The organism is Roseofilum sp. (genome assembly GCF_982964205.1).
Window position 1 is genome coordinate 1 of sequence record NZ_CEZBFX010000025.1, and the last position, 48,755, is coordinate 48,755.

Consider the following 48,755-nt stretch of genomic DNA (forward strand, 5'->3'; position numbering starts at 1 on the left):
ATACTGGAAACCAAAGGCTATTCTATAAATCGGGATGACAGGATTTGAACCTGCGACATCCTGCTCCCAAAGCAGGCGCGCTACCAAGCTGCGCTACATCCCGGATAAACCTGATTGTATTATAACCCATAAAAGTGAGGTTTGGCTAGAGTCAATGCAATTGGAAGATCTATTTTCCAGACTGCATTCATTGAGCCTAAGTTGAAAACCTAGTGTTCTTGCATTGCCTATTGCTATAGTGCCTATGGTCTCCCCTTCTTAGTTTGGATACCAAAACATCCCCTTAATGCCTTCTGGATCTTGGAGAAAACCCAGGCTGCGGTAAAATTCAACCACATGAGGATCGGCAAACAAGGTAATGTTACTAATATCTTCACTGCGGAGTTTCTTAATCGTATGTTTCATCAGGGCTTTGCCTAGACCTTTACCTTGGAAGGTTGGATGAACGACGACATCCCAGAGAGTCGCATTAAAGGCATGATCCGAGGTTGCCCTAGCAAAGCCAATCAAGCGACGATGGTTGCCTCGTAAGTCCCACATCGAAATGACCAGAAAGCTGTGTTCGATCGCTTTTTTGACTTTCCGCAAAGGACGGCGAGACCAGCCCACCGCATCACATAGCTCTTCGAGTTCATATAGGTCGATGTTCCGATTCGTGCTAAATACAATACGGGAGATTTTGCCCGAATCGCTCTTAATATCCAGCGTAGCAAAATCTTCCAGTGCTTTCGCTGGACTGGTTGTTATCGGAGTATCCGAGCTGCTAAACAAGCTTTTCCAAAAACCCATGCAGGTGTGATTGAAGTAGTCAAAGTTAAATAAACAATATTAGCTTAGTATATCTCCCATAATCTTTTCCTTCTATTATGGCTCAGGGTTTAAAATCCTCTACCTTAGAACTGCTCAAACGCTTTAACCGGGCGTTCCCCCAATTCTATGAACAGTTTGTCAGTTCTGACATCCAACTCCAAAACCTGAAGCTGGCCTATCAACTCTACAAAACCCAGAAAGCTGTGATTGAAGTACGCTCTGAGAGCGCCAAAAGCGCTCTCCATTTTGCTTATCGTAATCAGTCCTTCCTGTTGAGTGACATTTTTGGGGTTCTGGCTGCCTATGGATTAACGATTCATAGCCTCAGTCTCTATGGTCAAATTCATGCTCCGATGCTAGTGTTCATCAAGTTGGTGGTCTCTAGAGGAGGAAAGGCACTACTGGAGAAAACGGCGGAAAATGTCTGTCGAGCCATTCAGGAGGCCTTAGCGGGCCATTTTGAGGTGGAGGAAATGTTGGCCGTCGAGTTTAACCTAGATGCGGGGTTAGAACAGGTGGATACGGAGTTTTATGTCGATCCGGTGTTCCATCTACCTGCCTTACTAATTGAAGCGGATAATCAGCCAGGATTGTTTTATAAGGTTATGTATGCCATTTGGCAAGAGGATTTATTGGTCGTTAATGCCAATCTTTTGGTTTGGAGGGGACGCACTCGCCTAATTCTCTACTTGCTTGGGCCCAATGAAAGCTTGATTCCGGAATATCTGGGTCAGAAGATTGCTGAAAGTGTGAAGCAGCGGTTATTGGGCGATCTCAATTAATAGGGAATAGGGAATAGCTAATGGGTCATCATTAAAATTTTCAATTGGATCGGAGTAGGACATGGTTCAAGATAGGATAGGAGTATGGCAAAAATCGATATCCTTGGCGTTTCCCATACTTATGAATTAACTGCACCTAAACCGGCAAATCCAACGTTGGTGTTTGTTCATGGCTGGTTGTTGAGTCGGGCCTATTGGTGGCCTTTGGTTGATCAACTGCGATCGCACTATCAATGTTTGGCCTATGATTTGCGTGGCTTTGGTGAATCGGATGCTAGACCTCGTTCACCCATACATGAGGGTGAGCTGATTTTGGGATATACTCCCAGCGATTATGCAAAGGATTTGGGTATTCTTCTGGATCAATTGGAGATTGAGAAGGCTTGGCTGATGGGCCATTCCCTGGGGGGTACGGTGTGCCTATGGGCAGCTTCTCAGTTGGGAGATCGCATTGAAGGGGTGATTTGCCTCAATTCTGGGGGCGGTATTTACTTAAAAGAGGAGTTTGAACGATTCCGCTCTGCTGGGGCCCAGTTGGTAAAAAGGCGGCCTCGGTGGTTGGCGGATATGCCTTTGCTCGATTGGCTCTTTACTCGCTCTCAGGTGTCCCAACCCCTATCGAGAGTTTGGGGAAAACAACGGTTAGTTGATTTTGTCAGTGCCCAATATGAAGCTGCATTAGGTGCTTTATTAGATTCGACTACAGAGGAGCAAGTTCACCGTTTACCTCAGTTGGTGGTTCATCTGCAACAGCCCGTTTATTTTATTGCGGGCGCTGAAGATAAGGTGATGGAACCTCGCTATGTGAGACATTTAGCCAGTTTTCATCAATTGTTTCGCTCCGGATCTGACAATGTGGTGGAAATTGCCAATTGTGGGCATTTTTCGATGCTGGAAGCGACCGATCGGGTAACGGAGCAGATCGATCGCTTGATTCAGACTGAGGAAGTCGGCGATCGCCTAGCGAGTTAAGGTTGAGGAGGATGGACTATTCCCCATTCCCTACCGAGTAGCGGTATAGAGCATTTGGAGTTTAGATAAGTCCATCCGCGATTGTACTCCTAAAGTTAAGGGAGAGCGATCGCCGACTTCCCAATGGGCAGCCGCTGCACACGCAATCATTGCCGCATTATCAGTACAATATTTCATCGGTGGAAATAGCACCTCTAGATTATGCTCCTCTCCAGCACTCTTGAGGAGTTGGCGTAATCCCCGGTTTGCTGCCACTCCTCCACCAATGGCGATCGTCGATAAATTATAGTCAAGAGCAGCTTTAACTGCCCGTTTCGTCAGTGCTTTAGCGACTGTTTCTTGGAAACTCGCCGCTAGGTCAGCAATGGGTAAATTAGGATCGGAAGCCTTGAGTTGATTCACCAGGCGCATCACCGCCGTTTTTAACCCACTGAAGCTACAGTCATAGGGATGATATCCTCCTTTGGGTAAGGAAATTCTGCCTTCTGGTAGGGAAAAAGCTTGCGGATTACCTGTTTTAGCCAATTGGTCAATAATGGGGCCTCCAGGATAGCCGAGTCCCAATAAACGGGCGACTTTATCAAAGGCTTCTCCAGCCGCATCATCGCGGGTTCTTCCCAGGGTCGTATACTGGCCGCATTCGTGAACCTGGATCAGGCTGGTGTGACCTCCAGAAACGAGCAGACAGAGGAAAGGGGGTTTTAAGTCGGGGTTGGTGAGATAGGAGGCGTAGATATGGCCTTCGAGGTGGTGAACGCCAATAAAGGGTTTGTTGTGCAGCAGGGCTAGGGTTTTAGCTGCCGTAAGGCCTACTAATAAGGCTCCGACTAAACCTGGGGCACAAGTGGCGGCGATCGCATCAATTTCTGACCAAGACAATTCAGCCTCTTCTAGGGCTGCGGCGATCGCCTCATTCACCGTTTCTAGATGACGGCGAGAGGCCACTTCTGGCACAACTCCCCCATACTGGCCATGCTCGGCCATCTGTGAAGCGACAAAATTACTCAGAACGTTACAATTTTTTACAATTGCTACAGAAGTTTCGTCACAACTTGTTTCAATAGCTAGAATCGTTGCCATTGCCTGCTACCTTGTTCTCAGGGAAAAAGCTATTTTGAACCCTCCATAGGAATTTAGGGTTCAGAATAGCCAATTTTAGAGACTTTTTGAAGCTTAATCTTTACTGAGTCTCTCAAGTCCAGTATGATTGGCTTTCATAGAGCCTTTGGTTTCTTTGTAACATAATTTTTGCACTTCGTAACAAAAGGAAACACTTCCATGCGACGATTGCTTGTTCTGGTTTTAATGTGTTGTTTGTGGCTGGGCTTTGTTCCCCCCGCTTCTGCGGATTTAGCAAACTTGGTTCCCTGTAGTGAATCTCCCGCTTTTCTGCAACGGGCTAAAGCAGCTAGAGCCACCACCGATGATCCCCAATCTGGGGCCAAACGATTTGAGCGCTATTCTGAAGCCCTCTGTGGTGACGATGGCCTTCCCCACCTGGTGGTTGATGGTCGTCTTGACCATGCTGGAGACTTCATTATCCCCAGCTTACTCTTTCTTTATATTGCCGGTTGGATTGGTTGGGTAGGTCGTGCTTACCTAATTGCTATCCGTGGCGAGAAAAATTCTGAAGAGAAAGAAGTGGTTATCGATGTTCCTCTAGCAATTAAATGCATGATCTCTGGCTTTGCTTGGCCTCTGGTCGCAGCCAAAGACATGATGAGCGGAGAAATGTTCGCCAACGATAACGAAATTACGGTTTCACCCCGTTAAGAATCGAGTTCTAAGTCTGTGTTTTGTTTTGGAGTCTTCACATGGAAGGTTTACTTAAGTATCTGTCCACAGCTCCAGTTTTGATTATGTTATTGCTAACAGTCACGGCTGGAATTTTAATCGAATTTAACCGTTTTTACCCCGACTTACTTTTTCATCCGATGTAAGACAGAGGGCATACTCACCTAGCAATTTGCTGTGTTGGGAAGGAAAAATTGAATTAAATGGTTACGCCTTTGGCATTACTCCAAAGGCGTTTTTTGATTAGCGATAATAGATAGGCAAAAGTCTATGTTTTGTACAAGGTATTGAGTATTCCACACTTATATAGCAGCAAAGGAGTTGGTTAGGACAGTTAGATGATGGTTTAAGGCAATAGGCAACAGGCACGAATCGCAATAGAAAATGTCCTAACTCTCCCTTTCTCTGCTATATAAGTGTGTGTAGCGCTTTAATTGTTGCTCAACCGGAGGTAAACGTTAAGATTATGGCTAAAAAGAGAAAAAAAATATGGGTTTACAGTCCTGCCAAGCTACCTAAGCCAAAAGTACCAGAAGCCGAAAAAAAACTTATTTTAGAGAAATGTAGTCAGTTCATTGAATCTGAACTTAAACCCAAATGCATCACCTCCGAGTCTAACAATCCTTTTTTCCGCCTTGTGGATATTTTTGGCAAATGGTATCGAAACTTTTTTCATTTTTATGCAGTTTACGATTCTCTCGACCCAGATAGCCCTAAACCCTCGTTTGAAAAACGATTTACTCGCCTAGAATATGTCGCACCGGATCGGTTTAACATTGCTTACATGAGACATAGTGTTTCGATAGAATCAGAACAACTGAGATTCTTCAACCCTATTAATAGAAAACTTCCTCCTGATGGTAAATTCATAATCGACCCAACCCAAGAAAATAGAAGTGTTTAAAGATAGCCAAAATAGCTCACTCGCTAGATTGAGTTTTTTGTTTACTCTTCCCATTCCCCCACCCAGAGTGCTTGGTGCTGTATTAATTCAGGCAAAGAGGAAAGAAATGCCCCACCGGGCCAGTTCCCTGACCGATATCTAAACTCCATTTCAGGGCTTCGGTAACGTAGTTTTTCGCTTGACGGACAGCATCTGAGATTGAGTGACCTGTGGCTAGATTAGCAGCGATCGCCGCCGAAAGGGTACATCCCGTTCCATGGGTATTAGAGGTATCGATACATTCGGTTTCCAGCACTGTGATTTCCCGATCGTCAAGTAGCACATCTACCCCCCGTAATTCTCCAGTCATTCCACCTCCTTTAATCAAAACTGCCTGCACTCCAGACTGCCACTTCAGGGTTTCGGCTGCTTCCTTCATGTTCTCTATAGAGCTGATTTCTACACCGGTTAGCAACTGGGCTTCATAGCGGTTTGGAGTGACCACAGTCGCTTGGGGGATCAGTTCCTGTTGCAAAGTTTCCACAGCTTGACGATCGATCAGCCGGTCACCACTGCGGGAAACCATGACTGGATCGACCACGAGGGGATGCAGATCCAGCGATCGCAGGCGATCGCTAACCGCCTGCATAATTTCAGCATTCAGTAACATCCCCGTCTTCACTGCCTGAACCCCCATATCCCCAACCACTGCCTCCAGTTGAGCCAGCACTGCTTCTGGAGACAAAGCATCCACCCGGTTAACGGCTAAGGTATTTTGGGCCGTGACACAGGTGAGAGCTGACGTACCATGGACACAGTGAAACGCCAAAGTGCGTAAATCAGCCTGAATACCTGCGCCTCCCCCACTATCCGATCCGGCGATCGTTAGTACAACCGGGATGTTAGAGTTCATCAACTTTCCCTTTTAGTTTCTCGGTGGACGGCGACGTTGAAGGAAATCAGGAATATCTAACCCTTTCGGTTGAGCTTGGGGATTCACAGGAGAGGAATCCGGAGGAGGAGCAGCAGCAGGGGCAGGAGTAGAGGTAAACGAGGATTGATAGACATTGGGATTGGGGCGCTGCTGTTGTACCGTGTTAGACGGCTGGGATTCTCCAGTAAAGCCAGTTGCAATCACCGTAATTCGGATTTCCCCTTGCAATCTCTCATCAATTACCGCTCCAAAAATAATATTGGCATTGGGATCAACTGCTTCGTAAATCACTTCAGCCGCCGCATTCACCTCAAATAAGGTTAGGTCACTACCGCCCGTAATATTAAGAACCACACCTTTCGCGCCATCAATGGAAGACTCGAGTAAAGGAGAGGAGATAGCGGAGATTGCCGCCTCTCTCGCTCTCGACTTCCCAGAGCCGCCACCAATACCCATCAGCGCCGATCCTGCATCCGCCATCACCGCTCTGACATCCGCAAAATCCACATTCACCAGCCCCGGAACTGTAATAATATCTGCAATTCCTTGTACCCCTTGACGCAGAATATCATCGGCTACCGTAAACGCTTCCTGCATCGGCATTTGTTCCGAAACCACCGACAACAACTTATCATTCGGGATAATAATCAAGGTATCCACCCGACTCTTAAGGGCTTCAATCCCCTGCTCCGCTTGACTCATCCGTCGCCGACCTTCAAACATAAAAGGGCGAGTCACCACACCCACGGTTAGTGCCCCGACCTCCTTGGCTACTTCTGCTACCACAGCCGAAGCACCTGTACCCGTACCGCCTCCCATTCCAGAGGTAATAAACACCAAATCCGAGCCTTCTAGAGCCGTCGCCAGTTCATCACGGGATTCTTCCGCGGCCTTTTGTCCGATCGCCGGATTTCCTCCTGCACCCAATCCACGGGTTAACTTTTGACCAATTTGCAGTCGATTCAGGGCGGCTGAACTGACCAACGCTTGAGCATCCGTATTAATTGACCAAAACTCAACCCCTGACACTTCATTAATGACCATGCGGTTGACCGCATTACCGCCGCCACCCCCGACACCAATCACTTTTATTTTGGCCACACTACTGGGGATAATATTTTGGTGTTGATCCTCATCACTTACCATCTGTTGATGCCCTTTAAAATTAGAAGACGAGACTCCAGCATTCTTAAACGGATTCCCTGAATCGACTGCCGTCGAAGCATTAGATTGACTATCGCGATTAGAGTTGAGGGGGACATTCCCCAGCATCTGATTGGGAGGTGTCATGGGCAGTTGCTTTACACAATAAATATCAATAAATGTATAGTATCAAGAGGGTTAAGGAATCACATCGCCACTTAGGTAGACATAAACTGCACCCAAGCGCTCTATCCCTCACCCATAACATTCTGCTGATGGGGGTTTTATCCCTTTCGTTGAACCTCAAGCCAGGGTCCTGGCTCATTCAGCATACCATGCGATCGTAGCTTGTCATCATTGGTTCAGACGCTCACATTCATGAACTGACCAGGGAAATGGGGAATCGCTACCAGAAGTTTATCAGAATTCTCCAGAAAAAACGTTAAGTCTTCACCTAAAATTTAGGGTTAAATGGAGTTGATGAAGATTTCATCTGAATTGAGGGAGCGTCTGGATTTCTCAGATCGATATAGTTCATTTGCCGAGGATCGAGCTGCTGAGGGAGCTGTCGCATTTGATCGAGAACTTTCAATTGCTTAGAGAATTGGGGGGTATAGACTCCCAGATGCACTTGTCCTAATTCCGTGGTGAGGATGAGATTTTTCGGATCTTCCCAGTTCAGCTCGCTAATTTGAACGGGAGATTCCTTGAGCGCGGCATAAGCTTGGGCCCAGTAGGACTGATAATGGACGAGCGGGCCGATAATTTTTAGGGTAGGCAGAGGAAAGGACGTTAACTCGGTATAGTTCTTCATCGGCATCCAGATTCCTTGTTCATCAATTAAGCCTACAGTTTGGCTTTGTCGAGACTTGATGGCGATCGCCACGGGAAACCGTTCACTGACTTCAATGGTTAATCTGAGGGGAAACAACTGCCGAGTCACCCGTGCTTGAGCGACCGGTCCTTTTGCTTTCAAGGTCTGGGCAATTTTATCCGGTTGGAGTCGAAAGACCAATTGGGGATACTGAATGGGTAAAATCTCTCGTAAGGCTTCTGTGGTTACTAATTCATTACCCGTAATCACCACTTGTTCCGGCTCGCGGATCGCCCAATTGGGCTGAGTCAGTAACCATCCTCCTCCATAGGCGATCGCCCCAACCGCCACCGTTTGCCAAAGGGTTTGCAGCACCTTCAACCGTTGTCTCTGGCGGAGTTGTTTGCGTCTTTCGATTAATTCCTGTTTAGAAATCGGTTGAATAATGGTCATTGCTTTAATCGGCAATAGGCAGTAGGGACTTAGGGCTTCAGAGATAGTTTATAAACTTCTGGGCCATTGGGATAAAGGGCTTTTCCCCTCGATTGAGAGAACGCTTAAATCTGTTTTGACTGCAACCACTCCTGATTCAAATAATTCCCCCATTCCTTGGCCAATTGTGCATCTGTGAAGGGGATTTTCACCGGTTCGGTGTTCCCTTTAACTTGTAAGGCTAAAAAAACAGTTTTTCCTTGGGGGGGTTCATCCCTAGACGCGACTTCACCATCAACCCAAAGTTGAAGGTCTTGTAGGTCATTCAGAACTAAAGTTTGGCAGTTGATTAGCCCGGAGGCTGTCGGTTGACCCCAAGTTAATTGGTCTCCTTTTTGCCCTAAGGCTGCATAAATATCATATTTAGAGCGTTCAAATCCTTTAGCCCAGTCTTCATAAACTTGTAATTTTTGATATTCTCGCCACCCAGCCCAGGTTAATCCAATAAATACAGTCAATAAAGGTAACCAGAGTAAACCTCGTTCCATAATCTTTCTCGTTTATCATTGGTTTCAGTTCAAAGGATTTTTGGGCGATTCCTCCGGAAAGCTTCGCTTTCATGTTGGCGACAGCCAAAACCCCCACAGGAAAAGAATCATTAAAGATCCGGTAAGATGGGCCCAAATCCCCAAGGGGATAAGTTATGGTTGTAAGAGCGCTCACCTAACTTCTACTGCTGGAGCTGTTAAGTACCACCCAATTATTGATGGTGTCAGCCATGAAAAAATTTCTACTCCTCTGCTTATTTATTTTTACATTAGGGTTTGCCCTATTCAAGGCTGAAGGATTGGCCACTCAAGGAAACTATCAATCTATTATCCTTGATTTTCGCGAAGAGCGAGCTAACCAAATCCCGGAATGGGTGCAAATCCTCACTCAAGACTATGGTACGGTTCCTCGGCTCAATAGTGAATTTTCTCTCCAGGATCATGTTTATGTGCTGGAGGGCGATCGCCTGTTGTTAGAGCAACTGCACCAGAGCGATCTTAAGGACTATACCGAAAGTATTGAACCCAATTATATTTATCAAGCGACTGAAATCCCCAACGATCCGGATTATGCTAAACAGTGGAATCTGCGAAGCATTAATATGGAATCCGCTTGGGATGATACGAAAGGCCATGGGATAACGGTGGCCGTGATTGATACCGGAATTACGAAAGTGCCGGATCTCAAGGAGACAAAATTTACTCAGGGCTATGACTTTGTAAACGATCGCATCGAAGCCAATGATGATGCCGGTCATGGGACCCATGTAGCGGGAACGATTGCCCAATCGACGAATAATGGATATGGAGTGGCTGGAATCGCCTATGAAGCCAAGTTAATGCCCCTGAAAGTATTAAGTGCAAGTGGTGGTGGGACGGTAGCTGATATTGCCGAAGCGATTAAGTTTGCAGCCGATCATGAGGCGGATGTGATTAACCTCAGTTTGGGGGGAGCAGGTGAAAGTAATTTGCTCAAAGAAGCGATCGATTATGCCTATGACAAAGGTGTAGTTGTCGTCGCAGCGGCCGGAAATTCTAATCAAAATGCCGCCAGTTATCCGGCTCGCTATCCCCATGCGATCGGGGTTTCTGCCCTCGATCCCTCTGGAGTCAAAGCTCCCTATTCTAACTTTGGGGCTGGGGTAGACCTGTCGGCTCCCGGAGGTTCGGAAGCGGGTAAAATTGTGCAAAATACCATCGATCCCCAAACTGGAAAACCGGTTTTTGAAGGTTATCAAGGAACTAGCATGGCTGCGCCCCATGTGGCCGGAGTTGCGGCTTTAATTAAGTCGGTAGGTGTAGAAGACCCCGAAGATGTGCTAAAAATCCTCAAAGAATCCTCTCGCAGTGTAGAAGAAGACCCCCTCAATCATTTTGGTGCAGGTCAATTGGATGCAGGTGCAGCGGTTAAACTAGCCGTAAAAGGTCAAATTACATTCAAAGACTTCTTCCGTTGGCTGCGCGATAATGGCTATCTGAATCCTCGCTTCTGGATCGATGGTGGTGCGATCGCCTTAATGCCGAAAATTGCCATGGTACTCGGTTCCTATCTCCTTGCTTGGCTCTTACGGAACTATTTCCCCTTTGCTTGGAGTGGTTCGTTAAGCATGGGTTTAGTTGCTGGAAGTACGGGCGTATTTTTCCTCAGAGGATTGTATCTCTTTGATATTCCCCAATGGCCGTTCCGGATGATGGGCAGTTCGATCGCTGAATGGGGCAATGTGATTAGCGGGAGTCCCTTACTTAACCCTATTTTCGCTAGTGTTTTGATTCCCCTAATCTTGGTGATTGGGCTGTTGGGACATCCCTCTGGAAAATGGCTGGCGATCGGGATAAGCTTAGGATTTGCCAGTTTCCTCGCCATCAGCGCCATTACTGACCCGGCAATGCTTTGGCTCGGATCGGGTTGGGTGGCTCAACTGTTCCTAGGGGTAAACGCACTGTTGTGTTTTGCCCTTGCTCGTTTAGCCATGACTGGAGAAGGAAAAACCGCATGAGTTTAACTGTCAATGGGGTGATTGAACATAAACCCATGGGCCCAGGAACTTGGGCCTTAGTCACGGATGGGACGACCTATGAACTCAAGGATGCTCCCGATGAAATCAAACAATCTGGACTTCAGGTTAAGGTTGAAGGCTCAATTCGTGAGGATGTCATGACCCTGGCGATGATTGGGCCGGTGTTAGAAGTTCATTCCTTTGAACTGTTGTAACCGTTGTCCTCCTGTCGGTAAAAATGTCTATTGGCGATCGCCATTTTGGGCGATCGCTTCATACAAAATGATCAAAAGACGCTTCTTTCTCCAACTCATGGCAACCCTATCTGGTTCTATTGCCGTGGGAAAAAATATGACCGGTTGTTCAGCAGTCAGTTCTCCAGTTTCCCCTACTCCTACCCCTTCTATGAGTTCCAATTCTTCTTTTTTCATGCCCGATGAAGGCGAACCTCATTTATGTACTTGGATGGCGTTTAGTGCCAGCCCAGATATCTGGGGACGGGAAGATTTTCGCTATGTGCAGGACGATCTAGCCAGAATTGCCAATGCGATCGCCCAATACGAGCCGGTGAAAATGTTAGTTCGAGAAGAAGATTATAAGATTGCTTTGGCTAAATGTGGCTCGGATGTGGAGTTAATCGTTACTGAATTAGACGACCTCTGGATGAGAGATACGGGCCCGGTTTTTGTCCTCGATGAAGAGGGTCAAAAAGCAGGAATTGATTTTAATTTTAATGGTTGGGGCAATAAACAATACCACGATCGTGATGCCCAAGTTGCAGAATTTGTTGCCGAACAAGCCGGAGTCCCCATCATCAACACAGAACTGGTGTTTGAAGGCGGAGGCATCGAAGTCGATGGTCAGGGCAATGCCATTGTGACGGAAAGTTGTATTATTAACGATAATCGCAATCCGGGCTGGAGTAAAGAGGATTGCGAAATGGAATTAAAAGCTTTATTGGGACTGCGTAAAATTATATGGCTTCCCGGTATTCGAGGGGCGGATATTACGGATGGGCATACGGATTTTTACGCTCGTTTTGCTCGTCCTGGAGTCGTGATTGCTGGGTACGACCCCAACCCAGACTCTCCCGACCATGAGGTAACCGAACGGCATTTAGAGATCCTCGAATCAGAAACAGATGCGGATGGAAATGAGCTAGAAGTTGTTGTTCTGGAAGCGCCAACAAAAATTAGAGGGGGATATGATTGGGATGACTTTGCGGCCGGATATATTAACTTTTACGTGGTCAATGGTGCGGTGATTATCCCTGAATTTGGCGATCGCCAAGCAGATCGCAATGCAAAGGAAACGTTGGAAGAGTTGTTTGGCGATCGTGATATCGTACAGCTCAACATCGATAATATTGCCGCCGGAGGCGGGGGAATTCACTGCACGACTCAGCAAGAACCCTTGGTTTAAGAAGCATATCTAAAGAGTTATTCTTCCATACGCTCTCTCAGATCAGATGGCAAGCTTGCGTCAGTGAAGTCAGCACGACTGAATTTAGCTCTATTTAATGATTGCTCCACTGAGGTTAGCTTCACTCAAATTGGCTTCACTGCAATTGGCTCTCCAGAGATTAGCACCCCAAAGATAGACTCCATTGAGGTTAGCCCCACTGAGGACGGCTCCACTAAGATTGGTGCCCCAAAGGTTAGCCCCACTGAGGTTAACACCACTGAGATTAGCTCCACTGAGATTGGCTTGTATCAATACCGAAAACGCCTATGAATTCATTCTATTTTTATGGTAAAGGTTTAGACACTAAAAAGATCGGGGGCATTTTAAATCCTCCCGACCTCTGGGTAATGGTTTAGAGGTTAATTGATTTACAGCAACTTCCGCACGTCGGAGACTTGGCCGGAGATTGCCGCAGCGACAACCATTGCGGGACTCATCAGTAAGGTGCGACCAGACGAAGACCCCTGACGACCTTTAAAGTTGCGGTTTGAGGAAGAGGCGCTCATTTGATCCCCTTGTAGTTTATCGGGGTTCATGGCTAAACACATAGAACATCCAGCGTTGCGCCATTCAAACCCGGCTTCGGTAAAGATTTTATCTAAGCCTTCTGCTTCGGCTTGTTGCTTGACGACTTCCGATCCAGGCACCACAAAGGCTTTGACTTGAGAGGCGACTTGATGACCTTGGGCAAATTTAGCGGCTTCTCGCAGGTCAGTGAGGCGACCATTGGTACAACTACCGATAAAGCAGACATCGATGGGGGTTCCGGCGATCTCCTTTCCGGGTTCGAGTTGCATATATTGATACGCTTCTTGGGCTAAGAAACGATCGCTATCGGGTAGACTTTCTGGAGTCGGAACCACTTCATCCACACCAATACCTTGACCGGGTGTAATTCCCCAAGTCACCGTAGGGGGAATCTCTTCAGCGTTGAACACCACCACATCATCATACTCAGCATCGGCATCCGATCGGATACTTTGCCACCATTGCACCGCTTTATCCCAGTTTTCTCCTTGGGGGGCAAACTCCCGTCCTTGCAGATAGTCAAACGTCACCCGATCGGGGTTTACATACCCACATCGTGCCCCTCCTTCAATCGACATATTGCAGATCGTCATCCGCTCTTCCATCGACATCTGTTCTAGGGTCGTTCCGGCATACTCATAGGCATAGCCTACGCCCCCTTTCACGCCCAATTTGCGGATAATGTGAAGGATCGCATCTTTGGCATAAACCCCCGGACGTAGGCTTCCATTGACTTCAATGCGGCGCACTTTGAGCTTCTCCAGAGCCAAGGTTTGGGAGGCTAGCACATCTCGCACTTGGCTGGTTCCAATCCCAAAGGAGATCGCCCCAAATGCTCCATGAGTTGAGGTATGGCTATCTCCACAGGCGATCGTCATGCCCGGTTGCGTCATCCCTTGTTCGGGGGCGATCACATGCACAATACCCTGGTTACCCGAACCCACATTATAGAAGCGAATCCCATGCTCTTGGACACTCGTTTCTAAGGCTTGCATCATCTCTTCTGCCAACGGATCTGCGAAGGGTCGAGCCTGGTTGTCTGTGGGCACGATATGATCGACCGTGGCAACGGTGCGATCGGGAAATAGTACCTGTAAATTTCTCTCCCGCAGCATGGCAAACGCTTGAGGACTGGTAACTTCATGGATGAGATGCAGTCCAATAAACAGTTGAGTTTGTCCAGAAGGAAGTGTACGAACCTTGTGGTTGTTCCAGACTTTATCAAATAGCGTGCCCTTGCTCATAGTCCATCGTAGCGCTAGGCGCTGGTAATCGGTAATGGGTAAACTGTTTTTTACCTTAGTTCACTGGCAGTTTATCATTTGATCCAGGGACTTGTATAGTCATTCACCTTAAGAAAAAGTAACGGAATCTAACTATTATGCGGATCATGTTAAAGTCCAAAATCCATCGGGCGACAGTGACTGAAGCTAATCTTAACTATATCGGCAGTATTACTATCGATCGCACTCTGATGGAGAAGGCTGATTTGTTGCCTGGAGAAAAGGTTTTAGTAGTCGATAATACCAATGGGAATCGTTTAGAAACCTATGTGATTGAAGGAGAACCGGACTCCGGTGCGATCTGCATCAATGGTGCTGCTGCACATTTGGTTCATCCTGGAGATATGATTACCTTGTTAGCCTTTGAAGTCACGGATGCAATTAAGTCTCCCATCAAGATTTTAGTGGATCAAAACAATACATTTGTAGAATTTCTATAGCGGTATGCGAGGTAATGGGTAATCCGTAATGAGTCATTAGCTATAGCTATCCCCTATTTTTTAAGAGGATTTGCGGATATTTCGATCGGGATACTCTTGGGGGGGAGTCTTGCGAACTACTTTTGGAGTCGATCCCTGTGGAATGTCTGGGGTGAGTTTGGGAAAGTTGGGAACTTGTAAAGAGGAATGCTGGAAGGGTTTGGCAGTAGGATTTACGTCAAAGGTAACGGGTTTTTGGGGTTGATTTGGAGGTGAAGTGAGTTCTGCGGAGGGGATAACTTCTGCTGGGTTTTGAGGCTCAAGAGGGGCTGTTTGAGGTGTAAATTGGTCTGGACTGGAGGGAGTGATGGGCTTGCGCTGAGAAACTTGGACTCGCAAGGGTTGGGGTTTTTCTAATAAGAGTGGGGTTCCGCGACGTTGGCGACGGTTGAGAGATGCTCGTTTATGGGCGTTGGGATTTTGCAGGCTTTTCCAGAGGACAAAGAGACCTCCCGATCCCAAGGCGATCGCTCCTAACCAGAGCCAGGATACAGTAGAGTTAACCTCTGGTTCCTCGATCTCTTCTATCGGTTCTGCTTCTTCTGTGACTTCTGCGATCGCCTCTTCGGGTTCGATCTCCCCAGGATTGAGTAGAATACTCAAAGCTTCATAACCGATACCGATCGCCAGCACGGCTAAAATGCTCCACACCAATAGGGTATGGTTTTGAAGGGGTTTCAGAATAAACTGGAGTCGGTTTGACCGTTGCTTTCCAGTAGAGCGATGAATGGATTTACGTGGATGAACCATAAATAGCTTCCCTGACTATACGTTGACCAGACCGACTCGCTTCGTGTCCGAAACTCATCTTACCCAATTTTGCGCAAATAGATCTGATGGGATGGGGGGATAGGGAGATGGGGGGATAGGGAGATGGGGGGACACGGAGAATCGGAGATATGGGGATATAGAGACGCGGAGAGACAGGGATAACGTCCTATTGCCTATTCCTCATTGCCTATTCCCTATTTACCGCTCTAGAGCAAATTCAATCAACTGATGCACCAATTCTGGGAAGGGAGTGCCCGTATTAGCCCAGAGTTGGGGGTACATGCTGGTGGAGGTAAATCCAGGTAGGGTGTTGATTTCGTTGATTAACACTTCTTGGGTAGACTCGATATAGAAAAAGTCTACTCTAGATAATCCGGAGGCATCTACGGCTTGGAAGGCTTGGATTGCCATATTTTGGATGCGATCGCTCACTTCGGAGGGTAAGTCAGCGGGAATGAGCAAATCGGCTTTTCCGGCGGTATATTTGGTTTCGTAGTCGTAGAAGTCGCTCTCAAAGGTGATTTCGCCAATAACGGAGGCTTTAGGATAGTCGTTACCCAGTACGGCACATTCGACTTCTCTAGCGGTAACTCCTGCTTCAATGATAATCCGGCGGTCATAACTGGCAGCGTTATCTAAGGCGCTTTCGAGTTCTTGGCGCGATCGCACTTTGGCAATACCCACCGAAGACCCCAAATTTGCCGGTTTCACAAAACAGGGATACCCAATTTCCGCTTCTATCTCATCGCAGAGTTTCGGAAAGACACAAGGATTTGACCAAACTTGAGCGCGAGTCACGGCTTTATATTTAACTTGGGCTAAACCCGCTTGAGCAAACACCATTTTCATGGCAATTTTATCCATACTCACCGCCGATCCGACGATGCCAGAACCCACATAGGGCACTTGCATCAGTTGCAGCAAGCCTTGAATTGAACCATCTTCTCCGTTCGGGCCGTGTAGAATGGGAAACCAAACGTCAATTTCGCTCACTTGGGAAGGAAACTCCCACAAACTTCTTCCTGGTGGGGTATCCGTGGATAAGGGCATACCAGAGTCTAGGACTTGAGTCGCGGTTTCTTGGGCATACCAGTAACCATCTTTACGAATATAGAAAGGAATGACTTGGTAGCGATCGCCATTTTCTCCGGTTTGCAGCGCTGTGGCGATCGCCTTTGCCGAAACAATGGAAACTTCATGCTCCCCGGAACATCCCCCAAACAATAGTCCTATCCGTTTCTGGCTCATAACCCTGGTTTCCTCTCCATATCAATAGCGAAGAGTTCATTATAACCTCCGGCTGTAGTGACTCAGGGACTTTCTCTTTCCCATCTGGGGGGTTCTGTCGATATCGTCATTAATTTTCCAGGAAAAGATCCGGCCCACTTTTCTGGCGTTGAGACTTTTTGGTGCCCTAATGCTGTGGAGTTAGGACAGAAAAAAATAGGGTGAGACGCGCTCACCCTATACCATACAGCATCAATAGGAAAAGAGAAGGAAAATCGTGAATTATTCTTTCGCCGCCATGGATAAGATTAAATCTACCATCCGGTTAGAATAACCCCACTCATTGTCATACCAGGAAACAATCTTAAAGAAGTTAGCATTTAATTCAATACCTGCACCGGCATCAAAAATACTTGAATGGGGATCGGAGGTGAAGTCCGTCGAAACGACTGGATCGTCTGTGTATTTCAAAACGCCTTTCATTTCACCTTCGGCAGCTTTCTTCATCGCTTCGCAGATTTCGGCGTAGCTAGTGGCTTTTTCGGTCTTGAAGGTTAAGTCTACGACTGAAACATCGGGAGTCGGAACCCGAAATGCCATCCCGGTGAGCTTGCCTTTAAGTTCGGGTAACACCAGGGTAACCGCTTTAGCCGCTCCAGTAGAAGCAGGGATAATATTTTGGGTGGCACTGCGTCCGCCGCGTAAATCTTTACGACTCGGACCGTCAACGGTGGGTTGAGTCGCAGTCATAGCGTGAACGGTAGTCATTAGGCCCTCTGCCAAGCCAAAGTTATCATTAATGACTTTAGCAACGGGAGCTAGACAGTTGGTGGTACAACTGGCGTTAGAAACGACCGTATGTTTCGAGGGATCGTAAGTTTGATGATTTACACCAACTAATAGGGTGGGGACTTTGTCGGGGTCTTTTTCCTTAGTGGGTGCAGAAATAACCACTCGTTTCGCGCCTGCTTGCAGGTGGGCAGAAGCTTTTTCATAATCGGTAAATAATCCAGTAGCTTCAACCACGAACTGCACACCGATATCGCCCCAAGGCAGTTCAGCCGGGTTTCTGACCGAATAACAAGGGATCTCTTTCCCATTGACCACGATCGCCCCTTCTTTGGCTTCGACTGTTCCCTTAAATGGCCCATGGGTGGAATCGTATTTGAGTAAGTAGGCAATACTTTCTGGAGGAACCAGGTCATTAATGCCACACACTTCAATTTCTGGATGGGCAACTGCCACCCGAAATACTAGCCGCCCAATACGACCAAATCCATTAATACCAACTTTCACTGTCATATTGACATGACTCCTGTAATCGAAATCGATAGGAAAACAACATTCCGCGATCTACTTTGGCACTTCCTCTTCTGAACCTGGGCTATGGCAAGAATGTTTTAAGCATTGATTCGGGAATAGGGAATAGGCAAGAGGCAATCTTCCCCATCTCCCTATCCCATCAGATCCTAGATTCTAATCAAGCTTCGGCCCGGCTGCGATAATTTCGGGTTCAGCAGTCTTAAAGCGTTTGAAGTTCTCAATAAACTTCTCGGCTAACTGGGTTGCTTGGCGATCGTAAGCTTTTGGATCGCTCCAGGTATTTTTCGGGTTGAGAATCTTCGGATCGACATTAGGAACGCTCTCCGGAATCAAAATCTTGAAGATTGGGTGAGGATAGAAGTTTACCTCTTTAAGATTTCCATTCAACGCCGCCCAAACCATATAGCGAGTATCTTGAATATCAAAGCGGTTACCCACACCATAGGGGCCGCCTGTCCATCCAGTATTAATCAAATAAACTGAGGTAGTGTCCTTGTGTTCTTCAAGGCGTTTGGCCAGCATTTCTCCATAAACCGTAGCTGACAGAGGTAGGAATGGTTTACCGAAACAAGCAGAGAATGTGGCTTCCGGTTCAGTTACACCGCGTTCCGTTCCTGCCAGTTTGCTGGTATAGCCAGACATAAAGTGATAAATCGCTTGCTCAGTGGTGAGTTTAGAAATTGGAGGTAGCACTCCAAACGCATCCGCAGTCAAGAAGATAACCGCATTAGGATGACCGCCAATACCCGGAATTTCCGAGTTAGGAATATAGTCAATAGGATAAGCGACACGAGTATTTTGGGTTAAGCGGTCATCGTCATAGTCTGGGACACGAGTTTCTTCATCAAGAATGACATTTTCTAGGAGCGCACCATAGCGGATGGCATTCCAAATTTCTGGTTCTTTTTCTCGTGACAGGCGAATGGTTTTGGCGTAGCATCCTCCCTCGAAGTTGAAAATGCCATCAGAAGACCATCCATGTTCATCATCTCCGATCAGGCGACGGCTGGTGTCGGCTGAAAGGGTGGTTTTTCCCGTTCCGGAAAGACCAAAAAACAGAGCAGTGTTTCCTTCATCATCCATGTTGGCGCTACAGTGCATCGGCAGCACATCGCGCTTGGTCATGTAGTAGTTCATGAAGGAGAAGGCCGATTTTTTCATTTCGCCAGAGTAAAACGAACCCCCTACAAGGATTAGTTTTTTCGCGAAGCTAACAACGATAAAAGCTTCACTATTAATACCGTCAATACCTGGATCGCCTTGTAAACCAGGAACAGCAATAATCGTGAAGTCGGCGTGATGACTTTCTAGTTCTTGAGCGGTGGGCCGGATGAACATCTGATGCACGAACATATTTTGGTAGGCTAGTTCGTTGATGATTCTCACGCTCATCCGGTAATTGGGATCTGAGCCAATATAACCGTCGAAGATGTAGAGGTCTTTGCCTTGAATGTAAGCGAGAACCCGTCTGTGGAGAAGGTCAAATTTTTCGGGAGATAAACCAACGTTGACCTTGTTCCAGTGAACTTCATCGTGAATGAAGGGTTCATCGACGATAAAGCGGTCATTGGGCGATCGCCCCGTATACTTGCCTGTTTCTACACAGAATGCACCATTGGCAGCCAAAACCCCTTCTTTTCGGGCTAGGGCATGTTCCAATAGTTTGGGAACTGCTAGATTTCGATACACCTGTTGGATATTACGAAAACCGAGTTCGTCGAGTCCGTAGTAGGGAGGACGTAGATGGGGCGCTCTGCTATTGGTTTCGGATGGGGTAGTGGCGATCGGTTTAATCGGAGTTTGAACCATAATCTAATCTCCTTAAATTCATATGACGTTACTTCTTTGTAAATCTTTGTGAATCCTTGCTTGATTCCTTCGATTTAGAAGATTCGACCTTTACTCTACCGTCAATCTTCAAGAATATTACATCCGCTTCCAATAAAAAATATGTCGAAAATTTACCGTTTTTATAGTTTGTTAAACTCATACTAAGAGAATAGTTTCTTAAGTCATAAAAGCCTAACAAAAATTCTGTCAAAGTCCGCTATTTTAATTTCTTGTCACCTATAGTACAGCCTGCTGCGATCTCGATAATAACAAAATTTTACTTCGATTCCCTTACTGAAAGTCCCGTAACTAATGATCCCCTCGATCCAAATCCATAAGACCACTTCAGCCTCTTCATTAATTCTAAATCTTAAGAAAAACAAAAGTCAAGAACAACCCAAAAAACAACTCAAACTTACTTAATCAAACGCAACAAGCATTTATCCCTTAAACCATCAATCTTTGATTATCTACCCTCTACCATCCATTAGATCAATTTAAAATCAAAAGTTAGAAACTGAAAATTAGGGCAATAGTCTATCCCTGCATCCCCATCCCCTCATTAACCCATTCCCCTACTCACCACTTCCTCCTCCTTCCATTCCCCCCATCCTCAAGCTATGATCGGAACAAACTCACGGGATTGACAAGAAAGATCAAAACCATGGGTAAGCTTTGCTATAGTTGGTTCTGTATAAGAGGTATGGGGTGAGGACAACATGGGAATTAATAGTCAACTGCCATCAAACATTCCACAAACAGCACAAGACGACGTACTCCTAGCTTCACAAGCGCTTAACGCGCCTGTTTCTCCCGAAGCTAGGGCAGAGTTCACCAGTCAACGGCCCCTGAGCTTCATCCAGAATGATGGACAGGTGGATGACTCCGTATCCTTCCATGTCCGGGATGGAGACGTGGGTGAAGTTTTCTTTACTCAAGAAGAAATCGTTGTCGCCAACGGTGATGATGTCATTCGGGCTAACTTTGTTGGCTCCAACCCCAATGCCGAGATTAGGGGATGGCAGCAACTTCCTGGTATTGCCAACTTCTTTATTGGTAACGACCCCTCCAAATGGCGCACCAACATCGCAACTTTCGAGGGGGTATGGTATGAAGAAGTCTATGCAGGCGTTGACGTTAAATATTCTGGTGAAAGCGGACAAGTTAAACGGGATATCTACGTTGCCCCCAGTGTAAGCGTTGACACGGTTGTAATTGAATACGAGAACGTCAATGATATTGAAATTCGCGAAGATGGCTCCCTTGCTCTGATTACCGACACCGGAGAACTAACTGAGAAATCCCCCATCGCCTATCAAATTATTGACGGTCAGCAAATTGATGTCGATGTTGCCTACAAACTTCTCGGCGATAATCAAGTTGGCTTTGAAGTCGGCAGCTATGACTCCAACCATGAATTAGTCCTTGACCCCATCCTGGAATACTCCAACTACTTGGGCGGAAGTTCAGTCGTTTCACTAGAGGTCCAACCCTTCAATGATTTCCGGTTAGAAACCCGAACCACAACCCAGACTATTCCAGGGGTTCCTCCCAATCCCCCTAGTACCATTACCAACACAGAAATCGCTACAGTAACCTTCCAGAATGGAACCTATGTTGCTAATGCTACGAATGTTACGGCTCCTGTACCTGCGGAAGATGCGGGCTATGCTATTACTGTAGACCAGTTTGGAGCGGCTTACGTTACCGGGGAAACCTTCTCCGTTAACTTTCCTAGAAAGCCACCTGAAGACGTACTAGACCCTTTCACTCGCCCTCTACCTGATCCGAGTGCCGGTAATGATGTTCGAGAAGCCTTTATCTCCAAAATTAATAGTGATGGCAGCTTAGTGTACTCTACCTATATCGGAGGAGCAGACAAAGACCGGGCAAATGATATTGCTGTAGATCAGGCAGGGAATGCCTATATTGTTGGTGAAACGGAATCTTCAGACTTTCCATCACAACAAGGGCGTACTACAACACCCTTCCAAGCCTTTGCTGGCGGTTCCCAGGATGCTTTTATCCTCAAGCTCAACCCTACTGGAACCCAGATTGACTATGCTTCTTATCTCGGCGGTAGTGGTTTTGAGCGAGGATCTAGCATTGTTGTAGATCCTAATGGAGCAGCCTATGTTACCGGACAAACCACATCAACTGGACTGGGAACCGCTGGAGTGTTCCAACAAAATACTAATGCCACTAATGGTAGTGATGCCTTTATTGCTAAGGTGAATGCGACAGGGACTCAGTTAGTTTACTTTACCTATGTGGGGGGTCCTGGATTTGAAGAAGGCATTGGCATTGATATTGACAGTACAGGTAATGCCTATATTTCGGGAACCACCCAATCTTCAGGTTTAGCGACCTCCGGAGCTTATCAAACGAACTTAGTTGGCTCTAGTGATGTATTTGTCTCTAAAATTAACGCCAATGCCACCCAACAAGTCTATTTCTCCTACCTTGGTGGGGGTGGTGGAGATGTTGCCGGTGGTATTGTGGTTGACGATGCAGGTGCCGCCTATCTGACAGGTATTACTCCCTCCCCTGACTTCCCTACGGGCCGGAATCTCCAGTCGGGACAAATTCGCAACTTTGCCCAACCCACGTTCCAATCTAACTATCAAGGAGGGCAGTTTGATTCCTTTGTCACTAAGTTTAACCCTGATGGCACATCCTTAGCCTACTCTACATTCTTAGGCGGCAGTGGTAATGAAGGGGTTGCTTTCTTACCGCTAACTGCGTCGAGTATTGGTGTAGACGAGGCAGGACAAGCTTATGTTGTGGGGACAACCACGTCCAGAGAAAACAGTGCGAATCCTTTCCCCATTAGAAATGCAGAACAGGCAAATTTTGCTGGCGGTCGAACAGATGCTTTCTTAACCAAACTCAATCGGGATGCCTCTGGGGTAATTTACTCTTCATTTTATGGAGGAGATGGAGATGATTATGGCTATGGAATTGCAGTAGATTCAGCAGGTGCTGCTTATACCACTGGACAGACGGTTTCGAGTAACCTCAATAATAACCGTAATCCCCAGTTGCCGCCTCCTGGGACATTTGAAGTCTTAACCCCTGGATATCAAACGAGCGATCCCAGTCCAGCACGGAGTATTGACTTTTTTGCTAATAATGTACCTGGGTCGAGAACTCGAATTGGCACTCTAAATGTAGCGAATGAACCCGATGCGTTTGTTACGAAATTCTCCTTTGAAGGGGTAATTGTTACTGAATTTGGAGGCAGTGTAGACCTGGCAGAAGGTGGAGTAACTGATTTTATTAGCCTAGAACTAGCCACCCCCCCCACTGCTCCTGTTACGATTCTCCTTACTCCTGATAACGAATCTACCATTTCCCCCAATACAGTCACGTTCACGCCACAAAACTGGAATCGTCCCCAAGCTGTACAAGTGATTGCTGTTAATGATGGGGATGTAGAAGGAGCGCACCAGAGTACCATTAGTTTCCAAACCTTTAGCGCAGATTCCAACTATAACAATATCTTCGTTCCCTCAGTGACAGCCAATGTTACCGATAACGACACCCGAGTGTTTGTCGAGGAAAACCAGCAACCGGATGGTACAAGGGGTTTACTCGTGTCTGAAAATGGAGATACTAATACCTACACTATCCGATTGGCTCAACAACCGGCTCCGAATACGACAGTGGAAGTAGTTTCCTCCCCAGATTCCCAACTCACGGTTGGTGCAAATGGCAATGCTTTAGGAAATACCCCCTTTACTCTAACCTTTAGTCCCACTGACCCTCGTAACCTCTGGAGTAATCCTCAAACCGTAACTGTGGGGGCAGTTGATGACCTGATTCAAGAAGGGAACCATACGGGAGAATTGCAACTCTCGGTGACTAGCCAAGATGGACAGTTTAACAACACTAACGCCATCCTGGTGAACGATACCCCCCTCACCCAAGAGCAAAATCAGCGCAGTACTCTCACTGCCAATATCTTAGATAACGACCAACCAGATATCTTTTTAACAGTTCCCAGTGGAGAGCTAACGACCAGTGAAGATGGTACAGGGTTTAATCTCTCTGCCCGATTAGGCAGTATTCCTACCAGCGATGTAGTTGTCCCGATTACAATTAGCGATGCTACAGAAGGGAGGGCAGTTCCTGCCAGTCTGACATTTACCTCACAAAATGCCACTCAACTACAAACTGTACAAATTCTTGGGGTTCCTGATGCAATCATCGATGGAAACCAACCCTATGTGGTAACTGTTGCGCCAGCTCAAAGTGCTGATCCTAACTATAACGGACGGCAAGCAGCAACCAATGAATTTAATGTTCTTAACCTGGATATTGACACCTTTGGAGTCAATGTAACTCCAGTTACGGGTCTGAGGACATCTGAAGAGGCAACAACAGCTACTTTTGAAGTGGTGCTCTCTAGTAGTGAAGCGCCTCGGGCCAATGTACAGATTGACTTTAGAACCTCTGACACAGGAGAAGGATTAATTTCTACGGATGGGCAAACCTTTACTGAAAATGCTTCTCTGGTTTTTAATGCCCAAAACTTTAATGTTCGTCAAACGGTAACAGTTCGAGGGGTTCCCGATGGGGTGGTCGATGGCAATCAAGCCTATACGATTTTGAGTACGCCTACGGTTAGTACGGATCAACGGTTTAATAATGTCCCCGTACAAAATGTGGCGGTGATTAATAATGATATTGATCGAGTTGGCTTGAACTTTAATCCTAGGAGTGGCTCAACTACAGTCAGTGAAGATGGCACATCGATTCAATATACCGCTTCTTTACAAAGTCGGCCGAGTGCCAATGTGGTGATTACCGTTCAACCGGATGTACAAAGTTTGGTAACACCTCAAGTCCTGACGTTTACGCCAGAGAACTACGATGAGGTGCAAACGGTTACTATTACTGGCTTTGACGATCGCATTGTGGAAGGAACCCACAGCAGTACGATTAACTTCTCCATTGAGTCTGGCGATTCGGATTATGGTGATTTAACCCTTGACCCGGTAACGGTGACTGTTCTGGATAATGATACCAATCGCCCTGGTTTGACTCCTTCTCCAACTCCTGCACCTTCTCCCTCTCCCGGTTTCCCCAGTTTCCCCGCCTTCCCCAGTTTCCCAACTTTCCCAGGCTTCCCCTCACCCACTCCTGCACCGGCTCCTGCACCGGCTCCGAGTCCCGCGCCTTCTCCCTTACCAGGAACAGGAAGGGCAACCCCCGGTAATGACTTTATCGATATGGGTGCGTTAAATATCCGCAGTATTTCTGCCCTACAAGGCAATGATATTGTGATTGGTAGTCCTGGCAATGATTTCATTAACGGTAACCAGGGTAATGATTCCCTCTTGGGTTCAGCCGGGAATGATTTCCTCTTTGGTGGTCAAGATAATGACACCCTGCGTGGCAGTACCGGTAATGATAACCTGAATGGAGATTTCGGAAATGATTACCTGGAAGGAGGAGCCGGTAGAGACTTGCTCAGTGGCGGTGCTGGTAATGATGTGTTTGTTTTACCGACCAGTGGTGCAGTAACTACAGTCTTCCAAGCTGACCGAGTTCGAGAGTTCGGTAATGGATTTGACCTGATTGGATTAACCGATGGGCTGAATCAAGGGAATATCCAATTGTTGCAGACGGGATCGGATACGGCAATTCTGTTTAATGGGTTATATCTGGGTGTTGTGGAACGCACGACTCCGGGTCAGTTAAACAATCGGTTTATTCCGGTTTCGTTGTAAGGGTTAAGTCTTCTTCTCCCCAAACCCCTCTTCACTAGGGGAATACCTTCGCCAATCGTCAGGAGGCAAGGGGCCCCCAGCCCCTTGTTAAACCTAGTGAAGGCCAACCTACGGGAAAATGGCGAAGGTATTGCTAGGGGAGAGGAGGTGACCAATTACCCATTACCAGCCAGCCAACTATCCCTGAATCCGGTGAATCTTGATAAAATTAGTCCCACGAATTTTCTGTACGGGAGAGCCACCTAAGACCAAGATTTTATCCCCTGGAGCGGCTAAATTTTTAGCTAATAGTTGCTCATTAATTTGCAGAATTAATTGCTCCAAAGAGTCTTCTGGATTTTCCAACAACATGGGTTTTACTCCCCAGACTAAGTTTAAGCGATGATAAACGCGATCGCGGGGAGTAAATGCGACTACAGGCGCTTTAGGACGTTCCGCTGCCGCCAGAGTTGCTGTATAACCACTCGTCGTAAAACAGGCAATACAGCGCAGATCCAGGATCTTATCAATTGTATTCAGAGCTTCACTTAAGGCATGGGTTTCATCAATTTCTGCTGGTGGATAATTAACAAATTCAGCTTCCTTTTCGGTATCCCGAGCAATTCTGACCAACATTTCCACCGCTTTCACTGGATATGCACCCACCGCAGATTCTCCTGAGAGCATCACCGCATCCGTACCATCCATAATTGCATTGGCTACATCGGACGCTTCCGCACGAGTCGGCCGAGGATTGCGAATCATGCTATCTAACATTTGGGTGGCGGTAATCACCGGAACTCCCTGTTGATTACACAATTGGATAATCCGCTTTTGCAACTTGGGGACGCGCTCTGGACTCATTTCTACGCCTAAATCTCCCCGTGCCACCATCAAACCATCACATTGCTGCATAATGGCTTCTAAATTTTCAACAGCTTGGGGTTTTTCAATTTTAGCCATCACCTGAACATGGTCAGCTTTATGTTCATGCAGAAATTCTCTGAGGGTGAGAATGTCCTCAGCACTACGAACAAAACTTAGGGAAACCCAATCAATTCCTTGGTGTAACCCAAAGATTAAATCCTGTTTATCTTTCTCTGTCATGGAAGGCAAACGTAGGCTTAAAGAGGGCAAATTCACCCCTTTACGATTTTTCAGGATACCTCCTTCGATTACCTTACATTCTACTTGGTTGCCCTGGATGGACATAATCTTGAGTTCTAATAAACCATCATCGAGCAAAACCTGTGCCCCCGATTGAGCTTCTTCGGCTAAAAAGGGATAATCAATGGGGATGGTTTGTTCTTGGCCGTTATATTCAGCTTCGGGAACCAAGGTAACCGATGCTCCTGGAATTAGGTCTAGTTCACCTTCGGGAAATCGTCCCACCCGAATTTTGGGCCCCTGCAAATCTTGCAATAAGGTAACTGGAATATCTAATTCTTCGGAAACTTGTCGCAGTCGCGAGACGACTTTAGCATGATCGTCATAACTCCCATGGGAGAAATTAAGACGAGCAACTCTCATTCCTGCTTGGACTAATTCTCGCAGCACTTCTAGCTTATTGCTGGCAGGGCCGATGGTAGCAACGACTTTGGTTCGAGAGAGACTTGAGTTCATAGAATATTGCTGGCTAAGAACGTCTATTCTCACCTAGGGTAACAGCTTAAGATTAATCTCTCTTCAAGGAAGGTTAAGAGGACAATAGGCAATAGGCAATAGGCAATAGAGGCGTGCGAGCATCCTGCCCATCTTCTCTATGCTCCGTGTCTCCGTTCCCCGTGTCAATCCATGGGTGCAAGAATACAACCTTGGCGAGGGGGAAGTTGGAGCTGGAGATCTCCATTGTCTGACCATTCGATTTCTGCTTGCCCATAAACTAGGGTTTTGGGGATGTGATTTAAGTTCCTGGGAAAACAGCGCACGGTAATAGGTTCTTCTCCTGCATTGAGGGCGATCATCAGGGTTTGATCGGTTTCTTGACGGGCGAAGATATAAACGAGTCCTTGAGCAAAAATAATGTGATAGGTTCCGACTCGTAGGGCGCGATACTGGTGTCTGAGGGCAATGAGTTGGCGATGGTAGCTGAGGATGTTTGGCTGATGCTCTGCATCGCTGGAGAGACTGCGCTTTTCTGGAGAGGGAAAACTGCGCCGACAGTCCGGATCGATCGCTCCTTCTAATCCGATTTCGTCGCCATAATAGATGCTAGGCGCTCCAGGGAAGGTCATGAGTAGGAGAGTGGCTAATTCGACGCTGGGGCGATCGCCTTGAGCGATGGTGACTAAGCGGGCGGTATCATGGGAATCGAGGAGATTGAGTTGCGCCAGTTGAATTTCCCAGTCATAGAGATGCAGTAAGGATTCGATTTTACTGGCATAACCGGCAGCATCAAGGGCAGGATAGGGTTCATAGGCAGAATTACGGACCAGATCGAGATTGACGCGATCGCCAGCAGTAAAGGCGATCGTTGGAGCAGTAAATAAATAGTTCATGACTCCATCAAACTGGGTTCCATCAAGCCATTGCATCGACTTGGTAATAGTCATGGGTATGGTAGCGGTGATTGCAAGCGGATTGAAAGATGGGGGTAAAGTAAATGGCGGTAATGCCCAAATCTTGTAAATAATCGAGGGTTTCAATCACCCCCCAAAGGTTTCCGCCCTTATAGCCTTGCCCGGTTGGGGAACAGTCCCAGGGTTCGAGGGGGAGATGGGGATAAGTTGTGCTTGGGGGTGGCTTGCCTTTGGCGAGGCGATCGGGAAAAATTTGGTAGAAAACGGCGTGTTTTACCCAGTCTGGTGTCTGAATGTTCATCTGCCACAATCTCCCTGACTCATTGTTCATTATTCATTGCTTAGTGGGGTAGAGATATGGGTTCAGAGTCTGTGTGTAATCCTTGGATTAAGGAATGAGTATCTAGGTTGGTGTCTAGATGTTGCCGAGCTTCTAGCTGCCAAAGGTCAAGTTCTGGCGATCGCCAGGGAGAATGGATAGAACGGGTTTGATGGGAGTCACAGTCTAGACATTTTTGCCAAGACTGGCTGGCTTCTGTAGGTTTGTCTTGGGCTTCGAGGACTTGAGCCAGGAGACAGTGGGGAGCGGCGCGATCGCTATTTAATTCTACAGATTTTCGTAGCCAGGTTTCGGCTTGGGACAGGTCTTTTTTCAGGAAGTAAGCCCATCCTAGGTTTTTATAGAGCGTAGATAGAACGGCTTGATTTTTCACTTGGTCGAGGATGGGAGTAATGCGTTGAATGGCAGTATCTGGATTATGGCTCAAAATGTCTAGGCGGGAGAGGTTGCTGATGGCAGCATGGGCAGCATGAGTTTCGGCTTGAGCTGCTTGATTATAGTGATGGTAGGCGTTGGGAAAGTCGCTGAGTTTTTCATAGGCTGAAGCCAGGTTGTAGTGGACTGCGGGAGAGTCGATCTCGAATTTGAGCGCCCATTGCAGGTAGAATACGGTTCCTGGGAAGTCACCTTGCATATAGGTCTCGTATCCGGTATTTTTGAGGCGATCGCCGATTTGCTTCTTTTGGCTCCTATCACTACTGTCTTGCCAGAGTCGCAGTTTCAGTTCTAGATTCTTGTGAATAGCCTCAATAGGCTGGATCTCTTGCAGTAAATCTAGGATACTGTCATCCCCTTCATTTTGACTGGGTAATGGAGTTTTCAGTAGTTCGGGCTTATATCGAGCCACCAGGGAAACAAGATCGGAGCGCTTGGAGCGGCGCTGTCCGTTCTGTGACTCAGAATTGGCTAAACCGAATTGATCGACAATGCGCTCCACATGCTTGCGGATAGCCGGTTCGCCAATGCCGAGAGCCTCTGCGATCTTCGCGTCTGCCTCACCGGAAAGAATACCGTTGAGGACTTGTTGACGGCGATGGGTTAATTTACTGTAGACTTGTTCAAATTCTTCTTGATTCATATCCTATCTTTACCCATTACCAGCACATATTCTCTGCGCGATCGCAGACTATTCTATCTTTTGTGCCAAAATTTTCTCCTTAAAACAGGCTGCCTCTTCTCTAGTTAAAGGAATTTCAATACCAGCCGCCCGTTCTGCCTGTGTTGCCAATTCAATTGCCTCAATCTTATCACCTTCAGCTTCAGCTACTTTGGCCAAAGCCAGTAAACCTCTTGCGATCGTATCAGTTCGGTTAATCTTTCTACTAAGATAGATCGACTCTTGATAATACTTTTTGGCATTCTCATGATCTTGTTGCACAAAATACCATTGCCCCGAATTAATCAGAGGATCGGTTAAGTAATATTCGTAAGATGGATCGTCAATAGAACCTAAAAGATCTATTGACAAGCTCAGTTCTCGGCAGCTACTAGCTAACTCATTTTCATTGAGATAATATATCCCCAAGAGATTATGTAACTCTGCTTCTGAACAAGTCCAAAGATTCCAAAGATCTCGATCTTCCCGATATATTTTTGTTCGTTCTTCAATCGCTATACTCAAAGCATTTCCATAGTAATTCAATGCCATTTCTATTTGTTGCTTCTGAGAATACAAAACGCCCAAATAACGTAAAGTTCTACACTGCTTCTGAGTATCTTTCAAGGATTCGTACCTTTGCAATGCTTGGAGAAAATTATTTTCCGCAACCTCAAAGTTTCCCCACTCCATGTTAACCCATCCAATTTCATTCAGTGCCTGTGCTTCTTCTGGCACCTTGTTCAGCTTTTGTGCGACTCTGATGACCACATTACTAAAATCATTAAAATCATGCCAATAGCCATACTCGAACAAAGGATCTGTCAGCGCATCCCAAACTTTCATGAAAACAGAAAATGCTCGTTCCCTATCTTCATTTTCCAATAAACACTTTTCCTCTAAACTTCGGAGCAAATTAAACAAGTTCTTTCTTTCTTCTAAAATATGTATGTCTATGGAAGACATGTCTCTTTACTCCTTAAATAAAAGATTAACCTTACCAATTGATACCCAGTTTCCACTGAGCAATATTTTCTAACTCTTGTAAATCGGGTTGCCAGTTATCCACTAAGCCACTTCTCAAGCTTCTCCTAACCCAAGGATGCAAGTCATAGCGATAATTCCCTTCAACATCTGTGACATTTTGAATCAAATACCACTGCTTTAACTCCCGTTTCGCTACACACCAATCTGACCGCTCGATTTTTTGAGTTCCTAATAATTCATCTAAAGTTATACCAGCATCCGCTTGTTGACCCATATAACGCAATACATTTTTAGCTGAATCATTCAAATGTTTCCATGCAGTTTCTAGAGAAAACTTATAGAAGTTTTCCACTTCTCCACTCGCTTCTTCTAAGGAAGACAAAACCGGTTCTAAATCTTCATCATACCAAACACGTCCGACGATAAAATGCAAGGCTAGCGGTGCGCCACAAGATAATTCATATATTCTTTGTAAATTGCGTTCGCTAGCATTTAACAAAGCAGAAATATTATTATTCTTTGCCTCATCTTGCAAAAGGGCATAAGACCATCTTTGTTCTAATCCTGGAACATGCTTCAATCCTAGATAGGGAACTTTCTTTTCAATACGACTGGTTAGCAAAGCTCGACTAGGATTAAGCATTTTGACCAACCGAGGTAGGATTTCTTCAATATTTGATGTCTCAGCATTATCCAAAACCACAAGTGTTTTTTTCTCTCTTAATTTTTCCTGAACTTTCTGCTGAGTACAACTTAGTTGATGGGCTATCTGATTAATAAACTGGTTCCAAGTTAAAGTGTCGTCCTGATTGGTTTGGCTAAGGGTTCCATCAACAAATTCACTTTGCCTAGCGGTTACCCAAAGAACCTCAGCGAAAAGATTCTGTTCGAGGGCTGTCTGGGCAATTTGACAAGCTGCCTCTGTTTTTCCATAGCCTGCCGTGCCGTTCAATGATAAAATTAAGGGCTGTTGAGGATCTTTAAGATAATTTAGCACTTCAGTCGTGAGAATTTCTCGACCCCAGACTCTCCGACAACGAAGGTTGGGTATCCAGATTCCTGTACGATCTTCAGGATTCGTTTTATCAATGACTTCTTCCCAGTTCAGTGATAAAACTTGGCAGTAAGCACGGAAGGCATTAGCATTAATGGGGTATTTTCCAGCAAGAAAACGTTTCCACGTTCCCTCAGAAATCCCTTCAGCAAAAGGTTGGCCATCCTTACGGTTAGGCTCAAGAATTTTGGTGGCTTCAAGAAGCCATTTATCGCTATCAACAGTCCAGCCTTTTTGGTTTCTAGACTTTTTGATCCATGTGAGTCCATTTTTAGAAGCTCTAAGAGTCTGCATATTGATATTGTTTTTTTGTCAAGATCAATTTTAGATCAGCTTGTTAGCGATCTTAGCCGATCTGGTGGATAAATGCAAAATTAGTCACAGTAAAAGTAAGGCTAATCAAAAACTGATTTGGTTTAGCTTTGTTCCTTAATGTTGCTGAACATAATCCGATGAAAAGCTTTATCTTGTTAAGTTTAACCCTATCCACTTTTTTGGCGATCGCCTCTTCATCTAGCCAGTTATTGGTCAAGTCTGCTTGGTCAGAAAACGCCGCGATCGCTGAAGATCCCATTGTTCCAACCAATGTCGAACCCCAGGCTCCTAAGAGGAAGCCGGTTAGTTAACCAAGAGTATTGGGCGATCGAGGTTCCAGGTAGAGATAAGCCATTTCCCCTACCTGGAACGAGAATTTGTAACGTTTTGTGTAAATCTAGACCTAAACCCCTTGACAAGTCAGGAAAAGTTCAGTATCAATTAGTTGTGTCACTATAAAGACTAAAAATCACATAGAAGACATGTCTATGAATTGGCATAAAACACCCCCTCCTAGGGCTAACCTGTGGCAATGGCTTCGCGGTGTGTCTAGACCATCATCGCCTAAAGTGACAATTCCCACTCCCTTATTACCTTGCTGGACAACCTCCGATCCCTTAGTTCCCCTCGAAGGGGAAGGAGTAGTGGACAAGCCCATTCCTCCCTATGGACGGGGCCGAGTATATTACCGAGGCTCTTGGTGGCCGGCCACCTGCACGGAGGAAACAACGTTGCTCACCGGTCAGGAAGTAAAAGTTATTCAACGACAGAACCTTACGTTATGGGTCACACCTGTAGCATCTCGCTTAACCCAGAGATAAAGACTCGCTCAAATTTTTGGGTTTCGCTTCGTATTACAATTTGGAGGCATTAAGTTTATGGCCAGGTTTAACTTAAGAGAATTCGTTGCTCTTTCTTGTATCCTAAGTAGCACGACTGTTGTCAGTATTACATTGCCATCTCAAGCGGCTGTTTTGCATAATGATTGGTCTTACTCCATTGACTCTTTTAATGATGGTATGTCTGGCCATATTGTTGGTGGAACCAAGTATGAAATTTATGGAACTGCTATCAAGCAAACCCGCGATCGTATTTTTATGGCAATTAATGCCAATACTCCTCTAGAAGGAGTACATAGTGATTATGCTCATGATAATCAGGTGAGTTGGGGAGACTTATTCTTCAATTTCTCAGGACAAGACCTCAATACCGCTAGTGCTAATGGGAATCTATTTGGTGTTCGCTTTTCCAGTAATAATGAATCTGCGGCTCCAAGTTTGGGTGTTTTTGGTAATGTTACAGCAACAGATGTAGCCAATCAAAATGGTCTTCTTCTGGACAATTTATCCGCCTATAATAATTGGGTAACCAGTCATGGAGGCACCCCTTCCATTGGAGATTTTTCGGCAACCGATCCATACTTCGATCAAAGCCGTCATGTACAAAATGTAATCGCTTCTGGAACCAAGCTAGGTGATATTAACTTTGTCAGTGATGTGAGTACTCTCGGATTAGATTTTACTCATTTTAATGCGACTGGAAATCATACCTTTGCCTTTAGTTTTGATTCTTCCTTATTTTCTACTGGAGACTTTTTATATCATCTAGGTCTAGAGTGTGATAATGATATCACAGGAGGCATTGGAGAAGTTAAAGATGTACCTGAGCCTTCGAGTCTCATCAGCTTAGTAACACTGGGTCTGGTGTGTACTGGCTTAAGATTACGGAAGTCTGTAGTCTAAGTAATGCTGATTAAGAATGGAGTGGAGTGGAAGGAGGCAATCTCAAGAATCTCGATCATCTTTGTAATTGCTTCCTTCTGATTGCAAGAAAAATTGTTTAATAGGACTCGATCTAAAGTCGATTAATAATGATAGATTCTGAATTATTTTCAGAACTTTTATTTGCTATAACAATCTTTATAGATGCTAGTAATAAAATCAATATAAACCCTGAAATGTATGTTAAAATAAAGAAAGTTTGTGTGGAGACACAAAGACACAAATTCAAGAGGTAAAGAAATCAGAAAAAACTGATTTCTCCTCTTTTTTCCTCTAAGATTGACACTTCAAAGGCTTTTCATCAACCTAATCAGGAGGCAATACCGATGATTCGCTTCGGAACACCAGAGAATGATTTAATCGTTGAAACCCAAGAAAATGACATAATTTGGGGATTAGCAGGTGCAGATATTATTGCCAGTAATGCTGGCAACGATCAACTCTACGGTAATCAAGGAAATGATGTGATGTTAGGTGGCACGGGTGCCGATCGCATTTGGGGAGGAAAAGATGATGATTTGATCGTCGGAAATCCACAGGAAGATTATGTCAATGGAAATTTGGGCAACGATACGGTCCATGGCGGTCAAGGTGATGACTGCGTGCGCGGCGGACAGGGTAATGATTGGGTTTCTGGCGATCGCGGCAACGATATCCTCTACGGCGACTTAGGCGACGATACCCTAGTCGGTGGTCCCGGACAAGATATCTTTGTTTTAGGCAGTGGAGAAGATGTCATCGTTGACTTTACTCCTGGACAGGATCGAGTGGGACTCGCTTCAGGAGTGACATTTGATAGTTTACTGGTGAGTCAAAGGGGAGAGGATAGTGTGGTTAGCGATCGCAGCACCGGAGCCATTATCGGCATCTTCCAAGGCATCGACGCAACCACCCTTGAGGCATCCCAATTCACCAACACCCTCCTCAACATTCCCACTCCTTCACCCCTGCCTTCCGTACCCGATATTCCCTCATCCTCTCCCTCTCCAGCACCCAGCCTTTCCATCCTGCCACCTGCTGCTGAAGTTACGGCGATCGAAACCGATCCCGGCAACACCCTAGAAACCGCCAGCAGCATCTCTCTCGCCTCCAATACCCGAACCTTCTCCCAAAGCGTCGGCGGTAGCGATGTTGCCGACTACTACAAATTCAGCCTCGGTGCAACCAACACCTTCGAGTTATCCCTAACCGGACTTACCGCCTTAGCCACCGTCGATGTCTTAGACGAAGAAGGTAACGTCGTTCTCAACGGACAACTGAACAACAACACCTCTGTCATCTCTGGAGAACTCCCTGGTGGTGCTTACCGGTTACGCATTACTAGCGACGCTCCTACTAACTACCTACTTAACACTCGCATCGTTCCTCAACTGCCTGGAATAACTACTGATGTATCAGATTTTATTGCAGAAAGTGATACCAATGAATCACTTCCACTCATTAGCGTTGATACTTTTAAAGCAGATCAGCGCTTTGATAGTGTTGATGGAAGTGGCTATGCTGTTGTTATTCTCGATAGCGGTATTAATGAGGCGCATCCTGCCTTTGAAAATAGAATCAAGTTTACTCATGATTATGTAAACAATAAGAGCAATGAAGCTATTGATGATAATGGGCATGGCTCTCATGTTTCCAGTATTGTTGCTTCTTCAGATAGTCGCTTTCTTGGGGTTGCCCCTGGAGCAGATATTATTCACCTCAAAGTTTTAAACAACAAAGGAAAAGGAAGCTCCTACGATATTCAACAAGCTTTGCAGTGGATTGTTAACAATGCCGATGAATACAATATTGTCGCTGTCAATATGTCGTTGGGTTATGGTAACTACAGCAGTCCAGAAAGTAATGGCCCATTTTCTGATGAGCTACGAGATTTAGCGGCAAAAAATATCATTGTTGTCTCTTCTTCAGGAAATAACTTTTGGTCAAATGAAAGTGTTCCCGGAGTAAAATATCCCTCTGCCGATCCAAATTCATTATCAGTTGGTGCTGTTTTTGATAATTCCTACACGGAATTTCGCACGTTTGCCGATCTCAATGACGATGGAGAAGTGACATTTGATGAAGTAGCATCGATCAATAGGAATACCCGGCCAGATGACATTACAGCATTTTCACAACGCCATCCAACATTAACAAGTGTTTTTGCACCAGGAGCGAGAATTCATGGTGCCGATGCTACTGGAACTGGATTCAATGAAAAATCGGGGACATCGCAAGCAGCACCTCATGTGGCGGGGATGGCAGTTTTGGCACAACAGTTGGCAATGGAAAAACTAGGTCGAAGATTGACGCCTGCTGAATTTGAAACTTGGATTAAAAATACAGGCTATGGTATCTTTGATGGAGATAGTGAGGATGATAATGTCACCAACACGAATACGGATTATCAACGAGCCAACATATTTGGTTTGGCTGAGGCGATTTTAGAATTACCAACAGAATTGCCCATACCTGGATCGTTACAAGCTAATCCAGATACATTAAGTGGCTTCTCGGCAACAGTGACGGGGACATCAGGCGACGACTCTCTTGCTAGTCAGGCAAATGAAAATAATACTGTTCCTATTACCATCAATACGGCTGACATCTTAGCTAATGACTTACCGAATGATAACCTGGTGGTTCATAGCGTCAGTAATCCGTTTGGTTATTCAGTTGATTTAGCTGGTGATACCATCACATTTATTCCGAATATATTAGACCCAGGAAGTTTTCAGTATACAACCAGAAACACAGCTACAAACCAGACCTCTAATTTAGCAACTGTCATATTAAACTTTGACCTCAACCTTGATGGACTAGAAGGTAATGACATTCTCGTTGGAGGGCTATTGGGTCGCGATACCATCCAGGGTGGAGATGGAAATGACAGTATCTTCGCAGGTCTTAACTCTGTTAATGATGATACTGTCGGTGGTAGCGATACTGTTGCCGGTGGTCGTGATGACGATAGTATTTGGGGAGGTAATGGCGATGATTACCTGGATGTTGACGCGAGTCTAGTCAATTCCATTATTCCTGCAAGTGATGATGCTGTTCAAGGCAATGACACTATAGACGGTGGATTCGGTAATGATACGATCGGTCGCTTGGGTTCTGCGGTAGGAGCCACTGGAGTAGACTACTACGATGGTAGGGAAGGTAACGACAGCATCCTTGGTGGAAATCAAGGGTCTAATGCTCCTGGTGATACACTCATTGGAGGAGATGGAAACGATACTATCCGTGGTGGAACCAATGACTCTGGTCGAGATTCCATTGTTGGTGGCAATGGCAATGACAGCATTGCCGGTGGTGCAGAGAGTTCAGGTGGCGATACTATTGACGGTGGTAATGGTGAAGATAGTATCCAAGGTGGGGCAGGAAACGATCGCCTCCTTGGTAGTATCGGTCACGATTTCATAGATGGTGGAAATGATAATGATACCGTCTTAGGTGGAGACCAGAATAATACACTCCTAGGTGGTGCTGGTAATGATAGTATCGTTGGTGGACATGACATCGATATTATGGAAGGAGGCTTGGGTAGTGACACTCTCAGTGGTTTTGATGGCTCAATTATAGCAGATGGGACAGACCGCTTTGTTTTTAACTTGACAGAACTACTCGGCCCTGGAAATACGGAAATTCCGTTTCCTCCAACTTCTCCATTCTTCGGTTTCTTTCCTCGGCTAGGAAATCTTCCTGCATCTGTAAGTCCATCTAACGCCGACTTTATCACCGATTTCGATCCCAACCAAGATGTCGTTGAAATTGGCAAGCAAGTCTATCCCATCATGGATATTTTATTAGATCCTACCCCAATCAACACAACCTTTGGCGGACAAATGAATCTCAATTCTCCTGGAGGACAAGCGGGTAGTCTGAACTTGACAGCAGTAACCGGTGGCACACTTCTGTACGTTGAACGGAATAAAAGTTCGGGTTTTACAGATGGAGTGAATGGAGATATTGCTGTGGCTACTTTCCTCGGATTGAACCCAAGTGATTTTACGGAACTTAACTTTATCGGCCCTGTTTTTGGCGGCCCAGTTACTGTAATTATAGGACAAAAAATCTCTCCATAATGACGTTAGCTCTAGCTCTGAAAGTTGGGTTGACTGGCACTTAACCCAACCTTCATTTACTGATAAATTGTTGTTGTGCAGCTCGATCAGCTTTGATTAAACTCACACAAATCGGCTAAAACACAATTCGCACAATCCGGTTTTTTCGCCTGACAAATGGCGCGACCATGATAAATTAACCGGATTGACCAATTTTCCCAATCAGGTTGGGGCAGGAGGCGCATTAAGTCTCGCTCTATGCGAATGGGGTCTTTGTGTTCGGTTAAGCCTAGGCGATCGCTTAAACGCTTGACATGAGTATCAACAGTTACGCCCATATTAATGCCGAAACCGTGGGCAAGGACAACATTAGCCGTTTTCCGAGCAACGCCAGGAAGTTTGAGCAATTCTTCCATTCTTTGAGGCACTTTGCCCCCAAAATCTTGCACAATCATGTGACAAGCGCCTTTAATATTTTTGGCTTTATTGCGATAGAATCCAGTCGATCGCACCAAAGCCTCCAATTCCTCTAACGGTGCATCTGCTAACCCAGGGGCATCCGGATAGCGTCGGAATAATTCTGGAGTCACTTGATTCACGCGCTCATCCGTGCATTGGGCGGATAAAATGGTCGCCACCAGCAACTGTACGGGCGTTTCATAAGTTAAGGTACAGGTGGCATCGGGATACAAACGCTTCAGCCGGATCAGGATTTCTCTAGCTTTTTGCTGTTTGGCTGACCATTTGCGGGTGATATTCATCGATACTGGGATAACATCAATTGTTCAATTGTAATATTACTCATTCTTGATTAAGTCTTGACGCTCGTGACTCCTATTCGTGTCTTCTCCATTCTCCTGCCGATCGCCGTTGGCTTAGGCTTAACCTTAGCTCTGTCCCTCTCATTTGGGGCTGTTTCCCTGACTCAAACCGAACTCTGGGAAGCCCTCTGGCATCAGGGAGATACAGTGAATCAAACCATTATTTGGCAGTTGCGACTGCCCAGAGTCGTCGCTGCTGTTTGTGTGGGATCGGCTTTGGGAACCTCTGGCGCTTTATTGCAAGGCATGTTACGCAATCCCTTAGCTACCCCTTTTTTACTCGGTATTTCTGCCGGTGCGGGTTTAGTCTCCGTTGCTATGGTGACGTTGGGGGTTGCTCAAAGTTGGATACCCTTGGGAGCTTGGTTAGGTGCAGTTTTAACCACAACCCTCGTTTATGGGTTGGCTCGCAGTGTGAATGGCATCTCTGTAGAGCGCTTAATTTTAGGGGGTGTGGCGGTCTCTTCCCTATTTGGGGCAGTGCAGACCACATTGCTGTTATTATCCGCAGATAGCCGCATTCAGCAGGCGCTCAATTGGTTGGTAGGCAGCTTGAATGGTCGGGGATGGGCAGAGGTACAAGTGGCGGCTCCCTATTTAATTTTGGCGTTGATAGGTGCTATTCTCTTAGCCCGATCGCTCAATGTCCTGAATTTAGGCGATGATTTAGCGGTAGGATTAGGCGTATCCTTGGGGCGATCGCGTCTGCTCATCGGCTCTATTGCCACCCTACTGGCTGCTGGAGCCGTCAGTATTGCCGGATTAATCGGTTTTGTCGGTCTCATTGTTCCCCATGGTATTCGCTTACTGATCGGTGGTAATGATTACCGTTGGATTATTCCCCTCTCTGCCCTTGGAGGCGCTTGGGTGCTAACCTTAGCAGACTTACTCTCCCGATTAGGCGCTGTAGAATTACCCGTTGGTGCAGTCACGGCTCTTCTGGGTTCCCCCCTGTTTGTCTGGTTACTCTATCGGCGATCGATGTAGTACTGAAAAACTTTGCCGAAATCCCCCTTGAATAGCATCATGAATCATCCATAATTAAGTATTGCTTTCTTATCCAACATTCTGGTGATTCCCCACCCTCTTACTTCCCATCTGCTGGCAGCGGCTGAAAGTGGTCCTTTGCTTGGCTCCATCTGGCTAGATGCAACAGTCTTAATGGTCATGTTAGTCCTCTCAGCCTGCTTCTCTGGCTCAGAAACGGCCATTACTGCCCTCGATAACTTCAAACTTCGTGCCCTAATTAAGGAACAGGGAGACCCTCAAGGGATTTTTCGCCTGGTTCTAGAGCAACGGACTCGGTTTATTACTACTCTCCTCGTTGGCAATAACCTGATTAATAATTTTTCCGCTGTCCTCACCAGTAACCTCTTTGCCCTCTGGTTAGGCAATGCGGGGTTAGGGGTGGCAACCGCAGTCATTACGTTTCTGGTGTTGATTTTTGGCGAAATCACGCCGAAGTCCCTGGCGATCAATAATGTGTTGGCCTTTTTTAAGGCGGTGGTGCGACCGATTTATTGGCTATCTCGGGCATTATCGGCGATCGGTATTATTGATTTTCTGGAATGGATTGCCCAAAGTGCGATTCGCTTTTTCCAGGGCAACACTACCCAGGATGATGCTTCCCTGCAAGATTTGCAATTGATGATTGAGATTTTGGGCGGTAAAGGAAAACTGGATTTCTATAAGCATGAGTTGCTCAATAAAGCCCTGATGCTCGATGAATTGACCGCGAAAGATGTGGTTAAACCCCGCATTGATATGCGTACCATTTCCCATGAAGCCACGTTGCAAGAGTTGGTGAATCTCTGTTTAGAAACTGGATTTTCCCGAATTCCCGTTCAGGAAGAGTCAAAAGATCAAATCCTCGGTGTCGTTCACCTCAAACGCGCCCTCCAAACCCTGAAAAATCTCCCCCCAGGAGAGCGTAATTTAGCCCCAGTGACAGCCGGAATGGATTCACCTGTCTATGTGCCGGAGGTGAAAGGGGTGAGCGATCTGTTGAAGGAAATGCTCCAAAGTCGGATTCATTTGGCGATCGTTGTGGATGAGTATGGGGGCACCGTAGGACTGGTCACTCTCGAAGATGTCTTAGAAGAGTTAGTGGGTGAAATTTATGATGAAAGTGACTTTCCCCATCGTCCCCCCCGTCCCGGACGCACGGCAAAATCCCCCAAAGACCGCCGATGGATTCCGGGCTTACCGGGAAGGGCGCGATCGCCCCGCTCATCAGCATCTCATGAGAGTTTCCCAGATCGATAAACCTCCATCTCAAAAAAAATCCCCAGGGGGTTGTGTTTTTACTAAACCTTATGCTAAATTAAGGAGTCAGTGAGCGAAAGGGTCGATGCCCGAGTGGTTAATGGGGGCGGACTGTAAATCCGCTGGCTATGCCTACGCTGGTTCAAATCCAGCTCGGCCCATCACCGTCTCTTCTAACACGCAGTTAGAATTGAAAGTTTAGCTAATGAATTGCCCGTGTAGCTCAGTGGTAGAGCACACCCTTGGTAAGGGTGAGGTCACGAGTTCAATCCTCGTCACGGGCTTCTTAGTCTGTAAGGGTTCTATCGATTGGGGTAACTCCCTAGATGACTCATTGTGTGTTTGTGGACAAAATATAGCCACAAAATGCACCATGAAAAAGAGACTGCCAAAAATCAAGCCAGAAAATCGTAATGGGTACATACGCCTAAGATGGTGCTATCTAGGTAAACGATACACTCTATCAGGATTGGGTAGGTATGATGACCCATTGGATATGAGTATCACCCAAAGTGTAATCGGTCAGATTAAACGGGATATCCAGTTAGGAACGTTTGACCCATCACTGAGAAGGTATACCCAAAATCATAGACAGAATGAAGAGGCCATAGATGCCTTCATAGAGGAGTCTAATCGTTGGGGTCTAGATGACGTTTGGGGGTTTTACAAGGAAGTAAATCAGGTGTATACCCCACTCACCACACAAAAGAACCATTGGGTAGCAGTGGATAACGCTATCAAGAAATTATCACCAGAGCAGTTAGACCCAAAGCAATCAGATACCGTTGTAGGGGTGTTAATGGGGCATTACTCTGTCGGCACACTTCACAGAGTATTACCCACCATTTCAGCAGCATCAACCCTTGCATTCAGAAATGGGAAGATATCTAAGAATTATTGGAGAAGGTTAAAAGCACAATTACCAAAGGGTAAAAAGGAAAGTAAACGAACACAGAAGGCTTACTCAGTAGATGAAGTTACAGCCATTCTAGAAGCGTTCAAAAGAGATAGGTATTGCCCCAATAAAAACGCCTACTCCCATAGCTACTATTATCGGTTTGTGGAATTTCTGGTGTTGACCGGTTGCCGTCCTGGTGAGGCGATAGCGCTAACTTGGGGTGATATTGAAGGGGAAAAAATACGCTTCAATAAGTCCTATTCGCTAGGGGTATTGAAGAGTACAAAAAATGGAAAAACGCGATACTTTCCAATCAATGAGCAATTAAAGGAATGTCTTGCCATGCAGCACAGGAATCCTAGGAGTTACAATTCTTTGAATCTGGTATTTCCATCCTTCAAAAGCGGCTACATTAACCTTTACAACTTCACCACAAAAGTATTTAATCGAATAGTCAATGGGTTATTTAATGATGGGATAATCAGACAGAAACTCCCTACTTATAACTTGAGGAATACATCGGCATCCCTTTATTTAAGAAAGGGAATAGATAGGGCTACTATTGCAAAGTTATTTGAAACGTCTGGGGAGATGTTAGATAAACATTACTTTTCACCTGATGAGGATGTTGAGTTGCCAGGGATAAATAGCTGATTAACGTCTTAAAGGAATTTTACCCTAAATATTTAGGGTAAATTGCTGTGATACTTGCACCTACTGAACAGTAGATACTTATCTATCATCACTATTTTAATTATAAGAAGAAAGTATAACAGCGCTTGACCTTTCCTACCATGCTACTGTACGGTAGAGAGAAAATAGATAGCACAAGATGAAGCGCAAGAGCAACACAACCGGATTGAAGCCCGTTCACAGCACATGGAAATCATGTAAGGAGACTAAACCGGTAAGGATACCAGTGACGCTAATAGATGACGTTTTAGCTTACGCTAGAGCGCTAGACTGTGGGGATTTACAACCGTATAACCGTCCCACTGAGTTAGATAAAGTCATTGAAATATTAAATGACGCTCTATCATTAAAAGCAAACTCAGGAGGCAAGATTAAAGCCAAAATAAAGGAAGCGTTAGAGGTGATTGAAAGACTTTAAGTAGAGAGCGTTAATGTAAAATGATTGAATGTGGGGTAACCACAAAAAAAGAAATGACCGGAGGTTACCCCTGCCGGTCATCCAAAAAATTCAAATATCTAATGAACAATAGTATTACAGATACCGCCGTGTCCGCAACGGGTAGTCCTTCTAATACTACCAGTATACCACAAAATGAGAACCACTCTCACGTTTCGCCAGAGGACTGGTTTGCTCAACAGATGGCAAAATCGGGAATCACCAACCCAACCCTGTTAGAGCAGTTCAAACGCCATGAATCTGGGTTTACCGTTACTGGCATAGGCGCTGATGGGAAACCAAACAGGAAGTCTTGGCAACTGCGGCTAAAGAATCCTGGAAAGGGCGCTAAGTACAAGTGCAGGAAGAAAGGAGAGGGAGAGGACTGTAGTTATGATGCTCTCCTGTTTCAGGGAAAGTTAAATGATTTTCCACTGGTAGCCCAAAAAAATCAACAACACTTGGCTACGGTCAAACCCAACAAAGAATTATGGGTGTTGTTAACCGCTTTTGATGACCTCCCTATCGTCATCACAGAAGGGGCAAAAAAGGCAGCGCGTGGACTTGAGAGCGGTCATATAACTCTGTCCATTCCAGGTTGCACAATGGGACTCAAGCCGGAGTCAACTGAGCTGGTAGATACCCTGGGAACCTTTTGTGGGAAGGATAGACCTGTAACCCTAATCCCTGACTCTGACTTTAGGGCAAACCCGGACGTTTACCGAGCGTGGCGTAAACTGGCGAAAGTATTAGAAGATAGGGGGTGTAAAGTACGGGTCGGGACGTGGGAAGCAACCGACATCCTTACCCGTGAGAATCTGACAATCAAGGACGTTAAAGGGATGGATGATTTTATCGTCAACGGTGGCGACTTTGATAAGGTGATTGAACTGGCGATGACGATAGCTCAATGGGAGAAGCAATTCCCAGAGCCAAAAGCCAAAGGAAAAACCGATCAAAAGAGGGGAAGCGGTAGCGCTAAACTCTCCCCCATTGAGAAAGCAGAATTAGCTATTGATGGGTTAGGGGTTCAGCTTAGGTTTAACGAACTGTCTAAAGAGATTGAAGCATCCCCTGGAGAAGGCGTTGATGGTGACGCGCTATGGGTGCGTGGCTGTGCTGACAACGACCTGTACACCTCCGTTGATACGTTCTATCGCGTCCTGGGTATCTCTGCTAAGAAGGACAGCTATCACCCCATACAGGAGTATCTCAAGGGATGTCATGAGAAGTATGGGAACGATTTATCGGTGCTAGACGGGCTTGCCAAGCGCTATCTAGGCACAAGGGAGTCATTGCATGAAACCTTCCTTGTTAAGTGGCTTATAGGCGCTGTAGCAAGGGCTATGACACCAGGATGCAAGATGGATACAGCGCTAGTCCTCCATGGTTCCCAAGGTATCGGGAAATCAACATTTTTTAGCGTCCTTGCGGGTGACTGGTTCACCGATTCTCTAGATAAGCTAGACAGTAGCAACAAGGATGAGTTATTGAAGGCTCACCAATCATGGGTTATTGAGCTGGCAGAGATTGAAAACGCTTTCAGCAAGACGGCTATCAGCAAGATAAAGCAGTCCATGTCAGCAACTACTGACCAAATCAGACCCCCCTATGGACGCAAGACAGAGAAGTGTAAGCGCGGGTTTGTCGTCTGTGGCACAACCAACCAGACACAGTTTCTTAATGACCCCACAGGCTCTAGACGGTTCTGGGTTATCTCCTGTAACGGACGGGTCAATCGTGAGTTACTCACTCAAGAACGGGACAAGATATGGGGCGCTGCATACGCTCTATGGGCTAGGGGTGAAAAGTGGTATCTATCAGAGCTTGAAGAGGAAGCGTTAGCCATCAATAATGAGGGTTATGAGTCCCAAGACCCATGGGTAGAGTTTCTCAGGGATGCACTCATTGAAAAGGGAGAGCAGGCGACTACGGTTAGGGATTGCTTTGAACATTTAGGTATGGATGAGCCTAAGACTTACAACTCAAGGGAGGCAAGACGGATTAAAGATTGTCTGACCCACTTGGGCTATCAACCGAGCAAATTTTACCAGAATGGGAAGCAGGTCAGAGGATGGGTTGTTGAGTCATTGGATAAACTCAATCAAAACTTTGGGAATTCACTGTCTCAATTGTCTCAAAACCCTGAAACCCTTTCGACACAAGGAATTGACAACGAGACAATACAGGAAAATTTATTGTCTCATACTGTCTCAATTGTCTCATCTGATGATGTCAAACAAGGCAAACAAGGCAAACAAGACAATCAAGACAATAACAAGACAATGCAAGACAGTGAATTGTCTTGTCCTCAAACCCAGTCAGGACAAGGGATACGGAATGACAAGACAGTTGAGACAGTAAAATCCCAAAACCCAAATCAGGACGACTTGCCGTTCTCTAGGGGGGATAACGTTTGGGTCACTACTGCCAACGGCAAACGGGAGGGAATCATTACCAACCCCCCTGATAAATATGGGGAGTGGGAAGTAGAGTTCAAGTCCAGTAAAGAAAAATGGATATCCTACCGATTCCCGTTAGAAGAGTTATCGCCTAGAGAAAAGTCTGATAGCTACTCTGTAGGCGATAACGTTTGGGTTGAAGATACTCATGGTGCCTCTATGGAGGGGGTTATCACTCACCCACAGAACAAGGACGGTAAATGGGGATTAAAAGTCAACGTTGGAACGAGTAGAGAAGAGTGCTGGAACGACACTTACTACTACTCCCCTGATAAGCTGACCCCCAGGGAAGAATAAAATCATTACTCCCCTTGGCAATCATCCTCACATGGCTATCGTCATAGGTAGCCATAATTTTCTTTTGTCAAGCCATGACAACTCCCACTTTATTTTCACTCTGTCCTATCAGTCTCCTATAGGGTTGTGATAGGACAGCCTTTCCCCTGAATGTCTATTTGCCGGTAATGTGCAATCCATATCCTCTTTGCAGATTGATAGGGTGCAATAAATCTACTGTGCAGTAGTAGTCTGCAATGAATCTATGACGCAAACTATCTGTATAAGTGGAGGGGTGCAATACTACCGTACAGCAGTAATATGCAATGAACTGGACTCCTTATGTAATATGCAATGTATTATCTAACGACTGAAACCCTTGCCCTGTAAGGATTCCTTTGTGGAAGCAGATGACGATAAGATTCAGATTTACACCTACATCAACGAGTCAGATTATCCAGGGGCGAATCGTTTCAACGTAGGGGATAAGGTTCAGCTTAACTATGAGGAGTTTGCAGAAAGCCCTTATATTCATACAGTTGAATTCGTTCAGTTTTGTTTGTTTGCCAATCGATTTCGTCGCCCTGCTAATCGATGGGAGTATTGGGTTAGATTTGACCCTAATTTCTCGCACCCTGACCCAAGAGTTCAAGCGTGGATTGATGATAAGGAAGGTGTTTCTTTCTTCCTAGAAAACCACCTTGTCTCTGCGGAACTTAATACTACTGTACACTTGTATAGCAACGCCTTTTAAAGATTTATAAGACATCCAATAAATCGCCAGTCCCCATTGAGTAAAATGTGCTTGATGGGGATTCTTTAATTCGGAAATAACCACCCTTTCTCTTATTCCCTCTACTACTAACTTTTACCCTAAAATTTTAGGGTAAAAGTGACCATCACACATCTACATTTTCTTCCTGCTAAAATATTAGGAGAAAACAGAATAAACCGGAAGAGGACATCCTTCCCCTCTAAATAGTGACACTGATTGTATGCATAATTAATGTAACCCCTAATAACGGTGACACTGATTATGCGTACACAGAAAGATGGTTTACACTCTCAAGCATCAAGAAAAGAGGGGGCTAATCGGAACCGAACAACGTTAACGCTATCTGACCAGACGAAAGCGCTACTAGAGAAAATTGGCTATGGCTCTATGTCTGATGGGGTTTACATTTCATCCCAGATTGTTGCCGAACTTTTGAAGCGCAAAATCATTACCGTTGACTTTGATGATGGGGGGATTGTTTACCGGCTAGAGGGTGACAAGAAAATCATTTCATCCCCCCGATCGGGACGTGATGAAGCCAAGAAAAGTCACCGGGCTAAGGTTGATGAGATACTCACCCCCAGACCAAAAACCAACCCTTACGCGGGTAAAGTGCTGAACAAGGAACAGTTAATGAGAACCGGTCACTTTACCCATAAGATGATGAGGGCAATTCTACCGGGTCATAGGGTGACGGATAGATTTGGTTATTGGTGGGAGAGAGTAGATAACCCAGATAGTCCAGAGAGTTTACAACGTGGGTTGAGAAGTGATAGGGGGCGTTTAATGGCAACGTATGTGGGGTTAGAAAATGAAGGGGATAGTTGTATGAGATATTTGTAGCCCATTAACCGAGTAAGTGTGATGACTTACTCGGTTTTTTAATTATCTGAGCATGTAGACTATAGCAGTTAATATCACCACACAAGGTATTAGCACGTTAAACACATCAATGGTGTCACGTGCTTTGAGCCAATCTCTCAACCATCTAAGGTGTTTTTGTAGTTTATTCATTAGATAACTCGCAATATCCGTTATTAACACTTATTCAACCTTATAGGAATAGCTGCATTAAATGCTGTAGGTAAAGATGATTAGCTAACCAACAGAGTAGGTCATTGTGCCCACTCTCTTTTTTTGGCTCAAAAGTTGAACAACTCATCAACCATTGCCCGTCCATGGACACACAGTGGACACAATCGACTAAAGATGAGATAGAGTGTGTATATCCATGAACAAACGATGATTCACCATTTAACCCTTGGTAAGGGTGAGGTCACGAGTTCAATCCTCGTCACGGGCTTCTTTTGAAACAAGTATCCCAACATCTCTAGTGTGTCTACAAAGTGACGTTGCCTCGTCTGTAGGGCAATAATAAGGCAACTTCTCAATGTCAGACAAAAATAGAATACCGAAAATTCACCCAGAGAATCAAAGTAGTGAGGTATTACCCTGTCATATTGACAGGGTAATACCTCGATTGCTTGATTACTACTCCGTAGCGACACTCAAAAGAGTAGTAGCGTCTTTAGTAGCAGCATCTAATTTTGCGTTTTTCCATGGGAGGATTGATGAATCCTATTGGAGTAGACTGAAGCAACAAATACCGAAAGAGAAAAAAGAATCTAAACGCACTAAACAAGCGTACTCAGGGACAGAAATAGAAGCGATATTAGATGCCTTTGAATGCGATAAATATAAACCGTTATCCTCTCAGTACCCACACAGCCATTATCATTATTTTGTAGAATTCCTGATTCTAACAGGATGCCGTCCTGGTGAGGCTTGTGCCTTGACGTGGGATGATATTCAGGATGGGAAAATTAGATTCAATAAATCGTATTCACTAGGTATTTTGAAATCCACAAAAAATGGGAAAAGACGATACTTTCCGATTAATGAACGACTGCGAAAATGTCTGGACAATCAGAATATCTGAAAACTCATTTAACCTCGTCTTCCCTTCTCATTTTTCCCAGTATATTAATCTCGGTAACTTCACCACTAGATTCTTCAATTGTGTTATCGATGGATTGTACCTAGATGGATTAATTAAGCAGAGACTACCGACCTACAATCTACGGAATACTATAGTAGTGCGTCGTTTTACAGCAGGAAAGGTGTAGATAGAGCTACTTTAGCGTATTTAATGGAAACGTCAGGAGAAGTAATATCTCTCAGTACAGGACAAAAGTGGTAAAGGGAGATAGGAAGAGGGTTTGAGGGAAATCACCACAACATCCAACAACCCTCATGGAACAGA

The 48,755-nt window shown here is 45.7% G+C and carries 40 protein-coding genes, 3 tRNA genes and 1 pseudogene; 24 read left to right on the top strand and 20 right to left on the bottom strand.

Features of this window, described 5'->3' with window-relative positions; all coding sequences use genetic code 11:
- Window positions 1-29: 29 nt before the first annotated feature.
- Both AC3A14_RS08815 and AC3A14_RS08820 read right to left on the bottom strand, forming a co-directional pair.
- Window positions 30-103: transfer RNA gene (locus tag AC3A14_RS08815), tRNA-Pro, on the bottom strand.
- Between the two features lie 155 nt (window positions 104-258).
- Window positions 259-789, bottom strand: coding sequence for a GNAT family N-acetyltransferase (locus AC3A14_RS08820; RefSeq protein WP_318698406.1), 531 nt, complete (start codon window positions 787-789; stop codon window positions 259-261).
- Between the two features lie 77 nt (window positions 790-866).
- Here AC3A14_RS08820 and AC3A14_RS08825 point away from each other — a divergent pair, with 77 nt between their 5' ends.
- Complete coding sequence (locus AC3A14_RS08825) at window positions 867-1,592, top strand: ACT domain-containing protein (RefSeq protein ID WP_318698407.1); 726 nt, start codon at window positions 867-869, stop codon at window positions 1,590-1,592.
- Window positions 1,593-1,676: 84 nt separating this feature from the next.
- Window positions 1,677-2,564, top strand: coding sequence for an alpha/beta fold hydrolase (locus AC3A14_RS08830; RefSeq protein ID WP_318732717.1), 888 nt, complete (start codon window positions 1,677-1,679; stop codon window positions 2,562-2,564).
- Between the two features lie 30 nt (window positions 2,565-2,594).
- Here the strand turns inward: AC3A14_RS08830 and tsaD are convergent, their stop codons facing one another.
- Window positions 2,595-3,644, bottom strand: coding sequence for a tRNA (adenosine(37)-N6)-threonylcarbamoyltransferase complex transferase subunit TsaD (tsaD, locus tag AC3A14_RS08835; RefSeq protein WP_318732718.1), 1,050 nt, complete (start codon window positions 3,642-3,644; stop codon window positions 2,595-2,597).
- Window positions 3,645-3,842: 198 nt separating this feature from the next.
- Here tsaD and AC3A14_RS08840 point away from each other — a divergent pair, with 198 nt between their 5' ends.
- From AC3A14_RS08840 to AC3A14_RS08850, 3 genes are all read left to right on the top strand, one after another.
- On the top strand, window positions 3,843-4,337 hold the full coding sequence (locus AC3A14_RS08840; protein ID WP_318698410.1) for a Photosystem I reaction center subunit III: 495 nt from the start codon (window positions 3,843-3,845) through the stop codon (window positions 4,335-4,337).
- A gap of 41 nt (window positions 4,338-4,378) precedes the next feature.
- Window positions 4,379-4,504: a photosystem I reaction center subunit IX gene (psaJ, locus tag AC3A14_RS08845; RefSeq protein WP_271936499.1), complete on the top strand. Its 126-nt coding sequence runs from the start codon at window positions 4,379-4,381 to the stop codon at window positions 4,502-4,504.
- 320 nt (window positions 4,505-4,824) lie between these two features.
- On the top strand, window positions 4,825-5,262 hold the full coding sequence (locus tag AC3A14_RS08850; protein WP_318732719.1) for a DUF3024 domain-containing protein: 438 nt from the start codon (window positions 4,825-4,827) through the stop codon (window positions 5,260-5,262).
- Window positions 5,263-5,344: 82 nt separating this feature from the next.
- Here AC3A14_RS08850 and thiD read toward each other — a convergent pair whose 3' ends face one another.
- From thiD to AC3A14_RS08870, 4 genes are all read right to left on the bottom strand, one after another.
- Window positions 5,345-6,154 carry a bifunctional hydroxymethylpyrimidine kinase/phosphomethylpyrimidine kinase gene (gene thiD / locus AC3A14_RS08855; RefSeq protein WP_318732720.1) on the bottom strand — a complete coding sequence of 270 codons (810 nt, stop codon included), beginning with the start codon at window positions 6,152-6,154 and terminating at the stop codon, window positions 5,345-5,347.
- Window positions 6,155-6,166: 12 nt separating this feature from the next.
- Complete coding sequence (gene ftsZ / locus AC3A14_RS08860; protein WP_271936503.1) at window positions 6,167-7,465, bottom strand: cell division protein FtsZ; 1,299 nt, start codon at window positions 7,463-7,465, stop codon at window positions 6,167-6,169.
- A 307-nt stretch (window positions 7,466-7,772) separates the two neighbouring features.
- On the bottom strand, window positions 7,773-8,585 hold the full coding sequence (locus AC3A14_RS08865; RefSeq protein ID WP_318732721.1) for a cell division protein FtsQ/DivIB: 813 nt from the start codon (window positions 8,583-8,585) through the stop codon (window positions 7,773-7,775).
- Between the two features lie 104 nt (window positions 8,586-8,689).
- Window positions 8,690-9,112, bottom strand: a complete 423-nt coding sequence (locus AC3A14_RS08870) for a hypothetical protein (protein WP_318732722.1) — start codon at window positions 9,110-9,112, stop codon at window positions 8,690-8,692.
- Between the two features lie 230 nt (window positions 9,113-9,342).
- Between AC3A14_RS08870 and AC3A14_RS08875 the strand changes: the two genes are divergently transcribed.
- Both AC3A14_RS08875 and AC3A14_RS08880 read left to right on the top strand, forming a co-directional pair.
- Window positions 9,343-11,109 (top strand): S8 family peptidase, encoded by a 1,767-nt coding sequence (locus AC3A14_RS08875; RefSeq protein ID WP_318732723.1) that lies wholly within the window; start codon window positions 9,343-9,345, stop codon window positions 11,107-11,109.
- Entirely contained in the window at window positions 11,106-11,324 is a 219-nt protein-coding gene (locus AC3A14_RS08880) for a hypothetical protein (protein WP_271936510.1), read from the top strand. Before AC3A14_RS08875 ends, AC3A14_RS08880 begins: the two co-directional genes overlap by 4 nt.
- Window positions 11,325-11,351: 27 nt before the next feature.
- Here the strand turns inward: AC3A14_RS08880 and AC3A14_RS08885 are convergent, their stop codons facing one another.
- The gene (locus tag AC3A14_RS08885) at window positions 11,352-11,540 is read right to left on the bottom strand and encodes a hypothetical protein (RefSeq protein ID WP_318732724.1); all 189 of its coding nucleotides are present in this window, start codon (window positions 11,538-11,540) and stop codon (window positions 11,352-11,354) included.
- Here AC3A14_RS08885 and AC3A14_RS08890 point away from each other — a divergent pair.
- Window positions 11,461-12,531 carry an agmatine deiminase family protein gene (locus AC3A14_RS08890; protein ID WP_413039149.1) on the top strand — a complete coding sequence of 357 codons (1,071 nt, stop codon included), beginning with the start codon at window positions 11,461-11,463 and terminating at the stop codon, window positions 12,529-12,531. The two genes, AC3A14_RS08885 and AC3A14_RS08890, sit on opposite strands and share 80 nt — an antisense overlap.
- Window positions 12,532-12,621: 90 nt before the next feature.
- Here the strand turns inward: AC3A14_RS08890 and AC3A14_RS08895 are convergent, their stop codons facing one another.
- Together AC3A14_RS08895 and leuC are read right to left on the bottom strand one after the other, a co-directional pair.
- On the bottom strand, window positions 12,622-12,825 hold the full coding sequence (locus AC3A14_RS08895; RefSeq protein WP_318732726.1) for a pentapeptide repeat-containing protein: 204 nt from the start codon (window positions 12,823-12,825) through the stop codon (window positions 12,622-12,624).
- Between the two features lie 116 nt (window positions 12,826-12,941).
- Entirely contained in the window at window positions 12,942-14,345 is a 1,404-nt protein-coding gene (gene leuC / locus AC3A14_RS08900) for a 3-isopropylmalate dehydratase large subunit (protein WP_318732727.1), read from the bottom strand.
- A gap of 134 nt (window positions 14,346-14,479) precedes the next feature.
- Here leuC and panD point away from each other — a divergent pair, with 134 nt between their 5' ends.
- A complete protein-coding gene (gene panD, locus AC3A14_RS08905) occupies window positions 14,480-14,824 on the top strand; it encodes an aspartate 1-decarboxylase (protein WP_413038645.1) in 345 nt (114 codons plus the stop codon).
- 60 nt (window positions 14,825-14,884) lie between these two features.
- On the opposite strand, the gene AC3A14_RS08910 is transcribed toward panD, so the two are convergent.
- From AC3A14_RS08910 to pckA, 4 genes are all read right to left on the bottom strand, one after another.
- Window positions 14,885-15,613: a hypothetical protein gene (locus AC3A14_RS08910; RefSeq protein WP_318732728.1), complete on the bottom strand. Its 729-nt coding sequence runs from the start codon at window positions 15,611-15,613 to the stop codon at window positions 14,885-14,887.
- Window positions 15,614-15,832: 219 nt separating this feature from the next.
- The gene (locus AC3A14_RS08915; RefSeq protein ID WP_318732729.1) at window positions 15,833-16,882 is read right to left on the bottom strand and encodes a D-alanine--D-alanine ligase family protein; all 1,050 of its coding nucleotides are present in this window, start codon (window positions 16,880-16,882) and stop codon (window positions 15,833-15,835) included.
- Between the two features lie 261 nt (window positions 16,883-17,143).
- A complete protein-coding gene (gene gap / locus AC3A14_RS08920; RefSeq protein ID WP_271936537.1) occupies window positions 17,144-18,163 on the bottom strand; it encodes a type I glyceraldehyde-3-phosphate dehydrogenase in 1,020 nt (339 codons plus the stop codon).
- A 174-nt stretch (window positions 18,164-18,337) separates the two neighbouring features.
- Entirely contained in the window at window positions 18,338-19,993 is a 1,656-nt protein-coding gene (pckA, locus tag AC3A14_RS08925; protein WP_318732730.1) for a phosphoenolpyruvate carboxykinase (ATP), read from the bottom strand.
- 740 nt (window positions 19,994-20,733) lie between these two features.
- On the opposite strand from pckA, the gene AC3A14_RS08930 reads away from it, so the two are divergent.
- On the top strand, window positions 20,734-25,749 hold the full coding sequence (locus AC3A14_RS08930) for a DUF7948 domain-containing protein (protein WP_318732731.1): 5,016 nt from the start codon (window positions 20,734-20,736) through the stop codon (window positions 25,747-25,749).
- A gap of 177 nt (window positions 25,750-25,926) precedes the next feature.
- Here the strand turns inward: AC3A14_RS08930 and pyk are convergent, their stop codons facing one another.
- The 5 genes and pseudogenes from pyk to AC3A14_RS08955 all read right to left on the bottom strand — a co-directional run bounded on the left by pyk (window position 25,927) and on the right by AC3A14_RS08955 (window position 32,018).
- Window positions 25,927-27,351 carry a pyruvate kinase gene (gene pyk / locus AC3A14_RS08935; RefSeq protein ID WP_318732732.1) on the bottom strand — a complete coding sequence of 475 codons (1,425 nt, stop codon included), beginning with the start codon at window positions 27,349-27,351 and terminating at the stop codon, window positions 25,927-25,929.
- Between the two features lie 164 nt (window positions 27,352-27,515).
- Window positions 27,516-28,548: pseudogene (locus tag AC3A14_RS08940) on the bottom strand (alpha-amylase family glycosyl hydrolase).
- Window positions 28,549-28,588: 40 nt separating this feature from the next.
- Window positions 28,589-29,665: a LuxR C-terminal-related transcriptional regulator gene (locus AC3A14_RS08945; RefSeq protein ID WP_318732735.1), complete on the bottom strand. Its 1,077-nt coding sequence runs from the start codon at window positions 29,663-29,665 to the stop codon at window positions 28,589-28,591.
- Window positions 29,666-29,713: 48 nt separating this feature from the next.
- On the bottom strand, window positions 29,714-30,568 hold the full coding sequence (locus AC3A14_RS08950) for a tetratricopeptide repeat protein (RefSeq protein ID WP_318732736.1): 855 nt from the start codon (window positions 30,566-30,568) through the stop codon (window positions 29,714-29,716).
- 112 nt (window positions 30,569-30,680) lie between these two features.
- On the bottom strand, window positions 30,681-32,018 hold the full coding sequence (locus AC3A14_RS08955) for an NB-ARC domain-containing protein (protein ID WP_318732737.1): 1,338 nt from the start codon (window positions 32,016-32,018) through the stop codon (window positions 30,681-30,683).
- A gap of 158 nt (window positions 32,019-32,176) precedes the next feature.
- Between AC3A14_RS08955 and AC3A14_RS08960 the strand changes: the two genes are divergently transcribed.
- The 4 genes from AC3A14_RS08960 to AC3A14_RS08975 all read left to right on the top strand — a co-directional run bounded on the left by AC3A14_RS08960 (window position 32,177) and on the right by AC3A14_RS08975 (window position 37,887).
- Window positions 32,177-32,350, top strand: coding sequence for a hypothetical protein (locus AC3A14_RS08960; RefSeq protein ID WP_318732738.1), 174 nt, complete (start codon window positions 32,177-32,179; stop codon window positions 32,348-32,350).
- A gap of 177 nt (window positions 32,351-32,527) precedes the next feature.
- Window positions 32,528-32,860: an NfeD family protein gene (locus AC3A14_RS08965; RefSeq protein ID WP_318732739.1), complete on the top strand. Its 333-nt coding sequence runs from the start codon at window positions 32,528-32,530 to the stop codon at window positions 32,858-32,860.
- Between the two features lie 57 nt (window positions 32,861-32,917).
- Complete coding sequence (locus AC3A14_RS08970; RefSeq protein ID WP_318732740.1) at window positions 32,918-33,781, top strand: XDD3 family exosortase-dependent surface protein; 864 nt, start codon at window positions 32,918-32,920, stop codon at window positions 33,779-33,781.
- A gap of 365 nt (window positions 33,782-34,146) precedes the next feature.
- Entirely contained in the window at window positions 34,147-37,887 is a 3,741-nt protein-coding gene (locus AC3A14_RS08975) for a S8 family serine peptidase (RefSeq protein ID WP_487778980.1), read from the top strand.
- An 86-nt stretch (window positions 37,888-37,973) separates the two neighbouring features.
- On the opposite strand, the gene nth is transcribed toward AC3A14_RS08975, so the two are convergent.
- Window positions 37,974-38,627 (bottom strand): endonuclease III, encoded by a 654-nt coding sequence (gene nth, locus AC3A14_RS08980; protein ID WP_318700442.1) that lies wholly within the window; start codon window positions 38,625-38,627, stop codon window positions 37,974-37,976.
- 57 nt (window positions 38,628-38,684) lie between these two features.
- Between nth and AC3A14_RS08985 the strand changes: the two genes are divergently transcribed.
- From AC3A14_RS08985 to AC3A14_RS09030, 10 genes are all read left to right on the top strand, one after another.
- On the top strand, window positions 38,685-39,674 hold the full coding sequence (locus AC3A14_RS08985) for a FecCD family ABC transporter permease (protein WP_413039089.1): 990 nt from the start codon (window positions 38,685-38,687) through the stop codon (window positions 39,672-39,674).
- 84 nt (window positions 39,675-39,758) lie between these two features.
- Window positions 39,759-40,952, top strand: a complete 1,194-nt coding sequence (locus AC3A14_RS08990; protein ID WP_318735890.1) for a hemolysin family protein — start codon at window positions 39,759-39,761, stop codon at window positions 40,950-40,952.
- A 79-nt stretch (window positions 40,953-41,031) separates the two neighbouring features.
- A tRNA-Tyr gene (locus tag AC3A14_RS08995) sits at window positions 41,032-41,113 on the top strand.
- A gap of 51 nt (window positions 41,114-41,164) precedes the next feature.
- Window positions 41,165-41,236 (top strand) — tRNA-Thr (locus AC3A14_RS09000).
- A 212-nt stretch (window positions 41,237-41,448) separates the two neighbouring features.
- Entirely contained in the window at window positions 41,449-42,504 is a 1,056-nt protein-coding gene (locus AC3A14_RS09005; protein WP_318735970.1) for a tyrosine-type recombinase/integrase, read from the top strand.
- Window positions 42,505-42,769: 265 nt separating this feature from the next.
- Window positions 42,770-42,961, top strand: a complete 192-nt coding sequence (locus AC3A14_RS09010) for a hypothetical protein (protein ID WP_318735967.1) — start codon at window positions 42,770-42,772, stop codon at window positions 42,959-42,961.
- Between the two features lie 101 nt (window positions 42,962-43,062).
- Window positions 43,063-45,738: a virulence-associated E family protein gene (locus AC3A14_RS09015; protein ID WP_318735965.1), complete on the top strand. Its 2,676-nt coding sequence runs from the start codon at window positions 43,063-43,065 to the stop codon at window positions 45,736-45,738.
- A 379-nt stretch (window positions 45,739-46,117) separates the two neighbouring features.
- Window positions 46,118-46,471: a hypothetical protein gene (locus AC3A14_RS09020; protein WP_318735962.1), complete on the top strand. Its 354-nt coding sequence runs from the start codon at window positions 46,118-46,120 to the stop codon at window positions 46,469-46,471.
- A gap of 282 nt (window positions 46,472-46,753) precedes the next feature.
- Complete coding sequence (locus AC3A14_RS09025; RefSeq protein WP_318735959.1) at window positions 46,754-47,335, top strand: hypothetical protein; 582 nt, start codon at window positions 46,754-46,756, stop codon at window positions 47,333-47,335.
- 547 nt (window positions 47,336-47,882) lie between these two features.
- Window positions 47,883-48,431: a tyrosine-type recombinase/integrase gene (locus AC3A14_RS09030; RefSeq protein ID WP_318736057.1), complete on the top strand. Its 549-nt coding sequence runs from the start codon at window positions 47,883-47,885 to the stop codon at window positions 48,429-48,431.
- Window positions 48,432-48,755 lie beyond the last annotated feature (324 nt).

Bases quoted from the DNA above. Each gene is read 5' to 3' on its own strand.
- AC3A14_RS08820 (WP_318698406.1), bottom strand. From the start codon at position 789: ATGGGTTTTTGGAAAAGCTTGTTTAGCAGCTCGGATACTCCGATAACA.
- AC3A14_RS08825 (WP_318698407.1), top strand. From the start codon at position 867: ATGGCTCAGGGTTTAAAATCCTCTACCTTAGAACTGCTCAAACGCTTT.
- AC3A14_RS08830 (WP_318732717.1), top strand. From the start codon at position 1,677: ATGGCAAAAATCGATATCCTTGGCGTTTCCCATACTTATGAATTAACT.
- tsaD (WP_318732718.1), bottom strand. From the start codon at position 3,644: ATGGCAACGATTCTAGCTATTGAAACAAGTTGTGACGAAACTTCTGTA.
- AC3A14_RS08840 (WP_318698410.1), top strand. From the start codon at position 3,843: ATGCGACGATTGCTTGTTCTGGTTTTAATGTGTTGTTTGTGGCTGGGC.
- psaJ (WP_271936499.1), top strand. From the start codon at position 4,379: ATGGAAGGTTTACTTAAGTATCTGTCCACAGCTCCAGTTTTGATTATG.
- AC3A14_RS08850 (WP_318732719.1), top strand. From the start codon at position 4,825: ATGGCTAAAAAGAGAAAAAAAATATGGGTTTACAGTCCTGCCAAGCTA.
- thiD (WP_318732720.1), bottom strand. From the start codon at position 6,154: ATGAACTCTAACATCCCGGTTGTACTAACGATCGCCGGATCGGATAGT.
- ftsZ (WP_271936503.1), bottom strand. From the start codon at position 7,465: ATGACACCTCCCAATCAGATGCTGGGGAATGTCCCCCTCAACTCTAAT.
- AC3A14_RS08865 (WP_318732721.1), bottom strand. From the start codon at position 8,585: ATGACCATTATTCAACCGATTTCTAAACAGGAATTAATCGAAAGACGC.
- AC3A14_RS08870 (WP_318732722.1), bottom strand. From the start codon at position 9,112: ATGGAACGAGGTTTACTCTGGTTACCTTTATTGACTGTATTTATTGGA.
- AC3A14_RS08875 (WP_318732723.1), top strand. From the start codon at position 9,343: ATGAAAAAATTTCTACTCCTCTGCTTATTTATTTTTACATTAGGGTTT.
- AC3A14_RS08880 (WP_271936510.1), top strand. From the start codon at position 11,106: ATGAGTTTAACTGTCAATGGGGTGATTGAACATAAACCCATGGGCCCA.
- AC3A14_RS08890 (WP_413039149.1), top strand. From the start codon at position 11,461: ATGACCGGTTGTTCAGCAGTCAGTTCTCCAGTTTCCCCTACTCCTACC.
- AC3A14_RS08885 (WP_318732724.1), bottom strand. From the start codon at position 11,540: ATGAAAAAAGAAGAATTGGAACTCATAGAAGGGGTAGGAGTAGGGGAA.
- leuC (WP_318732727.1), bottom strand. From the start codon at position 14,345: ATGAGCAAGGGCACGCTATTTGATAAAGTCTGGAACAACCACAAGGTT.
- AC3A14_RS08910 (WP_318732728.1), bottom strand. From the start codon at position 15,613: ATGGTTCATCCACGTAAATCCATTCATCGCTCTACTGGAAAGCAACGG.
- AC3A14_RS08915 (WP_318732729.1), bottom strand. From the start codon at position 16,882: ATGAGCCAGAAACGGATAGGACTATTGTTTGGGGGATGTTCCGGGGAG.
- gap (WP_271936537.1), bottom strand. From the start codon at position 18,163: ATGACAGTGAAAGTTGGTATTAATGGATTTGGTCGTATTGGGCGGCTA.
- pckA (WP_318732730.1), bottom strand. From the start codon at position 19,993: ATGGTTCAAACTCCGATTAAACCGATCGCCACTACCCCATCCGAAACC.
- AC3A14_RS08930 (WP_318732731.1), top strand. From the start codon at position 20,734: ATGGGAATTAATAGTCAACTGCCATCAAACATTCCACAAACAGCACAA.
- pyk (WP_318732732.1), bottom strand. From the start codon at position 27,351: ATGAACTCAAGTCTCTCTCGAACCAAAGTCGTTGCTACCATCGGCCCT.
- AC3A14_RS08945 (WP_318732735.1), bottom strand. From the start codon at position 29,665: ATGAATCAAGAAGAATTTGAACAAGTCTACAGTAAATTAACCCATCGC.
- AC3A14_RS08955 (WP_318732737.1), bottom strand. From the start codon at position 32,018: ATGCAGACTCTTAGAGCTTCTAAAAATGGACTCACATGGATCAAAAAG.
- AC3A14_RS08960 (WP_318732738.1), top strand. From the start codon at position 32,177: ATGAAAAGCTTTATCTTGTTAAGTTTAACCCTATCCACTTTTTTGGCG.
- AC3A14_RS08965 (WP_318732739.1), top strand. From the start codon at position 32,528: ATGAATTGGCATAAAACACCCCCTCCTAGGGCTAACCTGTGGCAATGG.
- AC3A14_RS08970 (WP_318732740.1), top strand. From the start codon at position 32,918: ATGGCCAGGTTTAACTTAAGAGAATTCGTTGCTCTTTCTTGTATCCTA.
- AC3A14_RS08975 (WP_487778980.1), top strand. From the start codon at position 34,147: ATGATTCGCTTCGGAACACCAGAGAATGATTTAATCGTTGAAACCCAA.
- nth (WP_318700442.1), bottom strand. From the start codon at position 38,627: ATGAATATCACCCGCAAATGGTCAGCCAAACAGCAAAAAGCTAGAGAA.
- AC3A14_RS09005 (WP_318735970.1), top strand. From the start codon at position 41,449: ATGAGTATCACCCAAAGTGTAATCGGTCAGATTAAACGGGATATCCAG.
- AC3A14_RS09015 (WP_318735965.1), top strand. From the start codon at position 43,063: ATGAACAATAGTATTACAGATACCGCCGTGTCCGCAACGGGTAGTCCT.
- AC3A14_RS09025 (WP_318735959.1), top strand. From the start codon at position 46,754: ATGCGTACACAGAAAGATGGTTTACACTCTCAAGCATCAAGAAAAGAG.
- AC3A14_RS09030 (WP_318736057.1), top strand. From the start codon at position 47,883: ATGTCAGACAAAAATAGAATACCGAAAATTCACCCAGAGAATCAAAGT.